The organism is Rhodococcus sp. I2R, from assembly GCF_020889545.1.
Taxonomy (GTDB): Bacteria; Actinomycetota; Actinomycetes; order Mycobacteriales; family Mycobacteriaceae; genus Rhodococcoides.
Genome location: NZ_JAHUTG010000004.1, coordinates 1 through 56,136, shown reverse-complemented (window position 1 = coordinate 56,136; position 56,136 = coordinate 1). Strand labels below are relative to the sequence as shown.

Below are 56,136 nucleotides of genomic sequence, written 5' to 3'. Positions count from 1 at the left end.
CGCTTAAGGCAGAACTATGCAATCACCATTGATTGTGCGATCAGCCGACTTTTCCATGCGATCGGACACGGCCACCAACGACGGATTCACGCTGTCGGGTTACATGGCCGTGTTCGATCAGGACACCGAGATCAATTCCCCGTTCGAGGGCCGCTTTACCGAACGCATTTCCCGCGGTGCGTTCACGAAGTCGATTGCCCGGAGCAAGCCTGTCGTCCAGTACGACCACGGACGTGATAGTCGAGTCGGCTCTATTCCGATCGCGGAAATTCTCGAACTCCACGAAGACGCCGCGGGCCTGTTCTTGGAAGCCCGAATGTTCGACAACCCGACCGTAGAGCCGATTCGTCAGGCGATCGCTGCACAAGCCATTTCCGGTGCGAGTTTCAAATTCAGGGTTACCCGCGACGTGTGGACGAACATGAAAGGTCGCCGGCTCACACCCGAACAAGTCGATCAGGCACTCGCACATGGCGAACATCTACGCCGCAGCATCAAAGAAGTCGAACTCGCAGAATTGGGACCGGTCGTCTTTCCGGCTTACAAAGGAACGAGTATCGGCGTCCGAACCCGCACCGAAACTATTCAACCCGAGCTGCTGAAAATGCGGCTCGCACTCATGAACTGGAAATAGACATGGTATATCCACGAAAGAAGAAGGCCGCAGCTACACAGCGCGAGTCCTTTGTCGACACCACCGTTCTCGATGACCTCCGGGCCGAAGCCGCTGATATTCTCGCGCGTTCCGAGGAAGCCGGATCGGTCAGCGACGAAGACCAGGAACGCTTCGAGACGATCGAGTCCGAGGTCGAACACATCACCGCGGCTCTCGCCACACAGGACCAGCTCCGCAGCTTGGTCGACGCGGGCGCAGTCGAAGCCGGCTCGATCCAGTCGGCCACTGCACGCCCCGCGGCGACCGTCCGGGATCAAGCTATGCGCCAGATCGAACGGGGTGTGGAAGCCGACGAGTTGCCGGCACACGCCGCCGAGAAGATCGAGACCATGATCGCCCGCGACGGCGACCTCACCGCAAAATGGGCTATCACCGCAGGCAGTCCCGCATACCGGACGGCGTTCGCGAAGCTGGTCGGCGATTCGGCGCGCGGGCACCTACTCTGGACCGCCGAAGAGCAGAACGCTTATCGAGAGGTCGACCAGGCAGCCCGCGCAATGCAGATCGACACCGGCACCGGCTCGTACGCGCTCCCGATCTCGTTGGACCCTGCGGTGATCTTGACCAACGACGGCAGCTCTAATCCGCTGCGACGTGTGGCCAAGGTCGTCCAGATCACTGGCTCCGAATATCGCGGGATCACCTCCGCAGGCGTAACCGCATCCTGGCTACCCGAGTCGCAAGAAGCCGCAGACGCTTCACCCACGCTCGGACAGCCGGTGATCAAAGCCGAGAAGGGTGCAGCGTTCGTCCCGTTCTCGATGGAGTTCGGCCAGGACGCCATCGGTTTCATGACCCAGCTGCGCGACTTGCTCGTCGACGGCGCAGACCAGCTCCAGGCCGAAGCCTTCATGCTCGGTACGGGAACGGATCAGCCGAGGGGACTCATCACGGCCTTGGTCGCAGCCGGCGGTTCGGTCATCGTGCCGGGTACCGGCGAAGCACTGAACGCCGCTGATTTCTACGCGGTGCAGAACGCCCTTGGTGCCCGGCACCAGTCGAACGCACAGTGGGTACTCAACCTCGCCACGATCAACGGCCTACGCCAGATGGAGACCACCTCTGGCGCGGTCAAGTTCCCGAGCCTCGACAGCAACCCCCCGACGTTGTTGGGTCGAACCGTCAACGAGGCCAGCTTCATCGACGGGACGATCAACCCCGCTGCAACCGAATCGAACTACGTCGCGGTGTACGGCGATCTCCACGGCTTCACAATTGTGGATCGCATCGGCACCACAGTGGAGCCTGTCCAACATCTGTTCGGCGCGGCCAACCGCCCTACCGGCGAACGAGGGGCGTTCATGACATTCCGCACAGGATCAGACGTGACGAACCCGGCAGCGATGAAGCTGCTCCGCTACAACACCACGGCGTAAGGCAGAACTTCGGGCTGGACTGATTGGCGTTGGGCAGCCCGAACGTCGGGGCGTCGCACCCCCGACAAGCAATCCCCCGCGAGTACTTCGAGATTCCTGGACAGTCATAGCCCCAGCACTCGGTACTCGTGGGGGATTTTGCTGTATTCACGGCCTGATCTTCATTCTCCGGGATGACAGGCATGCCCCGAGGCAATCGCACACGGACACCAATTCTGAACGAGCACAACGCAACTGGAAGGTCGGGAATCATGGCATCGAGCAAGCATTACGGATCGAGGTACCAAAAGGCACGGCGGGAATGGATGCAAACACTCGGCATGTACCCGGCGTGTTGGCTGTGCGGGCAAGAGATCGACACCACCCTGCACCACTACAGCCGCGACTCCTTCGAGCTGGACCACGTCTATCCGGTCAGCGAACGACCAGACCTTGCGTGCGATCCACAGTGGTTCCGACCCGCGCACAAGAAGTGCAACGCCAGCCGCAAGGCTCACGGTTGGTCAGCCGACGAGTTCCGTCAGCACCACACTGTGAACACCACACAACCTGTACAGCTCGACACGATGCAGCTTGCCAACATGATGAACACATCAACCAACACCAAGATCAACAACACGTTCGATGACGATGCCTACCCCATCGGTGTGGTGCCACGAGTCCGTCGAGACCGTCTCGTCCAGTCCGACAAGACTGTGCTCGATGAAGCAACGAAGAAAAGCAAAGTTCCTTTGTCGTTGAAAGCAAAGAAAAACGTTGATCCAATGCCTGTATTGGTCAGTCGAGATTGGTCGTGTGCGCACGTTACGTCACCGTGTGGTCACTGCCGACAATTCGGTCGAAACCGCAGAATGGAATACAACAATTGGAAAGATCGACACCCCGAATTGAACACTCCGTAAATACACTACGCATTTGCCCCATGCATTCTTTGTGCAACTCCATTGCGAACAGGAATGGATAGGCCCACGACGGAATGGGTACGAGCCGGTGCCGGTGGAGGTGGGGGGAATTGGAATTGCGTTCCGGAAATGACGAGAAAGACCCACACTCTGACGTCAATTTCCCTCTAACATCCAATAATTAGATGTCCAAGCGAGGCTCTGACCAGTCATTTTAAGGCTTTAGACCCCTCGAAATCGCGCACTTCGGATCACTCGCCAAATCTCGAGCTGTTCAGGCTGGCATATCAGTCACCGAAACGCGGGCTTAACGGCGTGTATGAGTTCGACTATTCGAGTTTATCGACGCTATTTCTATGTCGATCAATGCAAGGGTTTTGAGTGTATTCGACTGAGAATATCAATCCGTCTCTCCTTTAATGCAGCCGCAATTTCGGGATCATATCCGTAGTCCGTCTCGTTGTGAACTCGATATGCAGTAGTGCCCCAACGTCTAATAAGTTCGCCATTTACGCTAGCGATAGCCGATTCAATCCATGGCAGGAATTCTTGACCTATTTTTGATATTTCCCGCCGGCTGACTTGCCATGTCACCAGTGCCATAAGTAGATCCTCGTGGGAGGCGCTGTCGAGCAATTCCTGATCGTTCATGGGGTTCGAGTCCCTTTAGTCCACAGTTGACCATAAAAGCCGGGACGCCAGTCCCTTAGGAACCGTTCCAGCGCGAGAAGTGGCACGTCGTCCGCATCCTGACACGTCCCCAATAGTTCGTTGACCGCTTCGAGCATCGCGGACCTGCTGCCTGGCGTGTGGTCCACCAGCGGGCGCAATGCGGGTTGCTCATCGGCAAACCAAGACGCGATCGTCACCACCGAGACAAGATTGATCGCGTAGTTGCCCTCGACCGCCCCAGCGGCATTTGCACGTGCTCTGGCCTGATCCTCACGAGGAGTGGTCGCCACATCTAGCAAGATCACGTCGTCGTCCATAGTTGAACCTCCCGTATCAAGGGTTGTGGCCCGACCTGTGTCAAGTGTGCGCCGCCGCAGACTGTGACATGCGGGAACGCCGTACCCAATCCGCACAGACAAGAGACCGCAGCGGGAACGACACGCGCCCCGATCGGGCCGAAACTACCCCTGACCTGCACCAACAGTTGTGCCCCCGGCAGGATTCGAACCTGCGACCAAGGGATTAGAAGGCCCTTGCTCTATCCCCTGAGCTACGGAGGCTTCGCCCCGGCCCGGTCTCTCGACCGCGCCCGAGCACGGTGGACGAGTGTACCCGCTCGACCGCACCGCTCTCGAACCGCTCGACCGTGGACAGCGCTGCCAAGGCCGAGCGGTGGTGAACTCGTCGAGCACGGCGTCTGCTTCGTGGTTGACTTGATGACAACCGAAGGGGCCACAGTGCACCAGTCCACCCTCGGCGTCACGTCACGGTCATCGAAGCCGAACGAACGCCGCCTCCCGATTCATCCACTTCACCTCGATCGTATCTCCGAGGACATCAGATCCCGGATCTACTTCGAGGCCGGTTACGGCGAGCCCTTCGGAGTTTCCGATGCCCGCATCGCCAGTTCGAGTGGAGGGGTTCGCACTCGCGCCGAGCTGATCGAGGAATGCGATGTCATCCTCCTTCCCAAGCCTCAGGTTCACGACCTCGAGGCGTTGCGAGTCGGACAGGTTCTGTGGGGGTGGCCGCACTGCGTTCAGGACGCGGCCCTCACTCAGGTGGCAATCGACCGTCGACTGACGCTCATGGCGTTCGAAGCAATGAACCATTGGACCGCCGAAGGCGCTTTCAGCCTGCATGTCTTCCACAAGAACAACGAACTAGCCGGCTACTGCTCGGTGCTGCACGCCCTGCAACTGATCGGCAGCACCGGAGATTACGGACGCCGCCTCCGCGCCGCGGTCATCGGCTTCGGCGCGACTGCGCGCGGAGCGGTAACCGCTCTCAATGCGCACGGAATACACGAGGTCGACGTTCTCACTCAGCGCGGTGTGACAGCCGTCAGCTCACCCATCCACTCGGCGCGCATCGTCAATTTCGATCTCGACGGTGAGAACCCTCGGCAGAGTCGAGCACTCACCGACCAGGGCCGAGTCCCACTGTCGCAGTTTCTCGGCGACCACGACATCATCGTCAATTGTGTTCTGCAGGACCCGAACGCGCCGTTGACCTTCCTCCGGAACGCCGATCTCGATTCGATCGCTCCGGGCACACTGATCGTCGATGTCTCGTGCGACGAGGGCATGGGGTTCGAGTGGGCGCGGCCTACATCGTTCACCGATCCGATGTTCATCGTGGGCGAGAACGTCCGGTACTACGCCGTCGATCACAGCCCGTCGTATCTGTGGGACTCCGCGACGTGGGAGATCAGCGAGTCGCTGCTTCCGTTCATTCGGGTGGTTCTGTCCGGCCCCGAAGCGTGGGACGCGAACGAGACGATCAGAAAGTCGATCGAGATCCGCGAAGGAACAGTCGCCAACCCGAATATTCTCGCCTTTCAGAATCGAGCCGCCGAGTACCCACACCTGCCTGTGTGACGGCTGGGACTCGGAGGCAAGACCGATCGCTACGAGGCTTCCGCCACGGCCGCCGGGAGAGCGGAACCGGCGCCGTTCGCGCGCGCCAGGCAATCCACGACCAGCGCGGCATGTAGCGACATCAAGCCCGCCGAGCTCAGTGGGTCCACACCGGTGAGATGCTCGACCCGCTTGAGGCGGTAGTCGACGGTGTTGGGGTGCACGAAGAGGGTTTTGGCACTGACGCGACGGTTGGCCTCGTTCGCGATGAACGTACGCAGCGTGTGCAGCAGTTCCGGGAATGTCGCCAGCGGTGCGATGACCGACCGCAGCCTGGACCGGCCTGGGCCCGGACGTGAGAGTTGGTATTCCAGCGCGAGGTCGCAGGTCCGGTACAACCGGGGTTCCTTACCGAGCGATCTCGCCAGCTCGACGAGTTCGCGACAGTGCGCCACCGCATCTGCCATGGCGCCGGGTGCTGCTTTGGCGGTAGCCGCAACGATGTCGACTCCCGTCTTCGCGGACAGGCGCACGACAATGTCGTCCACCTCGCCCGCAGCATCGCAAGGCACCAGGATCGTTCCACCGTGCTTGTTCAACGCGGTCAAAGGTCGGGACCCTGCGCTGTGTGCCGTCAGTGCGGTTTCAGCGGCTGCGAGTGCATTGCTGTCGACTTCCCCGACGAACTGAACGACGACGACGTCGTACGCGGCGGCGATGTCGATCCCGTGTCGTTCACCCACCATGCGCGCGTCGGCATCATCGGCCGTCAGCAACTCCACGAGCTGCGTGACCCGTCTTCCGGCGGACCCCGAATCCAGCTGGCACTGATCGATGTAGGCCGAGGACACTGCATTGCCGAGCAGCTCGAGCACACGCATCATGAAAACCGCACTGTCGACGACATTCGACCCTCGGGCGCCGTCGACGCTCCCCTTCAAACCTGCGCTGACGGCCTCGTGGACGGCTCGCTGTGCGTCTCGAAGACTGACAGCTTGACGTGCCAGCTTCTGCGCCGCCCGCCGTACCTCGTCGAGTTCTTCTCGTGCGGGCAGTCTTTCGGCGCGGCAGCTTGCGCCGACGAGCTTCCCGCAAAGCGACTCCAAGGCCGTTGTCGCGCCGAGCACCGACGTCCGATCGCCGGATGGCCGCTGACGCTCGGGCCGACGCCGATCGAGAACCTGAGCCGTGTTGGGAGAATGTGCGATCGAGGTCTCAACCCGCATGTCGAGCCGCCTTTCCTACCGCTTGCGTGAATCGTGCCGTAACAGTAACCCACATCACGTCCATGGGTTCGAAAAGGGTGCAAAAAACCTTCATCAAGTTTGTTTGAAGCGTAAACCCTCGCCCCGTACGAAACCGAGGGCCACCCGTCGTACAACGGGTGGCCCTCGGTAGGACGTGTGATTTCGGCGGCTCCTAGAGCCGCAGAAATCGAACGTCAGCGGTTCTCGAACGTCAGCGGTTCTCGAACGTCAGCGGTTCTCGAACGTCAGCGATTCTCGAACGTCAGCGGTTCTCGAACTCGCCGTTGATGACTTGACCGACAGGCCTGTCCTCACTTGCCTTCTTCGCTGCCTCGCGCATTTCGATTCCGTCCGAAACCCAGTCACCGATTTCCCGGGTGACGTCGCGGACCGCGCCGGCGATGATGACGGCGATCTTGCCGACGTGATTGGCCGCCGACTCCGTCATCTCTTGCACGGTGTCCTTGTTGCGCTCGAACTTGCCTACCACCACGATCACCCCTGATTCGTTGTCCGATTCGGCGGCATCGACGCCCCTACCGGCTTTGGCGGTCATCTACGCAGCGACCTTCTTGCGCTCGACGATAACACCGACCGTGGAATCGGATCCGGTGAGCGAGTTCGGCAGGGCCAGCTTGAAGATCTTGCCCCACACCGATCCGATCTGCTGGAAGAATCCGCCCGTGTTGTAGGGCAGATCGTACTTCTCGCACAGCGCCTTGACCTCGGGGGCGATCTCCGGGTAGCGATGCGCCGGCAGGTCGGGGTACAGGTGGTGTTCGATCTGGTGCGAGAGGTTGCCGGACATGATGTGAAAGAGGGGCGAACCCTCGATGTTCGCGGACCCGAGCATCTGCCGCACGTACCACTCGCCGCGCGACTCGTCGGCTGTTTCCTCTTCGGTGAACGTCTGCACTCCGGTCGGGAAGTGACCGCAGAAGATGATCGAGTACGTCCACAGGTTACGCATGAGGTTCGCTCCGACGTTGCCCACCAGCGTGGAAACGAAGAACGGCCCGGACAGTGCGGGGAAGATGAGGTAGTCCTTGAGCACCTGACGCCCGGCCTTGCGCCACATTCCCTGCAGCAGCGGCTTCACGTCGTGCCACTTGCGCTTGCCCTGGATGATGTTCTCCGATTCGAGATCGTGGAGCATGACGCCCCACTCGAAGAAGGTCATCAGCAGGAACGCGTAGACGGGGTTGCCCAGGTAGTAGGGGTTCCACTTCTGCCCCTCGTCCATCCGCAGAATTCCGTAGCCGATATCGCGGTCCTTGCCGACGATGTTGGTGAACGTGTGGTGCATGTAGTTGTGCGAATGCTTCCACTGATCGGCCGGGCACACCGTGTCCCACTCGAACACCTGTGAGTTGAAGCCGGGCTCACGCATCCAGTCGTACTGACCGTGCATGACGTTGTGCCCGATCTCCATGTTGTCGAGGATCTTCGACACTCCCAGTGCGCCGACGCCGGCCAGCCACACGGGCGGCAGGAACGGCATGTACATCATTGCGCGGCCGGCGATCTCGAATCCGCGCTGCGTCTTGACGATCTTGTAAATGTACTCGCGGTCCTCGTCACCGAGCTTTGCGACGATACGGGCGCGCAGTTCGTCGAGTTCACGGCCCAACTCCTGGACCTGCTCGTACGAAAGGACCGTGGGGGCCCGCTCCTCGGACTTGGCGCTGGTGCCGAAGAGGGGCAAAGAGACTGATGGAAAAGGTATTCCGAACATTGAAACACTCTCCGTTTCGGATCGATGTTGGCGTTTCTTCGGATGCGATCGGGTTGCGGCGATTCCGGGGACGTCAGATCTCGACGGTGACGTCGCCGACCGGAACCGAGACGCAGAGCTGAATCTTCTTGTCCGGCTCGCTGTCCGTCTCGCCGGTCTGCACGTTCTTGGTGCATCCGGAGGTCTTGACCGACGTGCAGGTGAAGCAGATTCCCATCCGGCACCCGTAGGCGGGCGTCAGACCGGCATCCTCGGCCTGCTCGAGCAGCGAGCGCCCCGAGTTGACGGCCACGACGTTGCTCTCGGTGAAGGACACGTCACCGTCGACGTCCTCGGAGATTTCCACCGTCGGTGGCGCGAACTCCTCCAGGTGCAGCCGTTCACCGAGACCGAGGTCCGCATAGAGGGTCTTGACGCCGCGCATCAGCCCCGGCGGCCCGCACAGGAACGTCTCCGCGTCCGCGTACCAGGGCGCGACGGCGTCGAGATGCTCGGTCCCGAAGAAGCCGTGCAGGTCACCGCCCTCTTTCTGCTCGGTATAGGCGAGAACGATCCGGACGTTGTCGTGCTCGGCCGCGATATCGGCGAGCTCTTGCCGATACGAAACGTCGTTTTCGGTGTACGCGTAGTGGAGGAAGGTGAGGTCGCCGCTGTACCCCTCGTCCAGCAGCGACCTCAGCATCGACAGCACCGGGGTGATTCCGCTTCCGCCGCTGACGAGCAGAATGCGATCCGGCCTCGGGCTGGGCAGGTGAAAGGTGCCGTCGGCCTGCGAGAGGCTGACGACGAGTCCCGTACGCGCATGACGGTGCAGGTACTGCGACACACGTCCTTCGGGATGAGCCTTGACGGTGAGCTCGATGCGTCCGTCGTTGCGGTATTGGGAGCATGCGGGCGAGTAGCAGCGAGTGTGACGGACACCGTCGATCACCACGCCTACCTGCACGAATTGGCCAGCTTGGAAACCTTGCCACTGATGAGTGGGCCGCAGTGTCAGCGTCACTGTGTCAGCGGTCGATCGGTGCACGGCGGTCACCTCGGCGCGCAGATCACGAACGGTCGTCATCGGGTCGACGAGCTCGAGGTAGCGGTCCAGCTGGTGCGGTGTCGCCATGGCTTCGATCAGCGATAGCAATGAGAATTTGCGAAAAACACCGCCCTGGCGCGGTTGCTGCTGGAGTGTCATATGCCCTCCCGAGTTCGGTCGAAATGACGAATCCGTTTCAGTGTACGTATGTGCACTAGAATGAGTGTGACAGATCGGCACCCAGAGCTGTCAACGCCAATGTGACATGTGTGACATGCAAGAATATGTAGTGACCGCCATCACATTTAGTGCGGCCGAACCTCGGAACCGGAGGTGTGCAACCAGTGCACAGCAACAAAGTCGACAGCAATAAGCTCGACGGCGTGACGGAGACAGGCACGCGCGCCGAGCGCAAGGAGCGCACCAGGCAGGCGCTGATCGATGGCACCCTGGACCTGCTTCGCGACCGCTCGCTCGCCAGCGTCAGTCTGCGTGAGGTCACACGCTCGGCCGGCATCGTTCCCACTGCCTTCTACCGCCACTTCGCATCCATGGAAGACCTCGGCGTAGCGCTCGTCGAGGATTCGATGCGCATGCTGCGACAGATGCTGCGCGATGCACGCAAGGACCCGAGCGTCAAGAACGCCACCGAATCGCTGCGAATCCTGGTTCGGCAAGTGCGTAGCCACGAGGACCAGTTCCGCTTCTTGGCCCGTGAACGGTACGGCGGCGTCGCCGAGGTTCGTAAGGCCTTTGCCACCGAGCTGCGGATGTTCGTCAGCGAGCTGACCATCGACCTCTCACGCATGCCGGGGCTCGAGACGTGGGACATTGCCGATCTGGAAATGGCAGCCGACCTCATCGTGTCGACGATGCTGACCGCGACGGTCGGCTTGCTCGAAATCGACCGGCCAGGCAGCGAGAACGAACGCGAACTTCTCCGAAAGACAGAGCAGCAGGTGCGTCTGATCGTCCTCGGCATGGGAGCCTGGAGACCGAAACGCAACTGAAAGGGCGCTCATGCCGAGCACAACCACGATGACCGTCGACGACCTGACCTTCGATGTCTCGGTGGCAGGCCCGGCGGACGGGACACCGGTGCTGTTGCTGCACGGATTTCCGCAAACGTTCCTCTGCTGGGACGGAGTCGTCGCACACCTGACCGAGGCAGGTCTGCGCACCATCGCCCCCAACCAGCGCGGGTACTCCCCCGGCGCCCGGCCGGTCGGCACCGCGGCCTACCGCTCGGCGTTGCTCGTGAAGGACGTGATCGGCCTGGTGAAGGGCTTCGGCCTGGAATCGGTCCATCTCGTCGGACACGATTGGGGCGCGGCCGTCGCCTGGCAGACGGCAGTGGAGTATCCCGAGTACGTACGTTCGCTCACCGCGGTTTCCGTGCCGCACACGGCGGCGTTCGGATGGGCCCTGCGCGAGGACGCCGATCAGCGAGAGCGCTCGACGTACATCAACCTGCTCCGGCAGGAGGGCAAGGCCGAGGAAGTCCTCCTCGAGAACGATGCCCAGCGCCTGCGCGCCATGTTCGGAAGCAACAGCCCCGACGACCGGTACGTCGCGCACTTGAGCGAGCCCGGCGCTCTGACCGCTGCCCTCGAGTGGTACCGAGCGATGACCAGTGAGTTCGGCCGACTGGGCCCAGTGAAGGTTCCGACCACGTACGTGTGGAGCAACGGCGATTCCGCCATCGGCCGCGCCGCGGCCGAACGTTGCGGCGAGTTCACCTCGTCCGAGTACTCCTTCGTCGAACTCGACGGCATCTCGCACTGGGTCCCGGAGGAAGCGCCCGCCCGCCTCGCGGCCGAAATCATCGCGCGCGTCCGCGCTGCCTAGCGGGCTTTCTCCGTCGCGGCCTTGTCCGGCGGCCGCACCGCGAGCAGTGCAGCGAGCCCTATCGAGAGGACGACGAGCAGGCCGCCGATACCGGCGCGGTCGGCGTCGAACATCCAGACGAAGAGACCGAACAGGGTTGGGGCGAGAAAGGACACCGCGCGCCCGGTCGTGGCGTACAGGCCGAAGAACTGCCCTTCCCTGCCCGGTGGGGCGAGCCGCGCGAGGTAGGAACGCGACGAGGATTGAGCGGGACCGACGAACAGGCAGAGGATCAGACCGAATACCCAGAACAGGGTCGGCCCCGAGACGAACAGCAATACGATTCCCGCCGCGATCATCGAGGCGAGGGAGAACACGATCACCGCTTTCGGGCCGACGCGGTCGTCGATGCGCCCTGCTGTCACAGCTCCGACGCCCGCCACGACGTTCGCGGCAATGCCGAACAACAGCACGTCAGCGGCACTGATCCCGTACACACTCACGGCCAGAATCGCGCCGAAGGTGAAGACGCCATTCAATCCGTCGCGAAAGAGCGCACTCGCGCCGAGGAACCAGACGCTTCTGCGATCGGTGACCCAGAGCTGACGAAGGTCGCGAAAGAGCACCCGGTAGGACTCGACGAGACCCGCCTTGGCCGCCCCGGAGTCGACGCCGGTGGCGGGCAGTTCGGGCACCGACAGCAGAACCGGAATGGCGGAGACCGCGAACCAGACGGCTGCGAGCAGCGCGACGAGCCGAATGTTGAGACCGTCGTCGGTGGTCAAGCCGAGCAGACCGCGCGTGTCTCCATCTCCGGCGATGAAGCCGACGTAGCACAGGAGCAGCAGCACGATCCCGCCGAAATATCCCATCGACCAACCGAATCCGGATACCCGCCCAATGTTGGTCGGCGTCGAGACCTGCCGGAGCATCGCGTTGCAAGGGATGCTCGCCAGTTCGAAGAGGATGGACCCGGCGGTGAGGAGGACCAGCCCCAGCCATAGATAGCGATAGTCGTCCTTGACGAAATAGAGACCGGCCATCGTCGCGATGGTCAATCCCGTCAGAAGAGCCAGCGAGCGCTTGCGCCTTCCCCTGGCGTCGAACCGCTGACCGGAGATCGGTGCCAGGACGGCGATGACGACACCGGCGAGACCGATCGCCCAGCTGAAGTACGACGTTGCCGAGATCGACCCTGGGAGGTCGTCGCCGACCGCGTCGGTGAGGTACACCGAGAACACGAAGGTCAGGATGACGGCGTTGAACGCTGCCGATCCCCAATCCCACATGGCCCACGCGAAGACCTGCTTTCGCGTGGTCGCGACACCCACCACCGCGGCGGCAGGAGTGGAGCCTGCGGAATGACCACTCGTTGCAGGAGTGGAGCCTGCGGAATGACCATCCGCGTCTGCGTTCATGAGGCGAAGCCTAGTGGGATTCGCTGGTGCGGCGCCTGGTCACTGCGCGACTCGACTATGCACCTGGTTGCATACACACCTCGTTGCAGTCATACTCTTCGGTGTGGCCCTGGAACACGCGTTGCTCGTCTCGTTGACCGAGCTGTCGGGCTCGGGTTATGAACTCGCGCAGCGCTTCGACAAATCCATCGGGTTCTTCTGGAGCGCCACGCACCAGCAGATCTACCGCGTCCTACGCAGGATGGAAGACTCCGGCTGGGTGGTCGGCGAGACCGTCCCGCAAGACGGCAGGCCCGATAAGAAGGTGTTCGTCGTCGCCTCGGCTGGCGAGGACGAACTCAATCGTTGGATCGCAGCGCCCACCGACCCCAGCGCTCTGCGCGAGGAACTCGCCGTCAAAATCCGCGGAGCCACCAGTGGCGACCTCCAGGCATTGAAAGCCGAGGTCCGCCGTCACCGCTCCGTCCACGAGGAGCGGCTCGAAATGTACCGACTCATCGAAAAACGTGACTTTCCTTCGCCCGGTGATCTCGACGGGCCCGCATTGCATCAGTATCTCGTCTTACGCGGTGGGATCCGCGTCGAGGAGGGGTACGCACAATGGTGCAACGAAGTATTGGAGAAGCTGTGACAGGTCCCACGAACTACCCAATTCTGTTGTCCCCTATCGACGTAGGTGCAACCACCCTCCGCAACCGTGTCATCATGGGGTCCATCCACACCGGTCTCGAGGATCGCGCGTGGAACACGGGCCGATTGGCGGCCTACTTCGCCGAACGTGCCCGCGGCGGTGTGGCACTGATCATCACCGGCGGCTACGCACCGAACCGTACTGGTTGGCTACTCCCCTTCGGCGCCAAGTTGACCAACCGCATCGAGGCGCGCAGACATCGCAGGATCACCGAAGCCGTGCATCGAGAGGGCGGCAAGATCGCGCTCCAGATCTTGCACGCGGGGCGGTACTCGTATCAGCCCCTGAGTGTCTCCGCGTCCTCGATCAAGGCCCCTATCAATCCCTTTCGGCCCCGTCGACTCACGTCCAGAGGGGTGCGGTGGCAGATTCGCAACTTCGTTCGCTGTGCTCGGCTCGCACAGAGTGCGGGCTACGACGGCGTCGAAATCATGGGTGGCGAAGGATATTTCCTCAACCAGTTCCTTGCCGAGCGCACCAACCGCCGGCGCGACGAGTGGGGTGGCTCCCCGGAGAACAGGCGTCGAATCGCCGTGGAGATCTCACGAAAGATCCGCGAGGCGGTCGGTGAGAATTTCCTGATCAGCTTCCGGCTGTCGATGGCAGACCTTGTCGACGGCGGACAGACATGGGACGAGATAACAACTCTCGCACAGGAATTGGAACGCGTCGGTGTCGATATGATCAACACCGACATCGGCTGGCACGAGTCGCGGGTGCCGACGATCGTGACATCGGTGCCGCGGGCGGCGTTCGCCGACATCACCGGCAAGCTCGACAAACACCTCGACATTCCCGTCGCCGCGTCCAATCGCATCAACATGCCCGATGTCGCGGAGAACATCCTGGCGCGCGGCGATGCGCAGCTGATCTCGATGGCGCGCCCGATGCTGGCCGACCCGTTCTGGGTTCGCAAAGCCGAGGCCGACGCGGCAGCGCTGATCAACACCTGCATCGCGTGCAATCAAGCCTGCCTCGATCACGCGTTCGCGCACAAGACGGTGTCCTGCCTGGTCAACCCTCGGGCGGGCCGCGAGGTGGAACTCGAGCTGCTCCCGACGCGCGGCGCCAAGAAGGTCGCCGTCATCGGTGGCGGGCCCGCAGGACTATCGGCCGCGCTCGAATCTGCGCGACGCGGACACACGGTCAGCCTGTTCGAAGCACGCGCTGCACTGGGCGGGCAGTTCGGCATCGCTCGACGCATTCCGGGCAAGGAAGAATTCGCAGAGACCATTCGCTACTTCACCAACGCACTCGCCGAGGCCGACGTGACGGTTCGACTCGGCCACCGGGTCACCGCCGCGGAGTTGCTGGCGGCCGAGTTCGACGAGGTCGTCCTCGCAACCGGGGTGGTCCCGCGCATTCCTTCCATCCCCGGCATCGATCATCCATCGGTGCTCTCGTACGCCGAGCTCGTCGAAGAGGGAAAACCCGTCGGCGATCGGGTGGCGGTGATCGGCGCAGGTGGCATCGGCGTCGACATCTCCGAGTACCTCACCACCGACTCTTCGCCCACCCTCGATCTGAAGGAATGGAAGCAGGAGTGGGGCGTTACCGAACCGGAGGCAGCCCCCGGGGCACTGACGACGCCGGTTCCGGCGCCCTCACCGCGCGAGGTCTACCTGCTGCAACGCAAGAAGGGCAGGATCGGCGCCGGGCTCGCCAAGACGACCGGTTGGGTGCACCGGGCCTCGCTTGCAGCCAAGGGCGTACACCAGCTGACCGAGGTGAACTACGAGCGCATCGACGACGATGGTCTGCACATCACGTTCGGTGAAGATCACGAGCGTCCTCGGACGTTGGCCGTGGACACCATCGTTGTGTGCGCTGGCCAGGAGTCGGTACGTGATCTCGTGGACGAGTTGACGGCCTCCGGGACGATCACGCATGTCATCGGCGGTGCCGACGTCGCTGCTGAGCTCGACGCCAAACGCGCGATCGAGCAGGGCACCCGTCTCGCGGCGAAGATCTGATTCCATCCACTACCCTGGCTGACCGTGAGCCTGCCGAGTCCTGCACCCGAAGCCCGAGCCGTAGTCACCGGCGCATCCTCCGGAATCGGTGAGGCGTTGGCCACCGAGCTGGCGGCCCGAGGTCACTCGTTGATCATCGCCGCCCGTCGCGGTGAGCTACTGGAAACGTTGGCAACCACACTGCGAGCCGCGCACGGCGTGAGCGTCGAAATTCGCGTAGTGGATCTGTCGGACCGTGCGGCGCGTGAGCCGTTCGCCGCCGAACTTGCCGATCGCGAGATCAGCATCCTGTGCAACAACGCCGGGATTGCGACGTTCGGCCCGGTCGCGGGGCTTGACCCGGCGTACGAGCGCGCCCAGGTGGAGCTCAATGCCGTGGCAGTACACGATCTGACGCTCGCCGTCCTACCCGGAATGATCGCCCGAGGTAGCGGCGGCATCCTCATCACCGGATCTGCCGCAGGCAACATGGCGATCCCCAACAACGCCACCTATGCCGCGACGAAGGCGTTCGTCAACACGTTCTCCGAGTCACTGCGCCTCGAGCTGACCGACAGCGGCGTACACGTCACCCTGCTCGCGCCGGGGCCGGTGCGCACCGAAACTCCGGACCCCGCCGACGCGTCGATCGTGGACAAGCTGGTGCCGGACTTCCTGTGGATCGACAGTGCGTACACCGCGAAACTCTCGCTCGATTCGCTCGCGAAGAACAAGATGCGCGTCGTCCCCGGGCTGCTGAGCAAGGGGATGTCGGTCGCCGGGCAGTACAGCCCGAGGGCGATCTCCGCTCCTATCGTCGGCAGTTTCTACAAGAAGCTCGGCGGGTAGGCGCTTCGCGCATGTGAGCGGAAATACATAGTGGGACACGTATTTCCGCTCACCTACGGCGGCGGCCCGTCCCGAAAATGCTGCGCGAAATCTCTCGTCCCGCAGCGGAGGCCGCAGATCTCAGAAAGCTCTCCACCGCCGGATTGGCCATGATGCGCTCTGCGGCCGATGGCCCCTCGGACGGTAGCGGGGGGATATCGAACCTCTCTGCCTCGCTCGGCGTGCTCGCGAGTCGGGCCGTCAGCTTCTCGTAGGCAGACTCGCGATCGACGGTGGCGTGGTACCGCGAGCCCAATGCGCTCGATCCGGCGGCCGAGCGGATCGCTTCTTCACCGATGGTGTCCATCAACGACCGCGGCGGCCGAATTCTGGTCCAGGCCACCGGGGTCGGGGCACCGTTCTCGGCGAGGACGGTCACGATTGCTTCGCCCGTGCCGAGCGAGGTCAGAGCCTTCTTCAGATCGTAGACATCGGTTGTGGGGTATGTGCGCACTGTTCTGTTCAGCGCTTGTTCGTCGTCAGGGGTGAAGGCCCGCAGCGCGTGCTGGATGCGCGCACCCAACTGCGAGAGAACCTCCTTCGGCACATCGGTCGGCAGCTGGGTGCAGAAGATCACGCCGACTCCCTTCGACCGGATGAGCTTGACGGTCTGCTCCACCTGTTCGAGAAATGCCTTGGACGCATCGGCAAACAGCAGGTGCGCCTCATCGAAGACGAAGACGAGTTTGGGTTTATCGACATCGCCCACCTCCGGCAGCGTCTGGAACAGTTCGGCGAGCACCCACATCAGGAATGTGGAGAACATCTTCGGACGCGTTGCATGTGCCCCCAGCTCGAACAGCGAGATGATCCCCCGTCCCGCGTCGTCGAGACGCAGGAGATCGTCGGTCTCGAGCTCGGGTTCGCCGAAGAACGTGTCACCACCGTCGGCTTCGAGATTGACCAGCGCCCGCAGGATGACACCCGCTGTCGCCGTGGACACTCCCCCGATGCCCTTCAGGTCTGCCTTACCCTCGTCCGAGGTCAGGTGTGCGATGACGGCACGAAGGTCCTTCAGGTCCAGCAGTGCCAACCCGTTGCTGTCGGCCCAGTGAAACACCAGACCGAGCGTGGACTCCTGAGTCTTGTTCAGTCCCAGAACTTTGCTGAGCAAGATGGGACCGAACGCCGTGATTGTCGCCCGCACCGGTATCCCGATCCCATCTGTGCCCAATGAGAGGAACTCGACGGGGTATCCGGTGGGTTGCCAGTCCGTTTCGCCCGTGGCGGCAGCGCGGTCGCGAATCTTCTCGTTGTCGATGCCAGGTGCGGACAACCCGGACAGATCGCCCTTCACATCGGCCATGACGACTGGAACGCCTGCGGCCGAGAGCTGCTCCGCGATGCCCTGGAGCGTCTTGGTCTTGCCTGTTCCGGTCGCCCCCGCAACCAGTCCGTGACGATTGAGCGTGGCGAGCGGGATGCGAATCCTGGCGCCAGGGTCGGCAGTGCCGTCGAATACGACCGAACCCAGTTCGAGGGCAGCACCGTCGAAGGCGTATCCCGCCGCGATCTCGCGAGCGATGCCTGTCGGCTCCGAGGCGGCGCCGTCGGGCCGCATCGATGATGCCGCGGTAGCGCGAGCGGCCTCGTTTTCGGCGGCTTCGGCGGCAGCAAGAGCTTCGGCGGCGACACGGGCGGCTTCGACGGCCGCGGCCCTGGCGACTCTTGCTTTCTCGGCCGAGGACTCCGGATCGAGTGTCATCTTCTGCTGTTCCTCCCGTGGCTTCTGCCTTCGCATCGACACCGCAAACCTTAGCGGCGTACCCGGTCGGATTAGGGTGTGAGCTGTGCAGGACAAACTTGTGTGGATCGATTGCGAAATGACCGGCCTGGATTTGGCGAAGGACAAACTCATCGAGATTGCGGCGCTCGTCACCGACAGCGACCTGAATGTGCTCGGCGAGGGTGTCGACATCGTCATTCACGCCGATGACGAGGCGCTGGCGAACATGCCCGACGTGGTGAAGAAGATGCATCACAAATCGGGGCTGACGGAGGAGGTACGGGCCTCGACCGTAACCCTCGAGGAAGCGCAGCAGCGGACCCTCGCCTACATCCGCGAACATGTCCCCGTCGCGCGTACGGTCCCGCTGGCCGGCAATTCGATCGGCACCGATCGAAATTTCATCGCCCGGGACATGAGTGAGCTGGACACGTATCTGCACTACCGCATGATCGATGTGAGCTCGATCAAGGAGCTGGCGCGCCGTTGGTACCCGCGGGTGTACTTCGGTCAGCCACCGAAGGGTCTGGCGCATCGCGCGCTGGCAGACATCCAGGAATCGATCAAGGAACTTCAGTACTACCGTCAGACTGTCTTCGCGGCTCCCCCGGGCCCGTCGACCAGCGACATCGCAGCCGTCGTCGAGGGTCTCGACACCCCTTCCTGAGGGCGATTCGCTACTAGCAATTCGAACCGCTAGTATTACCTCCGCTGCTGATGCGAAAGCCCGTAAGGGCGGAGCTGACGTAGTTTTGGTGGGTGTAGTTCAGCTGGTAGAACACCAGGTTGTGATCCTGGGGGTCGCGGGTTCGAGTCCCGTCACTCACCCCACCTGAACAAGAAACCCGGCCTCCTCGCGGAGGCCGGGTTTTTTGCTGTGCCCGCGCCGTCCAGTCGAGTCGCCTGACCGCGAAAGAGCGCCCGCACTACCCCGTCGGCACCCGTGCACACACGGGCGACGAAGTCGCACAACGAATTACGATGATGTAATTCGCGAACCAGAGTTTCTTATGTGATTGATGTGACGTACGGTTACAAACGGCACTTTTGGGGAAGAAAAGTACCGATGTTGAAGCTGTGAACTCGCAGCGTCGATTCGACGCGCCCCGAAATGCGCCATCAGCAGTTCGAAGCCCCACGAGGGATACGCAAGTCGGGCAGAGACGAGGAGACATTTCAGTGGGTCGAAGAGTTCATAGGGTCATCGCGGGTTCGGTGTTGTCGGCGGCGTTATGCCTGGGCACGACGGGTCTGATCAATCCCGCCACTGCCGCAGCGCAGCCGACCATCGAACTCCCCGCAGCATCGTTCCCGATGCCCGACGCTGCGCAGCGCGCAGCGATCCTCGCTGCCGTCCTGGACGCGACGGGCGTGCTCATCAACGAGGTCGCGGCCGCAATCCTCGATTCGGAACTCGGGACGGCTCCTGAGGCCGACACAACCGAGGCGGTACCCGAGATCGATCTCGCTCCCCCGGCCATCGGCCTGGGCGGATCAATCCTTCCGCTGCCACCGAAGAGCTACCGGGTTTCATCGCACTACGGCAACCGCAACAGCCCGACCGGCAACGGAAACCAGTTCCACCAGGGCGTCGACTTCGCCGCCGCGTCGGGGACACCGGTCTACGCGGTCACCGGCGGTACCGTCGAACAGGCCGGAAATGCCGGCGACGGTTACGGCAACCTGGTCCGCGTCAAGAGCGGTAACACGGTCACCTACTACGCTCACCAGTCCACGCTCGCCGTCAACGTCGGTGACACCGTTCAAGCGGGCGATCAGCTGGGCACCGTTGGGAGCACCGGCAATTCCACCGGCCCACACCTGCACTTCGAAGTCAGGAACAACGGGTCCAGTGTCGAACCGCTCGCCTACCTGAAGACGCTCGGTATCGATCCCACCCGCTACCAGAGCCCTGAAGTCGACTGACCGAACGGTCCGGCCTCGCTCACATCGAGGTGGCGTTGCCGGCCTTCCACTCTTCCCAGGGCACGTTCCAGTCGCCGAGACCGTCCACTCCGGACAACGTGCCACCGAGGGTGTTCTTCACGACGACGATGTCGCCGCGCTTGGTGTTGTCGTAAACCCACTTGGCGTTCGAGGGACTGAGGTTGAGGCAACCGTGACTGACGTTGACCGAGCCCTGCTGGCCGACCGACCACGGCGCCGAGTGGAAAAAGATGCCGCTGTAGGACATCCGGGTGGCCCAGTCGACAGGCGTGCGATATCCCGACGAAGAGTTGACCGGCACGCCGTAGGTCGACGAATCCATCACCAGGTGCTCGAAACGATCACCGATGATGTAGACGCCGTTGTCGGTGGGTGTGCTGTTCTTGCCCATGGACGTCGGCATGGTCATGACGTCTTCACCGTTGACGTTGAAAGTGACCTGCTTGGTGTTGTCGTCGGCGGTGGCGACGACGGCGTCACCGATGGTGAACGAGGTGCTCGCGTTCTCCTGACCGAAGATTCCGCCGCCGAGGTCGCGGCCGTACACCTTCACGTCGACCTCGACCCGGGTGCCCGACGCCCAGTAGTTCTGCGGCCGCCAGCGAACCTCGCGGTTGTTGACCCAGTAGAACGCCCCTTCGACGGCCGGCGTGGTGGTCACCTCGATCGCGTTCTGGGCGGCAACCTTGTCGGTGATGTTCTCGTCGAACTGAACGGCAACGGGTTGACCGACACCGACGACTGCACCGTCGAAAGGCATCACGTACGGCTTGGTGAAGTTGCCCGGCTGGCTCGTGGTGAAGGAGCTGACGGTAGTGGTGGAACCGCCGAGTCCGTAGGCGTCCGCCTGAATCCGATATTGCCGGTCGTAGCCGAGCGGCTCGGTGTTGCTCCACGTCAAGCCGTCGGGCGAAATGGCCCCGGAGACCGGTTCGCCCTCCGGGTTGAGCATGGTGACCCGCGCGAGTTTGCCGTCGGCCACGTTCACCGTGACAGGGTCTGCCGGCGAGAACCCGACGGCGCCGTCGGCGACGGAGGATGTCAGCTTGGGCTTGAGCAGTTCGGCAATCGGGTTCGAGTCGATAGGGGCCGCATCGGCCGTGCTTTCGATGTCGGTTCCACAGCCGGACAACACGACTGTCGCTGCCAACGTGACCACCGCGGTCAGTACGACCCCGCGCGAGATACCCATGAACACTCCACTCCCGAAACTACCGATTTTCTTGCGCCGACTCGAGCGGACACGTGAGGCAGATGATGCCAGGCCTGGCCGCAACCAACCAACCGCACAGGCTGTTCTTCGAGTAACGTTCGAGTACCAATCGTCCGGTCCCCGGTTGGTGTTACGTCACAGTCGGTTCGGTGACGTCTCGGCTACGGCATTCGTCAGCGCAGGCTCATGTTCTCGTCGACGAGTTTGCCGAATCGGAGCGCCGGGAGATCCCGGAAGTAGTTCATCCGAAGCTTCCAGGGCGCCTTCGAGCCCTGCTTGGGGAACGAGTCGACTGCGCGGAGGACATACCCGGCAGCGAAATCGAGGAACGGTTCCTCCTCGATCGACGGATCCCGTGCGAGCCGCACCTCGCGGTAGCCGTTCTTGTCCATGTACTCGAGCAGACGCGCGATGTAGTCGGACACCAGATCGGCCTTGAGTGTCCACGAAGCATTGGTGTAGCCGACGACGAACGCGAAGTTCGGAACGTCGGTGAGCATCATGCCCTTGTAGGCCATCGTCTCGGTGAGGTCGACGGCTCGCCCGTCCACTGTGAGGGTGACGTGACCGAATGCCACCAGGTTCAGTCCGGTGGCCGTGACAACGATGTCCGCATCGAGGTGCTTGCCGGATTTCAGCGCGATCCCGGTGTCGGTGAAGTGGTCGATGTGGTCGGTGACGAGTTCGACCTGGTCCTTGCGGATCGCCCGGAACAGATCGTTGTCCGGAACCAGGCACAGTCGCTGGTCCCACGGGTTGTAGTTCGGTGTGAAGTGAGTGTCGAGGTCGTAGCCCTTCGGCAACCAGCCCTCTTGCAGTGCGCGAATGCGCTTCTTCATGAACTCTGGATAGCGCTGGCACAGGACGTACATGCCGATCGCCGTCACTGCATTCTTCATACGGGTGACCGAGTACGCGGCGCGCGAGGGCAGAACTTTCCGCAGCCCCAGTGCGATGGGATCCTTCGCCGGCAGAGACATGATGTAGCTCGGCGAGCGCTGGAGAAGAGTCACGTGCGCGGCGTCGGCCGCCAAATTCGGTGCGAGGGTGATGGCCGTGGCGCCGCTGCCGATCACGACGATCCTCTTGCCTGCGAAGTCGAGGTCCTCCGGCCACTGCTGCGGATGCACGACGGTTCCGCCGTAGTTCTCGATACCGGCGAACTCCGGTGTGTATCCCTTGTCGTAGTCGTAGTAGCCGCTGCAGCACATCAGAAACGAGGCGACGAAAGTCGCTGTTTCACCGGTGTCGGATCGGATCGCGCGGACCGTCCACTGCGAGGTGGCCGAGGACCATTCGGCGGTGACTACCTTGTGGTGAAACCGAATGTGCGCGTCGATCCCATCCTCACGGGCGGTGTCCTCGATGTATTCGCGTATCGACGCGCCGTCGGCGATCGACTTGTCACCGACCCAGGGCCGGAAGTTGTAGCCGAGCGTGTACATGTCGGAGTCGGAACGAATTCCGGGGTAGCGGAACAGATCCCACGTCCCGCCGATCGCCGCGCGGCTCTCGAGTATCGCGTAGGACTTGCCCGGGAGTGTCGATTGCAGGTGATGTGCGGCGCCGATACCGGACAGCCCCGCCCCGACGATGAGGTAGTCGACCGTCTCGACACCGGTCTGGTTCGAGGCTTCCGAGGTGGATGTTGTTGTCATCGACAGGAGCGTCTTTCGTGTGGGCGGGTGGATTTACAGTGCGGTATTGCGTTTGCTCGTCGACCTGCCCAGTTCGGCCACCTCGGCGTCCATCTTCGGGAGCAGCCGCGGAACATGCTCGAGCAGTGCACGATCGCCGATGGCAGAGTTGAGGATTCCGCGGAAGAACTCGGCGACGGCGACCCATCTCGGCACGTAGACCTTGCGCTTGCGCTTGTCGAGTCCCTCGACGAATGCGTTCACGCACTTGTCCACCGAGGTGGTCTTGCCGAGCGGTCCGGGCATCACCGCGAGCATCTCGCTGAAGGAAGCCAGGTCGCTCTTCGCATCCCGCACGAGCGGAGTGTCGATCCATGCCATGTGGGCTGAGCCGACACCGACGCCCTGGTACGTGACCTCCTGACGGAGGGCGTTGGCGAAGTGTTCGACGCCCGCTTTGCTTGCGTTGTAGGAGGCCAGCCCCGGGCATGCTGCGAACGCCGCAAGCGATGACACGACCAGGACGTATCCCTTGCGCTCGATCAGGCTGGGTAGCGTCGCGCGGACGGTGTGGAAGACTCCGAGGATATTGATATCGAGGACCCGCGCGAAGGTGGCCGGATCGACTTGCATGACCGAGCCGTAGCTGGAGATGCCGGCATTGGCGAGTACCAGGTCGATCCCACCGAACGCGTCGATCCCCTGCTTGACCGCGCGGTTCATCGCATCCAGATCACGGACGTCGGCGACGACGGTCACCGCGACTGCGCCGAGTTCGATCTGCAGTTCTTGCAGCGGGACCGCATCGACGTCGGTGAGTACGAGCCGGCATCCGCGCGCTGCCAGCGCGCGGGCGGTTTCGGCGCCGATCCCCCGCGCCGCACCGGTGATGAACACAACTTTGTTCGACAGCGTCGACATCGCGCGTGGCCTCCAGTTTCCGTTCCCCCCTGATCGGGAACTGCTACGTGTCACTTTCCAGTCGGCGGGCCCCGGTGTCAAGGACGGTTCGAAATCGAATCAATGCCAAGATCGTCGGGTGAGTATCGACGAACCCGACGGGCGGCCGTACCGGGGATCACCGCCCGGTCGACGACGCGAGGAACGACGGGAGAAAATTCTCGACGCCGCAGTCGAGATATTCGGCACCAGCGGCTATCGAACCGCATCGATCGATCGGATCTGCGGGGCGGCCGGAGTGACCAAGCGATACTTCTACGAATCTTTCTCCGACAGTGAGGATTTGCTGAAGGCTGTCTATACGCGGGCGGCGGCAACGCTGCTCGACGGCATCCGTGCGCCCTTACCGGCGCCACCGGGTACGGAGATGACTGCGGAGGAGGTTCTTCAGCAGGCGCTGTCGAACTTCTTCGGCACCATCGCCGAGGATCCCCGATCGGCACGAATCGTGCTGCTCGAAGTCCTGGGCGTCTCGGCCGAGGTCGATGCCCTCTACCGGCAGACCACCTCGGTGTTTGTCGACGCGGTCCTTACCGTCGCCGAGTCCGCCGGAAGAGCCAACGGCCTGGCCGGGCCGAATCGGCGCACGCTCGCGGTGGGTCTGGTCGGGGCTGTGCTGATGATGACTCAACAGTGGTTGCTCGATCCGACATCCGAGCCGTTGGACAGCACCATCGCCGGCGCGCACACCATCCTCGGCGCGGTGGCGTTCGGGCGGATCGAGTAGCTGACCTCCGCTATTTCTCCTGGTAAAGCTGTTCGGCGCAGGAGGGATACGTTCAAGAACTCCCGTCCGGCGGGATTCCCAGTGCCATGATCGCCGCGTCGTCCTCGAGCCCGCTGCCGAAGCTCTCCATCAGCTCGCGGAGCGCGCCGACGATCCCCGACGCGGTAGTCGGTGCGTGCTTGGTCGCGAATTCGAGCAGCGCGCCTTCGTTGTCGTATCGGTGACTCCCGGTCCCGGTTCGCGCTTCGGTCAACCCGTCGGTGTACAGCACGAATGTGTCGCCGACGCTCAAGCGCACCCGCGCCGAGACGAAGCGTGCATCCGGCAGAATTCCGACCAACTGACCTCCTGGAGTTCCCACATACTCGGCGGTCCCGTCCGCACGCAACACCAGCGCCGGCGGGTGACCCCCACTGGCCAATTCCACATCGGCACCGCCTTCGCGGCACGTCAGAGTGCCGAACACGACTGTGCAGAAGCGAGATGCCTCGGCTCCGAATTCTCGAACGAGCACCGAGTTGAGGTTGCGCAGAATCGCCACGGGATCGCGCTCGTACACTGCTGCTGCGCGGAGGGTGTATCGGGTCGAGGACGTGACGACGGCTGCATCGGCGCCCTTCCCGCACACGTCGCCCAGGAAGAATCCCCACCGTTGATCCGTCAGCGGGAAGAAGTCGTAGAAATCTCCGCCGACATCGAAGTTCGAAGCGAAGTGGTAGTACGCGTCGACTTCGATGCCCGGCGGTGGGGTCAGCGACGGTGGTAGCAGCGATCGCTGCAGGGTGGTGGCCAACACCTGTACGCGTTCGCGTTCGAGTTCGGCGCGCCGCCGTTCCTCGATCAGTTCACGCTCGTACGCGCGCCTGTCCCGCGCGTCGAGAGCGGTGATGCGAATCAGCGCCGGCGCCCCGTCCTTGCCCATTCGCACATTTGCTGTGATGAACACCGGGAGCTTCTCTCCGTGCGAGTTCACGAGATCAACGGCCGCACTGTCGATCTTGCCGTGTGTGAGCAGCAGAGGTAAGAAATGCGTCTCGTAGTGAATCCGGCCCCCGGCGGTCAGGAGGTCGACGAAGCGACGGCCAAGAATGTGCCGGCGTTCGAATTGCAGCCAATTGAGCAGAGTTGCATTGACTTTCGCGATCGTCCCGTCAGGCCACGTCGACAGATACCCGCACGGAGCGAACTCGTACAGGTCCTCTGCGGAGTCCTGCAGCAGCGGATCGATGTCACTCATGAAGCGTCGACAAAGGCCAACACGGCGGCCGCCGTGACTTCTGGGTCGCTCACGTGCGGGCAGTGACCGCTCGTGTCCAAGGTGACGAGCTCACTTCCGGCGATGGCGTCGTGGACGTATTTGCCTACCCCGCGGGGAGCGAGCGAATCGTTCGCGCATTCGATGACGAGCGTCGGCACGGTGACCCGCGCGAGGTCCGAGCGGTTGTCGGACAGAAACGTTGCGCGCGCGAAGGCTCGGGCGCACGCCGGGTCGGTTCGGCAGAAACTCGCGGTCAGCTCCTCGCCCAGCGCGAGTCGCTCGGGATTGTCCATGATGACCGGGGCCATGGCGGCAGACCAGCCGAGGTAGTTGCTGTCCAGCGATTCCAGCAGTTCGTCTATGTCTTCGCGGCTGAAACCGCCGCGGTAGTCGGTGTCGTCGAGGTACCGGGGCGATGGGGTCAACAGAACGAGCTTGCTGAACAGATCGGGCTGATCGGCGACCGCCAGTACACCGATCATCGCCGCTACCGAGTGGCCGACGAAGACCGCGCCATGCAACCCGAGTTCCTGCGCGATGGTCACGACATCAGCGGCATAGGCCTCGAGTGTGGAGTATTTCTCCTCGTCCCACTCGCTTCTGTCCGAGGCGCCCGCTCCGACATGGTCGAACAGGACGACGCGACAGGTGGGCGCAAGCAGATGGGTCACCCCGCGCCACAGGTGCTGATCGCATCCGAATCCGTGCGCGAGCATGACCGTGGGCCCGTTTTCGGCGCCCACGACTCTCACGTTGTTCTTGACTCGCACATCCACGCAATCAGTCTCTCACTCCCGTCCTGGTCGAGCGGACGGCGAGCCCTGGCCTTGTTCTCGGCATTTTCCATGTTTGGTACTGCAGGTGCCGAGGAACACTCATCCAGGGGCCTGGCGTGCTCATGTTCAGACGTGCCCGCTCGACGGATCTGCCACACTCCAAAACCCTTGCACATCATAGTGTTCGGATTACTTTCTCGAGTTTTCTCGCTGATTCCCGCACCCCGGCACTCGGTGCCGGTTAGGTTGCATATGTGGCAGAGCGCGGGGCAAAACCCCAGGTATCACTGGTTCGCAGGTCGTTCCTGCGCGCAATCAGGTTGTTGTTCAATCCGCTGCGCCCGGACGACTACCTGGCGCTGATCAATCCACTGTGGACGACCCGCGAGCTACGTGGGCAAGTCGAGAAGATCGTTCCCGAGGGATCCGAGGCCGTCTCGGTCTTCATCAGGCCGGGCTTCGAGTGGGCGGGCCATATCCCGGGACAGTACGTGCGATTGGGGGTGTTGATCGACGGGCGTTACCACTGGCGCGCCTACTCGCTGACCTCCGATCCCGATCCGGTGGACGGCCTGGTCAGTGTCAGCCCCAAGCTCGTGCCGGACGGCAAGGTCTCGCCCTATCTCGTAAGGAGGATCAGGAAGGGTGACGTCGTCCGTCTCGGCGAGGTCGAGGGCACCTTCACGCTGCCGAAGCCGATTCCGGACAAGATGGTCTTCATCAGCGCAGGTAGCGGAATCACCCCGATCATTTCGATGCTGCGCAGCCTCGATCATCAGGATCGGATGACCGATGTCGTCGTCGTCCACTCGGTACACACACGCGAGCAGTTGATGTTCGCGCAAACGCTCGAGAGACTCGAGTCCAAGCACCCCGGATTGCGGGTCGAACTGCGCATCACCAGCGACGAGGGCCGCATGAAGGCCTCGGAACTCGACGAGTTGGTACCGGATTGGCGGGAGCGAGAAGCATTCTGCTCCGGGCCGGGCGAGCACCTCGAAGACCTGAAGTCCTACTGGAAAGAGCAGGGAGACTTCGATCGGTTCCATCACGAGAGTTTCCAGCCGGTCATCGGTGGGGATCACGGCGACGGCGAGGGCGGAACCATCCGGTTCGTCAACAGCGAGAAGGACGTCGAGTGCGACGGCGGCACCACCATCCTTGCCGCAGGCGAGGAAGCAGGCCTCGATCTCACGTACGGCTGCAGAATCGGCATCTGCCACACATGCGTCGGCACGCTGAAAACGGGGCGTTTGCGGGACCTGCGAAACGGGGAAGTCTCTGAACCGACCGGGCAAGCGGTGCGCATCTGCGTCAACACCGCAGAGGGCGACATAGAGATCGAACTGTGACTCGGTCGCACTTGGAAAGGAATATCGAATGACCATAGACGGCACCACCAGGGCAGATCCCGCCAACCCGCTCGCGCACTTGAGCGACGAGACCATCGCCGAGCTCGCCAAAGAGTTCGATGCCATCCACGATGAGGTGTACGCGAGCCTGGGCGAGAAGGACCGCAACTACATCACTTCGGTGATCGCAGCGCAGCGTCAGCTCCTCGCCGCCAGCAGAGTTCTGCTACTCGGTTCCACCAGCAAGCCCGCCTGGGTGGCTGGTACCGCGTGCCTCGGCATCGCCAAGATTCTCGAGAACATGGAGATCGGGCACAACGTCATGCACGGGCAGTGGGATTGGATGAACGATCCTGAAATCCACTCGTCCGTATGGGACTGGGACACGGCCTCGACCGCACAGTCCTGGAAGCACTCGCACAACTACGTGCATCACACTTACACCAACATCCGCGGCAAGGACAAAGATCTCGGCTACGAGATCATGCGCATCGATCCGCGCCAGAAGTGGCATCCGATATATCTGGCGCAGCCCTTCTACAACGTGCTCCTGATGGCGTTCTTCGAATGGGGTGTCGCGCTGCACGACCTCGACATCGAGGCCATCCGGCGCCGCGAGAAGCCGCTCAAGGATTTGGCCCGCGATCTCAAGGGCATCGCCGGCAAGGCACGTCGACAGTTCGTCAAGGACTACGTCGGCTGGCCGGTCGTCAGCGCCGGCGCGTTCGCGCTGGCACAGCTCGGAAGTGGTGGCCGCCTTCGCGAGAGCAAGAAGTCGCGGATCGCCTCGCGCCTGCGTCGGTCGGGCCGCTTCGGCAATACCAGTCGAATCGAAGGCCTGCTCGATCGTCGGTTCAGCGGCGTCGAAAGCACCTTCCTGTCGACGTTGACTGCCAACTTCACCGCGAACATCATCCGCAACGTGTGGTCTCACGGCATCATCTTCTGCGGGCATTTTCCCGATCAGGCGTACACCTTCAGCCAGGAGGAGGTCGAGAACGAGACCCGCGGAGGCTGGTACGTCCGCCAGCTCGTCGGCGCCGCCAACATCGACGGCGGCCCCTTCTTCCACCTTATGAGCGGCAATCTCAGCTACCAGGTGGAGCACCACCTCTACCCCGACATGCCCAGCACTCGGTACTCGGAGGTCGCCCCCAAGGTCAAGGACATCTGCGAGCGCTACCAACTGCCCTACAACTCGGGGCCGTTGATGCAGCAGTGGGGCATGGTCCACCGCACCATCGCGCGACTCGCGCTGCCAGGCGGCAAGGCCCGGCCCAAGCCCGGCCCCTACCGGCCGGAAGAAGCATGGCGTCGCAAGTTCAACGAGACGCCCGCGGAAAGCGAGGCCGCGAGGTCGCGTAGCCGAGTTCCGGCCGGCCATCCGGCAGCCGGTCCGGAGCACAACTCGGGCGGCGTCGACGTCGCTCCCCCACCCCGCGGCGACGACTGACACGCCGCCGACTGTCGTGTGTCCGTAGCGCGAAAACTTTTTTTGGAATAATTCCAGAAAAGGCTCGCGCGAAGCGCTGAACGTGTTTATCGTGGGGAACATGAGTCAGGCAACGGCCACGGCGCGAGGCGGGTTCGTCTCGCCCGCGCAAGCGCGAGGCGAACACCCACCTCGCACTTGCGCGAGGCCTTTCCCTTGCAGTACATCGGCTTTCATCGCCGGTGTCGGTTGCGCCGACTCATTCGATACCTGATCACGTTCGTGATCACTTCGCCGGACATCGCAATTGGAAAGGAACACTGTGACCTCCGACAGCCGCCCGCCCACCCCTGCCACCGAGACCGACAGCACCAGCGAGAGCGAAAACCCGGTCATCGAGTCGCCGAAGCCCAAACGGCACGCTCCTATGACGAACAAGGACTGGTGGCCGGAACAGATCGACCTGTCGATCCTCCACGCGCACTCCTCGAAGTCCAACCCGCTCGGCGCGGACTTCGACTACGCGGCCGCGCTCGAGGGGCTCGACGTCTACGCACTCAAGGCCGACCTGGTCTCGCTGATGACACAGTCGCGTGACTGGTGGCCCGCCGACTACGGGCACTACGGCGGTCTCTTCATTCGCATGAGTTGGCACGCGGCCGGGACCTACCGTGTATTCGACGGCCGCGGCGGCGGCGGTCAGGGCGCGCAGCGTTTCGCCCCGCTCAACAGCTGGCCCGACAACGCCAACCTCGACAAGGCTCGTCGGTTGCTGTGGCCGGTCAAGCAGAAGTACGGCACCAAGATCTCCTGGGCAGACCTGTTGGTCCTTGCCGGCAACGTCGCGCTCGAATCCATGGGATTCAAGACGTTCGGCTTCGGATTCGGTCGCGCCGACGTGTGGGAGCCCGAGGAAACGTTCTGGGGCCCGGAGGACGCGTGGCTGGGCACCGACAAGCGCTACTCCGGTGAGCGCGAGCTGGCCAAGCCGCTCGGCGCCACCACGATGGGCCTGATCTACGTCAACCCCGAAGGACCGGAGGGCGAGCCCGATCCCGTCGCGGCTGCACACGACATCCGCGAGACGTTCGCTCGGATGGCGATGAACGACGAGGAGACGGCCGCACTGATCGTCGGCGGTCACAGCTTCGGCAAGACCCACGGTGCAGGTCCCGCGGACAAGATCGGCCCCGAGCCCGAAGGTGCCCCCATCGAGCAGCAGGGCTTCGGCTGGAAGAACGGGCACGGCAAGGGCAAGGCCGAGGACACCGTCACCAGTGGTCTCGAGGTCGTTTGGACGTCCACACCCACCCAGTGGGGCAACGGCTACCTCCAGAACCTGTACGGCTACGAATGGGAGCTCACCAAGAGTCCCGCTGGCGCATGGCAATTCACTGCCAAGGATGGCGCCGGTGCGGGAACGATCCCCGATCCGTTCGGAGGCCCCGGACGCGCGCCGACGATGTTGGTCACCGACATCTCCCTGCGTGAGGACCCGGCCTACGCCAAGATCACCCGGCGCTGGCTCGATCACCCGGAGGAGCTGGCAGAGGCTTTTGCGAAGGCCTGGTACAAGCTGCTGCATCGCGATATGGGACCGGTCTCCCGCTTCAAGGGTCCGTGGGTTCCCGAGGCACAGCTGTGGCAGGACCCTGTTCCGGCCGTCGACCATGATCTGATCGACGACCAGGACATCAGCTCGCTCAAGAAGGCTGTTCTCGAGTCCGAGTTGTCGACCACCCAACTGATCAACACCGCGTGGGCATCGGCGAGCAGCTACCGGAGCACCGATATGCGCGGCGGCGCGAACGGCGCTCGGGTTCGCCTCGAACCGCAGAAGAACTGGGAGGCGAACGAGCCCGCCGAGCTGGCGAAGACACTCCCGGTGCTCGAACGGATCCAGGCAGAGTTCAACGACAAGGCCTCGGGTTCGAAGAAGGTGTCACTGGCCGACCTGATCGTGCTCGCAGGTTCTGCAGCCGTCGAGAAGGCAGCCGCGGATGCAGGCAATTCGGTGACGGTTCCGTTCACCCCGGGCCGCACGGACGCCTCACAGGAGAACACCGATGTCGAGTCGTTCGCATGGCTCGAACCGCGTGCCGACGGATTCCGCAACTTCATCCCGACCGATGAGGATTCCGACACCCCACTCGAGGTGCTGTTCCTCGATCGGGCCTACATGCTGGGGCTGACGGCACCGGAGTCCACCGTTCTGGTCGGCGGTTTCCGTGCACTGGGCGCGAACCACGGTGGAAGCAAGCACGGGGTGTTCACCGATCGCCCCGGAGTGTTGACCAACGACTTCTTCGTCAACCTGCTCGACTTCGAGAACGAGTGGGCACCATCGGAGTCGGACAAGCACATTTACCAGGCAACGAGCCGCAAGACGGGCGAGCCGACGTGGACTGCAACGTCCACCGATCTCACCTTCGGATCGCACTCGCAGCTACGCGCACTCTCCGAGGTGTACGCACAGTCCGACGCCCAGCAGCGCTTCGTCGACGATTTCGTCGCCGCATGGGTCAAGGTCATGGACAACGACCGCTTCGACCTGAAGTGAGCTGAACCGATCGACGCCAACGCCCCGCACATCCGAAACGGATGTGCGGGGCGTTGGCGTTCGGTGAACGGTTGAGCGGTGTCAGGTGGTGGACAAGGTGCCCGTGCTCCCGATGGACCGATCGATCTTGCTGCCCGCAGTCGCCACAGCAGATGTGGTCGAAGCCATCGTGTCTGCGCGCGCGTGGCCCCTTCAATCTGGCCGCGCCGACAGTTGCTCTGAGCGGTTCCGCACGCGACTGTCACGCTCACTGAATATGCTGTGCCCGTGTCAGTTCGGACAAACACAAATCATCTGACATGCCGTGCAAGAAGGTTCGACAGCGATTTGCGCCCAAGCTCGATAGAGTTCCCTGCGGAAATACCCATCCGACCCAAAGGACTACATGAAGACCCGATTTGTAGCCAAAGCGTGCGCAGTAGCATCTATTGTCGCCTCAACGGTGTTGATACCGACGGCTGTTGCCACGGCCGCGCCGTGCTCCGACGTCGAAATCGCGTACGCGCGCGGTACTGGTGAATTCCCGGGACTGGGAATTACGGGTGGCCCATTCGCCAGCAGCGTTACTTCACAACTACCGGGCCGCTCGGTCAGCACCTACGCGGTGAACTACGCGGCGAGCTACGGTCAGACGAGTGCCGGTCCCGGTTCGCGCGACCTGGTCGCGCGCGTCACCTCCGTAGCCGCAGCATGCCCTGACACCGAGTTCATCCTCGGAGGGTATTCCCAAGGTGCAACAGTGGTTTCCAATGCAATTGGGCTCCGGACACCCAGTAGCTTCACGGGTGCCGTGTTGCCCGCTGACGTAGCGAGCCGAGTCAAAGCCGTGGTCGTGTTCGGCAACCCACTCGGACTCACACGACAGACGATCGAATCAGCCAGCGCCACGTACGGTTCACGGGCACGCAGCTTCTGCAACTTCGGCGACCCAGTCTGCCAACTCGGAGGCTTCAACAGCTTCGCCCACCTGACGTATGCCACCAACGGAAGCACCACGCAAGGCGCGACGTTCGCTGCGTCGATGATCGGAACGTAGACGCGCCCGAAAAGGGCTGACCGAGACCCGGCGCTGGTCATCGATCCTGCCGCTGACGAAGTTCCGTCACGGTGACCTGCTGGGTTCTCGGTCTTCTCGGCCCCTCGCATCAAGAAAGAAAGCTGCTACCGCGCTTGGCTTTTCGAGTCCAGGCGCGGGCGATGAGCACCTCCATCGAACCCGGGGACAGAACGGCCGGACCACGGTGACTGGATCGGTCATCGATCAATGTCGAAGCCGTGCTGGAGGTGACGGTGCGAAAGCGGAATTACCCGAAGTAGGACGCATAGTCGCTGAAAGGAACCTGGCCAGTGGGGCTCGACCTCACGGCGTCGGCGACCGGCGGAGGAATGGGAGTCCAGTAGGCAGGCATCGCGGCCGCCAGGGAGGGCTTCAATATGTAGAGCAGGGCGAAGTTCACTATCCAGAGCGGCGGCGCCATCGACATGCCTACCGTCGACGTCACTCCCCCCTTGGTGTTTGTCACCAGTTGAGATTCACCCGAAATCTGTTGCGCTGCATAGCCATAGACGGCTTCTATCGTGTATGCCGATCGATAGAGAGCTATCATGGTTCGCGTCGCACCGTTGTTCCGCATCCACGTGCCCACAAAACCCCCTGGAGCGATCAAAGAGTTCACCTGCCTCGTCGGCGCGGATGCGTTGGCCGGGCTCTGGAGCTGCCCATTGGGGTTCACGTAGAGCCCGTAGCTGGCCAGTACCGACGGTGTGAGGTGGCCGTTGACGTTGGAATAGAGGGGACGGCCGTTTGTGTTGGTGAGGATCTGGACGCATGCATCGATCACGTCGGCAGCGTCGCGGCTGCCGCCGACTCCGCCACCGGCCATGAGGTCGCGATACTGCTGCTCGGATAACGCGTCGGCACTGCTGAGCCCAATCTGGCCGGCAATCTCGTCCGCCGCTTGCTGGCCGAGTGGCTGGTTGAGCTGATCCGGACTGGTCATCAGCGTCGGTGCCAAGTGCTCAAAGCCAGGCGCCCCAGAGAAGGGGATCGCGAAACCGGGATCTGCCACCGGTTCTGCGCTCGCTGCCTGGGTGACTGCCAAGGGGAGAAGGCACACCGCAACCAGTGTCAGTACTGAGAAGATCCCGCGGTGGGGGGTTGCTCCGCGTCGATGCTCCCGACTCGATATCCCTATGCTGCGCATACGTCAACCTCCAGAACGCCCCCGGGCGGACACATAGTCAAACGCCTTGATCAACGCTGTGTCAAGACCCGCGCGACTTGGTGGTGCGACGGCGGGATGGACCAAGGGATCAAAGATCGGGAAGGATTGTGCGGATTGCCGCCGCTGCCAAGCGAACGATTTCCTCGAGCAGTTCGGCCCGCGACAAATCGATGCCGCCGTTCAGCCAATCGCTCACGGCCTGCGCAGTCCCCGCCACGAGGATGAGGCCTGCCATATCCAGACGTGTGCGTTCTCTTTCCGTCACCTGCGCGTCCGCGATTGTCACATCGATGAGCACGGCGGCCATCGCATGCTCGGTCCGTTGAACGGTATCTCTGAGTTGATCACCGCCGATAGTGTCCACGAACAGCCGTGCATTACCCGGGTCCTCGATCAGAACCGATACGACGCCCACTACCGCATCCTGTAGCCGACCGAGCATTCCGGCGTTGGGCGCCTGCGAGGTGCTGGCGACGGCTGCGGTCAACTGCTCGATGAGTCGTTCGACCAGGGCCGCGAAGAGGTCATTCCGGGTGCGAAAGTGCTCGTAGAAATAGCGCTTCGATAGGCCTGCCCGGGCACTGACGTCGTCGACGGTGACCGACGCAAGGGAGCCGTCCGCGAGCGCTTTGAGCCCCGCGTCGAGTAGTGCGTCACGCCGCTGCCGCACACGATCAGCGGCGCTGACGCCCTTGAACGGCCGGACCACGGCGACTGGATCGGTCATCGAACAATCTTGACACATTGCATTGGCACGCCATAGATTAACTAGGAACTGTCCAGTTCCTAGGTTGGATCGACGTCCTCCAGTGGGTACGACCACGCGGAAGTTGGCAGGCAATGTGCATCTGCTGGAAGGAAGTACGGCATGGGAAAAATCACTTTCATCTCACATGAAGGCGAATCGCACGAGACCGAAATTGTCGAGGGACAGTCGCTGATGCAGATCGCGACCAGCAATGGGGTCGCGGGTATCGATGGCGACTGCGGCGGCGAGTGTGCCTGCGGCACCTGCCACGTCATCGTCGACAGCGAGTGGGTGAGCCTGACAGGCAAGCAGGGTGACGACGAAGAAGAGATGCTCGAGTTGACGCCCGAACGTCAGGCGACCTCGCGCCTATCGTGCCAAATCAAAGCCTCGGCAGCGATGGACGGCATGACGGTTCACCTACCCGAATTCCAGATGTAATGCACACCGACATTCTTCGAGCCATGGCAAGGCAGGCGAACTCATGAGCGTTCTCGACAAAGTGATCGACAAGGCGCAGGCAAACATTCCGCTCCCCGTACAGATCCGCGGCGCACAGCTGTACAGCAAGGCGAAGCGGGCTGCGTTCAAGAGCGCCCAGCCACCGGTCTTCACCGAATCGCCGATTCCCGACGTCGCAGACGTGCCGCTGTCGGAAATCGATATGAGCAATCCGTTCATGTATCGACAGGGACGCTGGCAGTCCTACTTCAAGCGCCTGCGTGACGAGGCGCCGGTGCACTTCCAACCGAACAGCGCTTTCGGCCCCTTCTGGTCGGTTACGCGCCACGAGGACATCCTCTCCGTCGACAAGAACCATCACCAGTTCTCGGCCGAGCCGTACATCGTGATCGGTGCTCCGCCGGAGGGCCTGGACGTCGAGATGTTCATCGCCATGGACCCGCCCAAGCATGACCTCCAGCGTCAAGCCGTGCAGGGTGTGGTGGCACCAAAGAACCTCAAAGAGATGGAACAGCTGATCCGCGTACGTGTGCAGGAGGTCCTCGACGGCCTGCCGGTCGGCCAACCCTTCGACTGGGTGGACTTGGTCTCGAAAGAGCTGACCTCGCGGATGCTCGCGACGCTGCTGGACTTCCCCTACGACCAGCGCCGCAGGCTCGCGGAATTGTCCGACTTGGCCGCAGGTAGCTCAGGGGCTACCGGCGGTACATCCGAAGTCGATGAAATGTTCGAGGCCGCGATCGAAATGTCTCGCGAATTCGCAAAGCTGTGGCATGACAAGGCCGCACGCAAAGCGGCCGGTGAGGAGCCGGGTTTCGACCTGATCAGTCTGCTCCAGTCGCACGAGAGCACCAAGGATCTGATCAATCGTCCGATGGAGTTCATCGGCAACCTCACGCTGCTGATCGTGGGTGGCAACGACACCACCCGCAACTCGATGACCGGCGGTGTTCTGGCACTGAACAAGTTCCCGGACGAGTTCGCCAAGCTCAAGGACAACCCCGGGTTGATCCCCAACATGGTGTCCGAGATCATCCGTTGGCAGACCCCGTTGGCCTACATGTGCCGCGTCGCCAAGGAAGACACGGTCCTCAATGGGCAGTTCATCCGGAAAGGCGACAGGCTCGTCATGTGGTACTCCTCGGGAAATCGCGACGAGCGCCACTTCGAGCGTCCGGACGAACTCATCATCGACCGCGCCAATGCGCGCAGCCATGTGGCCTTCGGATTCGGTGTGCACCGATGCATGGGCAACCGACTTGCTGAAATGCAGTTGCGGATCCTATGGGAGGAGCTGCTGGTGCGGTTCTCCGATATCGAGGTGCTGGGCGAGCCGGAGATCGTGCAGTCCAACTTCGTTCGAGGCTATTCGAAGATGATGGTCGAGCTCACGAAGAAGCAGCCGGCCTGACTGATGCATGGCGAGCGGGAGAGGCACTCTGTGGCAAGTGACCGGGCAATCATCATCGGCGGCGGCCATGCGGGCGCGCAGCTCTGCGCCAGTCTGCGTCAGGAGGGGTGGGTAGGAGAGATACTGATCATCGGCGACGAGCCAGCGCTTCCTTACCACCGCCCGCCGCTGTCCAAGACCTATCTCTCGGGCAAGTCCAGCCTCGCTGACTTGCTCATCCGCCCGCCGGAGTTCTACGAGAAGCAAGACATCACAATCCGTCACGCCCGGGTAGCGGCCATCGATCGCCAGGCACGGTCGGTCACGCTGAGCGACGGCGAGGAGATTGGCTACGCCAAGCTCGCGCTCTGTCTGGGTGCCCGTCCGCGCCGTCTACCCATTGCGGGCGCAGAGCTGGCCGGCGTGCACTATCTTCGCGATGCCTCCGACATCGAGGCTATCCGCGGTGGACTCACCGATACCCGTCGCGTCGTCATCATCGGTGCGGGCTACATCGGCTTGGAGACTGCAGCCTCGCTGCGCACGCTGGGCGGCACCTCGGTGACAGTTCTGGAAAGCGCTGAACGCGTGCTGCAGCGGGTTACCGCACCGGAAGTGTCGGAGTTCTATGCTCGCGTCCATAGCGAGGAGGGCGTCGAATTGCGTACCGGCGTCGCAGTCGCTGCGATCGAAGGGGATGACTGCGTACGCGGCGTACGTCTGGCTGATGGTGAACTCCTCGAAGCAGATCTCGTCATCATCGGTATCGGCGTCCAACCCAACACCGAGCTGGCCGAGGCCGCAGGCCTGACGGTGGACAACGGCATCGTCATCGATGGCAGCGGCCTGACCAGTGACCCCGACATCGTCGCCGCCGGCGACTGCGCCAGCTACTTCTTACCTCGCTACGATCGCCACCTGCGCCTCGAGTCGGTGCCCAACGCTGTCGAGCACGCCAAGGTAGCGGCCGCGACCATGTGCGGGAAGCCGAAGACAATCTCGGCGCTGCCGTGGTTCTGGTCGGACCAGTACGAGCTCAAGCTGCAGATCGCTGGCCTCAACGACGGGTACGACGACGTGGTGCTTCGTGGAGATCCGAAATCTGGTCGTAGCTTCGCCTGCTTCTACTTCAAGAACGGGGAGATGATTGCGGCCGATTGCGTCAACCGGCCAAAGGAATTCATGTTCAGTCGTCGGGCCCTCAATGATCGAGTGCCGATAGATCGGAGTCTGTTGGCAGATCCGGAAAGCTCGCTCACTGAGCTGCTGAAGGCACCCTCGACCGACAGATCGTGACGCCGGACCGCCGCGGGAGCATCAGGAATCTCCCATTGTGTCGTCGGTGCCGGTCGGCAACAGGTAGCGGGTGAACCAGCCGGCCGCGAGGTTCGCTGCTTCGGCCAGGGTCCCTGGCTCTTCGAACAGGTGGGTGGCACCCTCGACGACTTCTAGCTGGTTGGGGCAACGCAGCATGGCCTGGGCGCGCAGGTTCAACTCGAGGACAGCCTCATCGGCGCTGCCCACGATCAGCAGCGTGGGGGCCCGAACATCGGCCAGGCGTGGGCCCGCGAGGTCCGGGCGACCACCTCGGGAAACGACGGCCGCGATCTGCGCCCCCGCCCCCGCCGCCGCGTGCAGCGCAGCCCCGGCTCCGGTGCTCGCACCGAAGTAGCCGACCCGGCACGACGCGGTGTCGGGCCGACTTCCCAGCCACGTCGTCACCGCCGTCAGGCGGTCTGCGAGCAGCGCGATATCGAACACATTGGCACGATCGAGTTCCTCTTCCGGGGTGAGCAGGTCGAGCAGTAGAGTGCCCAGACCCGCCTCGTAGAGCACTGCGGCGACGAACCGGTTGCGCGGGCTGTGGCGACCACTGCCGCTGCCATGGGCGAACACCACCACAGCAGCCGCCGGCTCGGGAAGGTGCAGATGTCCCTGCAAAGCGACTGTGCCGAGAGGGATCTCGACATCGATGTCGCAGTCGGGTCCGGCAGCACTGGCCCGGACACGCCGCTCGGCCGCATCCAGCAGGACGACCACCTCCTCGTCACTGGTCGGCGAGAAGTCCCGATAGTGATGACCGACCGCCATGAACCGTTCGGGCGTCGACACGCACACGACCTCGTCGGCGACAGGCAGGTCCCCCACCGTGGCAGCCGGCGCGACCGGCACCGCCAGGATGACTCTCGCCGCACCCAGGTGACGGGCCACCTCACACGCCACCCGGGCGGTGGATCCTGTCGCGATGCCATCATCGACGATCAGCGCGGTCCGCCCGGTCAGGTCGATGCGCCCACGGCCCTTCCGAAATCGTGAGACACGCTCTTCCAGCTGCGCGCGCTCACGAAACTCGACCGTCTGCAGTTCCTCGTCGGTAACCCCCGTGTGCGCCAACACCGATGCGTCGAGCACCCGCGCACCTCCCTCACCGATAGCGCCCATAGCCAACTCGGGCTGAAACGGAACCCCCAGCTTGCGCACCACGATCACATCCAGCGGCACACCGAGCGCCTCCGCCACCTCGAAGGCCACAGGCACCCCACCCCGGGGCAAGCCCAAGACCACCACATTCTGGCCACGCAAGTGTTCCAACTGCTCTGCCAGCAATCGTCCAGCCTCGACCCGATCAGCGAACACAACCATCGTCATCGGCTTCCTAGATGCCGACCACGGGAACGGCCGGGGCGGTGGGGGTCAATCGTTGGCGGGCGAGGCGCTCGATGAGTTCGGGCATCGCTGCTTCGGGCGATGTGCACAGTTGTTCTCGGCACTCGTGGACCATCGCGGTGATGACGGGCAGCGGCACCTGGCCCCCGAATTCGGTGAACAGACGCTCCATGGTGTCGGCATAGAAATGAGCTCGCATATCGCCCTCCGTCGTGGCACCGCTCGGGTTGGTGGGCTCCACCACTGCAACATCGTGTTGGGGCCGAGGTTTTCACGTATTCATCACGTGTCGTGCCCGCACTTCAGTTCCGCACCTGCCAACGGGCCGAGTCCATCGTCCCTGCTCGTCCACCGCGCGTGTAGGGACCGAAGTCACTTGTTTACCGCTCCATCCGACCGCGACGAGGACGATCACCTTGCACGCTCGCATCAACGAGGTGCCAGGCCGGGTTCGTGGGCCCCGGAGGGAGGTCATCGGATTGGTGACTTTCGGCCATCCTGTGCGGGTCGGTTGTCGTGTCAGGCTCTGCGGGTACAGGGACAACGACGACGGGAGGTCTGCAGCGATGAACGTATTCGAGGGTCGAAGTGCGGTGGTCACGGGCGGTGCGCGTGGGATCGGTGCGGCAGTGGTCCGCGCGTTGGCCGAGAGCGGTGTGCGGGTAATGGTCGGAGATGTGCTCGACGAGGAAGGTGAGCGTCTTGCCGAGTCTCTCGGCGACGCTGTGCGCTACCGCCACCTCGACGTGACCGAGAAGGCGGATTGGGAGGTGCTGTTGGAGGAGGCGGAGACGATGTTCGGCCCGCTTGCGATTCTCGTGAACAACGCGGGCATCCTGGCCCTCGGCGGTATCGACGAGCAGAGTCCGGAGTCGTTTCGGCACATACTCGATGTGAATCTCTACGGTCCGTGGCTGGGGATGCATGTGGCCGCGCCGTTGCTGCGGCGTGCGGGCGACGGAGTGATCGTCAATGTTTCCTCCACAGCGGGCTTGATGGGATATTCGAGCCTCGGCGGCTACGTTGCGAGCAAGTGGGGGCTGCGGGGGCTGACAAAGGCAGCGGCTTTGGACTTGAGTACTGCCGGGGTGCGGGTCTGTTCGGTTCATCCGGGTCCGATCCGTACTCCGATGACGGCCGGTTTCGGCGATGAGACCGCGGCGAATCAGCCCATCCCTCGATTCGGCGAGCCAGAGGAGGTTGCGGCCATGGTGCGTTTCATCGTCTTCGAGGCGACGTATTCCACTGGGTCAGAATTCGTCGTGGACGGCGGCGCGACAACCGGAATGGTGCTGGCGACGCCAGCCGAATCCGACTGAACCATCGACGGCAAAGCTCGTCGAGCGCCGACAAAGCCGTTCTCACCCGAGGTCGAAGCTCTCGCGAGCTCGTTCGATCTCAGACATGTGCTCGGTTGCCCAGTGCAGAATCACGTCGATCGGCGGCCTCAGCGTCTTCCCCAGTGGCGTGATTCGGTATTCGACGGCGACAGGGCGCGAACTCAGTAGAACCCTCTCGACGATTCCATTTCGTTCAAGCCTGCGAAGTGTCGCGGTGAGCGACTTCTGCGTCACGGTTGGTATCGCGCGGCGCAATTCGTTGAAACGGCAGGGTTTTTCACAGAGTTCGTTGAGGACGGCCAGCGACCATTTGTCGAGCACCTGATCCAGCAACTCACGATGGGGTGCGCTGATCGTGAGCTCGCCCTGCGCATCCGAGGTATCGGTCATGAAACTACGTCTCCTTGAAGTGTCCTCCGTGTACCAGGTATCAATGTTATACCTAACCGGATCTACAGAGGAGAAAACCGTGTCCGTCGCATATCTCACCCCCGAGGGCATGACCCAGCACGTGCCCTACCATCACGTCGCAGTGGGGACGGGCACGCGCCACGTGCACGTCAGCGGGCAGATTGCACGCCTGTCCGACGGGACTCCCGTGGCCGTCGACGACCTTGCGGGACAAGTTGCACAGGCGCTGCGAAACACCGCGACCGGACTGGCGGGTGCGGGCGCCACGTTCGACGATGTTCTGCGGTTGACGTTCTACGTCACGAAATGGGCACCTGCGAAAATCGCCGAGTTCATGGCTGGCGTCGAACAAGTCGCTGCCGAAATCGGACTGTCGCTGCCAATGCCGCCGGCCTCGCTCATCGGTGTCGACTACCTCTTCGAGCCGGACGTGCTCGTGGAGGTCGAGGCAACGGCGATTCTCGACTGAGGGTCGCTGGCATAGTCACGACGGGCGTACCGGAAATGGGCTCATGATCTGGTTCACCGACAAGGTGTCGGGTACCGTCTGGCTGGTGTTCCTGAGGTGGCGCGTTGGTTGCCTTCTCTGCTTTCCGCGACCGGCGCGGGTGCAGGCATTGTCGATTGCTCAGCCAGGCTCATGGCGAGCCCTGTTGGCGGGGCCGCCGAGTTGACCTCCACAGCACGCGAGTTCGTGGCATACGGTCCGTCGTACTGGTCGGCGATCGCTGTGTTTGCGGTGGGTGCGGTGCTGCTGATTTGGCTTGGACGCCGGCAGACCGAAACTGCGGCCAGACGGTTCGGGCGCATCGGTGGGGCTCTGACCGCCTTGCTCTACCTCGGCGCGTCGGTCAACGCGCTGATTCCGCCCAGTATCGACGGGTCTGTCCCGCTGCACCTCACCGACCTGGCGACGTTGTCCGCAGCCTATGCACTGTGGTCGCAGCGACAATGGGCCTTCGCGCTCACCTACTATTGGGGCCTTGTGCTCAGCGTGCAGGCCCTGATCTCGCCGGTCCTGACGGGTCCGGACTTCCCCCACTACCAATTTCTCGGATTCTGGGCGATTCACCTACTCGTCGTGTGGGCGGCCATCTATCTGACCTGGGGGCGAAGGATGCGGCCGACGTGGCGCAGCTACCGGACCGCGGTGACGGTGACCGCGGTGTGGGTCGGGATCACCATCACGTTCAACACCATCGCTGGAACGAACTACGGCTTCCTCAACAGGAAGCCGGCCAACGCGTCACTGCTGGACCTGATGGGCCCGTGGCCGGTGTATCTGCTGATCGGTTCCGCGCTCGTCGCCACTGTGTGGGCCGCGATGACCTGGCCGTGGTCACTGATGAAAAGACCGACGTAGGTCGACCGTGTCGTCGGGCTTCCGGCGCCACAGTGGTCACTACCCTCTGGCAAACAGGTGGTCCCATCACCCTGACAAACCGAATTCCCCCGCCGGAGTCCGTCATCTGAGTGCCGTACCACTGCTCAGCGCGAATGAGATCAATACCGATAGATCTGGGTGCCGTGCACGCGAGACCTTGGTCGATGTGCCGAACACGGTAGACGATCTCGAGGCCCCTTGCGCACTACCTACGCGGGGTGACCCCGATCAGGGGTGCGAGTTGTGTAGCGATGGGATTCAGGTTGAGCTTGTCCGGATCCACCTTCGGCTTGTTGTCCCACGGTTGCGGCGTTTCTGGATCTGCGTACACGATGCGGCTGGAACTACGGACACCGGTGACGCTTCCCTGAGGCGTCAGACAGTTCGCTTCCAAGTTCAACGGGTAGTCCTCTCGGGTGGGATCGAAGTTCGGGTTCTTCGCCTGCTCCGCATCCAGGATCGATTGCGACGCTTCGTACCCGATGGTGCACGGCGGCGGGTTGTTGACTTCCAAACCAGCAAAGCTGAGGTGGATGGAGCCGTCGCCTTGGACGAGGGTGTGCGCGGCCGATGATATAGACGGCAAGAAGATAAGCAAAGGCCTGAGAGCGAACGCCTTTGGGGCGTACAGCGAGGTGACAGAATCGATATTGTTCAGGTTCGTGGTCAGGGCCGGACCGCCGTCGGCAACGAGTGCGCCGATCTGGTCGCTTGCATCCGTGCCGGTCCCGATCAGGCGCCGAACATCGGGGTCGCTGCTGCGCAGTTGTGCCGTAAGAACATTCAGGTCTGCGCTGAACTGTCCGATCGCCGACGACTGCTCGGACTGGGTGTCGAGCACTGTTCGACTGTCCCGGATGAGTCCGAGCGTCTCGGGCAGTGCTTCCTCTGCTGTTTCCGACAAAGTGCCGAGTGAGTCCGCGAGAACCTGAAGATCTTCTCCCTTGCCATCGAACGCCGCTCCGAGTTCCCTGACCGTTGTAGTGAGGTTGTCCAATGGGATGGTCTTGATGAGCTGATCGGTGCTGGCCAATACGTTCTCGACCGGTACGGGCGTTCGAGTGTCCGCGGGAGCAATGATCGCACCCTCCGCGAGGAAAGGTCCGTCGCTGTTTGCGGGCTGTAGATCGACGTACTGCTCGCCGATGGCCGATCGATTCGCCACCACGGCCAGCGCCGAGGTAGGAATGTCCGGGCCTCCTGTGTCGAGCAACAGCTCCACATCGATACCGGCGCGGGTCAACGACAAGGTGCCGACGGTCCCGACGGGCACACCCCGGTAGGTGACCTCCGCGTTGGTGAAGATGCCGCCGGAGTCTGCGAACTCCGCGGTCACGCGGTATTGCCCGAAACCGAGAAGGTTGTCGATTCGGACGTATGTGCCGCCGACATAGACGATGCCGATGACCGCGACGACCACGAATGCGATCAGCTGAATCCTTACCAGTCGAGTGGCCACAGCGTCATCCCCATCGAATATCAGTCTGTCTTTCTGAGTGTTGGTCGCGATCTACCGCGCAGGACTGCGCGTGCCGTCCGGCTTCGCTCGCTGGCCGTCAGGCCGCCCCAGATACCGTGTGGTTCTTGGTGTGCGATGGCGTAGCTTCGGCACTGCATGAGGACGGGGCAGTGTGCGCAGATCGTTTTGGCCTGCCGTTCCAATCGAAACCGATGATTCCCGGGCGGGGGAAAGAAGATGTCACTGGGTAGTTGGCGACAGGCACCGCGCATGCGCCACGACCCATCTTCGGGTGCATCGGCGATGCGCGGTTGATCTCGCCCGGTGAGCATCAGGCCCGGTTCTCAGCTACGTGCAGTCCACCCACCACGGCCGCGGCCACCCTGCGGTGATCTCCCGGGGCGAACTCGCGGTCGCTGCAGTAGATGAACCGGTCGGGCCGGACAAGAAAGCCGTCGGCACGGGCACGGCGCATCTGTCGCTCGAGCACACCTTCGCTGTCCACGAAATGGCCCGCGCCTACCTTGTGGCTGGCAATCGCCGACGCATATTCGAGCTTCACCTCGGCAACTCCGGCCCTGGCCAGCTGTCTTGGGATCGGTGCCGAAGGGAACCCGACCCAGGTCCATTTGTTGTCGAGCACGACGTCCAGGCGCACGGGCGTGAGGTCCGATCCAACCACCCACGGCTGTTTGATGAAGGTTCCGCGTGGACTACGTCGCAATGGAGCGATACCGAAGAACCCGCCCTTGGTGCCGAGTTTGTACAACGGCTTGAGCCCATTGCCCGCGAGCAGGCGCGATACACCTGGCACTTTCGACGCTGCCACGAAGAGACCATCGCGTACCCGTGCTGCGGCCTCGTTCTCGAGCATCACGATGCGGCCGATGCGTAGCGAAAAGTTGGTCAGCTGTTCGACATTGAGTCGGCGCTCGGATTCGTATGTCTGCAGTAGTTCGGCATCGGCGCTACCGTTGAGCACTGCATCGAGCTTCCAGCAGAGATTCGCGGCGTCACGGACACCGGACGACACGCCCTGTCCGGCGAACGGCGGCATGATGTGCGCGGCATCCCCGGCCAAGAAAACCCGCCCTTTGCTCCACCGTTCAGCTTGCCTGATATGGAAGGTGTAACCCCAGCTACGGAATATCTCGACCTGGTCGTAGTCGATTCCGCGTTCGGCCAGCAGACCACGAAGGCCTGCCTCGGTCTGCAATTGCTCAACTGTTTCACCCTTGTTGACCCGATACTCGACACGGTGGTAGCCCATCGGACACGGGCAGTCCACACCAGGCCGCCGGGGGTCGGAAATGAAAGTGAAATCCAACGGAGCATCGGCTGGAAGGTCGTACCACGCTCGCAGTTGAATATCGAACCACGGTTCTTCGATGTGTTTGCCCGGCAGAGCGATACCGAGCAACTTGCGTATCGCGCTCGAGCCACCGTCGGCGGCGATCACATAGCGCGACCTGATCAGCTGGTCGTCACCGCCGCCTTCGACGGGACGCAGGGTGATGGTGACCGAGTCGGCGTCCTGGCTGAGATCGACTGCTTCGAAACCCGATGTAACGGTGACAGAGGGGAACCGGGCGATTCCTTCACGCAATACGCGTTCGAGCTCGGGTTGGTGATAGTAAGCCATACCCGGCACACCCTGATCGCGACTCTCCGCCGAGAACATCGACAGAAACGTCTTGCCGCCGTGCTTGAAATGCACGCGGACGTCAGCGGACATGGTGGCCAGCATGTCGTCGAACAAACCCAGCCCCTGCCAGACACGGTGCGCGTCCTCGTCCGAGGCTATGGCTCGTTGGCGCGGATAGATCGAGATGTCGCGTTCGATCACCGCAGTGGTGATGCCCCGCTGTCCTAGAAGATTCGCAGCCGTCGCTCCGGTCGGACCCAACCCGATGATGACGACATCGACATCGACGTCTCGGAGCGGACGAATGTTGTTGCTGATCATGCGCATTCCTTCTGAGTGATCTGTACGGGTCCGCAATGGCGGTGTCCGAGTGGACGCCCGGCGACTCGCCGGTGGCGCGCAAAGGGCGCGTCAAGTGCAATCAGTGCAGACTCTGCGGTTCATTCCGTCGTCGGGTTCGTGAACCGCTCCGCCGGTATGCAAGGCTGACCACGGACAAACGAGTGCGCATGTGCCAGTTATGCGTACGGGTTCGAGAACCACCGACACAGTCCCTTGTTTCTACCGGTCCAGCTGCAATTCTGCGAGGACACCGGCAATCGCGAACCCACCGGCAATGACGCAGCCGGCCACCCGCGTGCGGCGCGGCAAGTAGGCGGTCAGGGCGAATACACCGGTATCCCAGACATCGACGGCCACACCGGCGCGAAGCAGCGGTCGCACTGCCTTGGGTGCGTATTTCGTCGCTGCGTACAGTCCCCCTCCGATGTAGATTTCTCGGATCCCGAAGGTGCGTGCGGCAGCACGCGTGGTCGAAACTGCGGCGTCGGGACCGGCAAGGAGTTCGTTTGCTCGGGTGGGGGCGGCCATATGGGCAATTCCGATTGCGGCACGGGCAATTCCGACGATCTCGGGGAGGAATCGAACGAGGCCGGAAGAATTCCCGGGCAATGTGGAGCCGTAAACCATGGGTGAATTCCTTAAGTAGTCGGGACAGCACTCTCGCGAGCCAATCGTCGGAGCAGACCGACGGGCTTCTTCATACCGAAGGCCACGATGGTCTTGCGGCCGTCGTCGTGATTCCACTGCAGTAGGGCAGATCCATCGTCGACGGATCCTTCGAGGACGGTCGGGTCCCCATGGAGAGGGAGGGGACCGACGACCTTGATAGCCAGACCCAGGATCTCGGTCCAGAAGTAGTCGTCTGTGGGTGCGCACGTCGGATCGAGACCGAGAGCGGAGGCCGCTGCAACTTTGCCCTGTGCCACGGCATTCGACCAAAACGGGGACCGAACCTGAGCCGGCGCAGTGCGCGAGTAGGCAACATCGCCAGCGGCGAAGATATTGGATACCGTTGTTGTGCAACGCTCGTCGATCCCGACGCCGTATCGGTCGGAGATACCGGTTCCGTCGAGCCAACTCGTCTCGGGCACATCCCCGGCGCAGGTGACGACCAGATCGGCTGCGAGGGTCCGCTCCGCGAGCTCGACACCGACGACGGGATTGCCAAGTAGGGAGACCGGTCTGTCGACTCGGACGAAATTCACTGATGCGGATTCGGCTCGCAACAAAATCGATTCGGACAGAAACGAACCCAGGAGCCGCTCGAGTGGAGCATCGATGTCGACGACCGTGGCTTCGATACCGCGGAATGCGCAGGTGCTGGCGACCTCCATGCCCAGGAAGCCGGCTCCGACGATGATGGCGGTCCGTGCCTGGTTCAGGCGAGATCCGAGCGCACGGGCGTCGGCGAACGTGCGCAACACCGTCTCGCCCGCCTGACCGTGGGCTGCGATTCGGCGCGCGGCGGCACCGGTGGCCACGATCAAGGCGTCGTAGGGCACGTCGGCACCGCTCACAGTCGTGACGGTGCGAGTATCGGTGTCCACCGATACAGCACGATCGACGATCGACGTGATGTGGAGATCGGACAGGTCCCACCTCTCGGCCTCTGCCGCTTCGCTTTTCAGGACGTGCTTCGACAGTGGCGGCCGGGCATAGCAACCGTCGGCGTCGGCACCGATCATGGTGAGCGGGCCTCGATGTCCTCGGGCGCGGAGCTCCCGGGCCGCGGTGCACCCCGCGATCGAGTCTCCGACGATGACAATCCGGCGGTCGAACGTGCTCACGTGTGTTCGCGCAGCGCCGCGACCGGGCACGCGCCGATCGCCGACCGCACCGAGGAGGCAAGATCGTCGGGGATGTCGCCGTTGTCGAAGGCGTAGTGAAGCTCGCCCTCGTCGTCCAGGGCGAACACTTCGGGAGCTTGGTCGGCGCAAATCCCGTGGCCCTCGCATCGATCCCAGTCGACGTCGATTCTCATTGTTGTATCCCTTCTGCAGCAACCAGTTTCAGCGGCAATCGTTCGAATCGGTGAATGATGTTGTTGACGGCCCGTGTCGGCGTACCCGCGGGGACGAACTGTTCGATTCGCCGTGCGAGCACTCGGAGCATGGTCTGCGCCTCGAGTCGCGCCAGGCCCTGACCGGCGCACCCGTGGATGCCCGACCCGAAGCCGAGTTGGCGGGCAGCATCGCGGGTGATATCGAATGTGTCGGGGTCTTCCCACTCTCGCGCATCTCGGTTCGCGGAGGCGTAGATCACCAGTACGCGTGCCCCTGCGGGAATTTTCGCCCCGTCGACGTCCGCGTCGCGCACAGCTAGGCGTGAGAACGCTCGGATGGGCGACTCGTACCTGACCACCTCGTTGACGGCATTGGGGATCAGGTCCGGATTCTGCCGGATGGCCCGCCATTGCTCGGGATGCCGAGCGAACAGGTCGAGCGCTCCAGAGATCGCTCCGATGGTGGTGTCGAGCGATGGTCCAAGGTAGTCGATCATCAGCGCCGGGCACTCCGACCGACCAATTCGGTTCTCGTCGGCCGCGGTCAGTACGTCGTCGCCCATACTTCCGGGGATTACCGACCGCTCGCGAACCACACGCTTGGAGAAGCTCAGCATCTCGGTGGCAGCCTTCACCGCAGTGATCGAATGCCGGTTGATCGGTCCGAGTGAATCGAACGTTGCCCCGGCCCAGCGTAGGAGGTCCTCGCGCCCGTCTTGCGGCCATCCGACAAGGTCGGGGACCACCGACATGGGCAACGCAGTCGCCAGGTCATCGACACCGTCGACGATCTGCTTGTTCAGGGCTGCGTCGACGATGCACTCCGCCTTGTCCTCGACTGCCGAAGTCATCTTGCGAACTGCCTTCGGAGTCAGGCGGTGAGCCAGAACCGAGCGCTTCTTCGAATGCTCCCTGCCGTCACTGTTGAGGGTCGTCCCGCGTCCGAGCCTGTTGGCCAGGGGATTGAGCGCGACTCCGTCCCCGGAGATGAAGGTCTCGTCGTCTAGCAGCACGGCCTTGCAGTCCGCATAGCGCGAAACCGCGAACACCTGCTGCCGCGAGAGCCACACCACCGGACCCAGGTCCCGCAACCTCGCATAATGCGGATATGGGTCCAGGATGGCGTCGGTGGAGTAAATGTCGGCGCGGTACTGCGGAATCGAAACAGCATATGTCATTGCAAGTCCTCGGTGCTGTCTTGGGAAGGGCGGACGACGGCCCGGCAGTCGGGCCTGCGGGCGTACCCACTCTTGGTTATTGACGATATCGTCACCCATGAGAGCGTCGACAGTCAAGGTTTTTGACGAAATCGTCATTAATTCGCGGCGATAAGCTGATGTCATGCCCGGTACAGAGCAGAGCCGACCGTGACCGAAGTCAGCCGAGCAGCACGCCGCAAGGCACGCACCAGGGCCGCCCTCGTCCGGGCCGCACAGGGCTTTCTCGCAAGCGGCAACACCAACGCACCTGTCCTGGAGATCACGCAAGCAGCCGGCGTCAGCAACGGGTCGTTCTACAACTATTTCGAGAGCAAAGAAGAACTCTGGCAGGCGGCCGTCGACTCGTCCCTCGAATCCGTGGGGGCCTACCTCGACTCGCTCACAGTCGAGTTGCATGATCCGGTCGAGAAATTCACACAGTCCTTCCGGTTGTCCGGTCGACTGTTCCGCCTGGAGCCTCAGCTGAGTCGCGTTCTGCTCAACTCCGAGGCTGCAGCGGTCGCCGCCGCCGGGGGCCTGGCGCCACGATCGCGCCGCGATATCGAGTCGGCGGCCAGCGACGGCCGGTTCGATGTGAAGGATGCCGATCTCGCGCTCGCGCTGGTGGCAGGTTCCCTGCTGTCCATGGGGCGACTGTTGCTCGCCGCACCCGACCGTGACGAGGAAGCGACCGTGGACGAGACCACTGCACGTGTACTGCGAGCACTAGGGATCTCGGACGACGAAGCCCAACGACTGTGCAGCAGTGACCTTCCGAGCTCCTACGGCGTTGGAGTGCACGCCGCCGTCGACCCTCGGACAACGTAGGCGATCGCGTCCGTGGGATACGTTCGTCGACCCGCGTCGAAGACGCTCGGCGGGGCCATGATCGCTCCGATGGACAGCACTGACGCATATTTGCGACTCGACGACGTCGGCGACGTCTGGTGGCGCATCAGCCTGCATAGGGAGGCCGGCAACGTGCCGGTGCCGCTGGCCGGCCGCTCCGACACTCACGACGCGGCTCTGCGCGACATGGTCGTGAAAGCGCGCGCGTACATGGCCCAGGACGGGGGCACGTACAACAGCCGGAACTCGCTGCACGTGCAACGCAACTATGTGCAAGTCGAGGAAGTAACGGATCCCCAGACCAGCGTCGACGAGGTCGCTCGCCGGATTCAGGCCGCGTTCGACGCCGCCGCAACCGAGGAAGCCGGTGGGTCTCGCTCGGCGCCCTCCTCGCCGACTTGGCCGACAGTCTCGGTCTTCGACCGGATGTGGGTGCCGACAGTCGTCGACCAACCACTCGATTGGGCGATCAGGTCGTGAGTCTTGCCCGATGGGACGACTCGACCCGAACGAAGCCGCAATCCAAAGATGCCCTTGTCCAGCGGTTTCCGGTGGACAGGGGCATAACTTGTGCGCCGTCAGGGATTCGAACCCCGGACCCGCTGATTAAGAGGCAACAATTCATCTGGATATAGCAGAGCCCACCACAGGCCTGCGGAGGTGGGCGTTCGGCGAATCGAGCAACCGCGAGTGTCCGTGTGAATCCACGCCACCACCGTCCCGCAGAGTCCCCCATCGTCCAAACGGACCGTCATGGCCACGCGAGTCCACCTCGTCTGAAAGTGATGGGTTCGAACGATTCTGAAACACCGACCTCCGGGTTGCACGCCGGTCCGCTCGGACAAACAAGCCGCATACTTGCGATGCGGCATACTACCGAAAGCAAAGAACCCGGGTCAGCTGCATGAGCTGAATACCGGGTTCTTCGAACTTCTTCAACCGGGTCACGTCCTGCGACGTAGCACCGGCCTGTGCACGACGATCATAGCCCCATCTGGTAGGACTGCCAACCGTGACAACACAAGCACCCGGCCCCTGGGTCGAACAGTGGCTGAGTCCCGAACGTTTCGGTACCTATCTGCGACTCGCCGGCGGCAGCCGGATCCGGGCGCTCGCACTGCACGAGTGGAACACCTGCGTCAACGCGGCACTTCTCCACGACTTCGCACACCTTGAGGTGGGCCTACGCAACATGTACAACCTCGCGCTGCTCGGCGCTCGTGTCCACGGTGACAACCACTGGACCGACACGCGCTCCACCGCTCTGCTGTTTCCGCACGCCACACGAACCCATGCAGATCTAGAGAAAGCCCGCAGGGCCGCTGGCGGCCCCAGCGCTCCACCCGGAAAAGTGATGGCGGAGCTCACATTCGGATTCTGGGTACTGATGACCAGCTCACGAAATGCGCCGCTCATTTGGCAGCCGCACCTACAGCACGTGTTCCCTGCCGGTTCCAACCGGCAACAGATCCACTCGGGGCTCGATGAGCTACGCAAGCTCCGCAACCGCGTCGCCCACCACGAACCAGTCAACCGAAGCGAGCTCAACGGTTCGCTGAGACGAATGCGGCGCTTCACCAACTACATATCACCGGAACTGACGTCATACCTCACATCGAAAAGCCAGGTTCAGGGCCTCCTGGCGACACGCCCGTGACACCCCGTCCAGTGTCATCAGACAACGTTACCGGCCACGCACCCGATACCCGAGCTCGCCGATATCGATCTCACCCCGGACATACGCATCCTGGTCGGCTCGGGTCTCATCGGTACTGCGGCCACCGTCGAGAGCACTACTAGTCCGAGCAGCATCCATAGCCCGAGCGCGGCTAGCCGATGGCTGTCGATGCAACATCCAGCGCCTCCTCATCCGACGGGAACTGGACGTTTCCCCGCACTCGTTCGGAGTCAAGAGACACAGATCCTTTGCTGGCAGAACCACGCGGAGTTCCTGATACCTTCGGCCGATGAACCGAACTCCCCCACCGGGGTGGTACCCAGACCCATCTGATCCATCCAAGAACGTCTACTGGGACGGGCGGTCGTGGGCGGGCCAGTCGGCTCCAGCGGTGTCCAGTCAGAACGGGAAGGGCCGCCAGACGGCGGTCAACTTTGGGGCTTTCGTGCTCATCGCGATAGGGCTCATGATGTCGACGCAGTCAGTTAGCCTCCTCACCGGCAGCGGACCCATCTGGACCGCGGTCGCGGTGATTGCCGGGGGTACTGCGTTGGCATTCTTCCTCGGAGCGTCGGTCATTATCCGAGTATTGGCGGTGCTGGCCTTGGTCCTGGGTGTCGCAAATGCCATCTCGATCGAGAACCAGATGTCGACCAAACGCGACGAGCTGACCCGAGTATTCGATCAGTAGCTCATGCGCGGGTGCGATATCGTTGTTCCCGAAACCCGTCGTCGCTGAGTAGTTCCTCGACCTCCTCGATCGACTCATCAACACCAGCCATCAAGTGCTCACGGACGGGCCGTCCTACCGACCCCGCAAACGACCCGGAACCAAGACCGCCCGACAACCGAGACCGCCAGCGATATCCTCACCTCAGCAGCTCCCGGCATGGGGAATCACGTGACAACGAGCCCTAGGGAATTACGAGACCGTCGACAGCGAAATGCGAAGCTGTTGCGCAGCGGGGTCAGCAACCATGATTGGTTTCTCTTGGCCGTCTGCAATACGTCACGGGTGCCGCATCCAAGGTTCGAAGATGGCAAACGGGTTGCGTCACCGGGGAGGTGTCCCCGTAGGCCAATCATCCGACGTTGACCCACTCCGGTATGTGAATTTGTTCGGCCGTTACCTGGTCCGATAGTGTCTTCACCAGTGCTGCAACGAACCACTCGCAGAAACGCATTCTCGTTGTCAGGCTGTCATTTCTGATGTTCTTAGACACGTCACGCGCAACAGCGTCTGCATACCATTCCGTCGCCTCCAACCCGAACATGAAGCGCGGTTTCACCCACCCCTCACGCACGACACAGGCCGCGCTGGAGGCTGATTCGTACTCAATCTCGGCAAGCAGCACGCCACTATCAGCATTAAGCGTCACGTTCTCCGGACCGGAACGGATGGCCACCGGGCGAGGAGAACGCGAGTCAAGATTCAGGCCAGTGTCTCCGTCAGGAATGACGCGTAACGCTAGTCCAAAGGAGTGGCGATGACGGTCGATACGGGACATGTTGTGAATCCACAGCAGGCTATCCCCATCAGCACCGTACTTTCCGTGATAGGGCTGCGAGTGTTCGATTCGTTCTACCGTCGACGCGGACATTCCTTTTGTTGGGTTGGAATCAGAAGCGAGCATTTGCTCGAATTCGGTAGCAGTGGCGCGGATCGGAAATGTTCGTGTACGCGGACGCGACGGTGGATAAGAACCCGTCTCCAGCGCGGCCAAAGTGTAGAAAGCCCCATCGAGTGACGCCCGGACCTGGTGAAGCCAGTCGCTAAGGACCGTAGACGCGCGCGAGGGCACAGGTTCGGCCTGCTTGACCATCACCGAGACGAAATTCTCGTGCGCTATGCAGTCGACAACCACCGCTGACTCGTGTTTGCAGTACTGCTCCAGGGAGTCGCGATGTTCGACCGCGCGTTCCAGACGAGCGATGAACCGGTCGAACCCCTTGTTCAAGTCGTGCTTCCGAATGTGGTCGTCGTCCATTGCAAGTCCCTTCTCGTTTCCGCCACATGATGATGATCAGCGGGCGGTCGACGCTAACAGCTCTTGAGAACGCGGCGCGTGCAGTCCGGTCAGGACGATTCGTCGTAGCTCACTGCATCGTTTGGGTTTTTCCGATCCAAATTCGTCTGCAGCGGGCGCGGAAATTGCGACCTCGCTGTTGGTCCGTCATCCAACCGGTAGTCCCTCTCCCAGCCCGCATCGGTTCGCCATCGGCAGGGTCCCCAGGCCGACCATCGAAGAATCACCGCAGCGCCAAAAAAGGCGTGGCGTTCTCCCGTTGTCGATGGTCTCCAAGGCATCCGCACGAGCTTCGAAGTTCTTCATCCCCAAGTCAGACCGTCATGCAAACCTCTGTCTGCGAGTTTGTACCAGCAACTCGAACGGGCGGCCCGCCACGGGCAACGATCAGACAGCGAAGGTCGATCCGCACACAAGGCAATGGATCGGTTGCTCGTGATCCGTCGGCACCTTGATCGGCTCGTGCGGGTGGCAGGGTGGTTGCACGATGTCCATGTCATTGGGCTCGGTCATCGCCGCAGGGACGTCGGAGGTCGGCTCGAACCGTAGCCCGGTCTCGTTCGACATTTGAGCGAGGACTTCCGGTATTGCGCGGGCCTGAGCGTACTCGAGCTGCTCTTTGGTCCACCACTGGTCTGTGCCTGCTGGGACCCCGCACAAGGGACAGAAGTATGCATCCGGCTCCTGCTCGGCTGCGGCCTCGTCGTTCATCGGCCCAAGGTGCCACCTAAACCTCGATCCACCGATGAGGCGGGTGTTGAGCGGGGCGTCGTGACACGGAAATGCCTCTCGGATCTGGGAAAATGGAGCTTGTCTAAGGTCCCGAATCCCAGATGCGAGAGGCATCTCGTAGATGCAACTCGACCACGCCCCGGCCGCCGGTGCTATCGTGTGCGTATGGCAGGCAAGGAGGGAGTCGCGTTGGACCTCGGAGCGTTCTCGGTGAGCCTGTCGGTGATCGATCTCGCGCGATCCCGCGCCTTCTACGAGGCGCTCGGCTTCGAAGTGTTCGGCGGAGATGCCGAGCAGGGCTGGATCATGCTCCGCAACGACAGCACGGTGATCGGACTGTTCCAGGGAATGTTCGAGAGCAACATCCTGACCTTCAACCCCGGGTGGGATGCCGCAGCCCACGACGTCGAGCCGTTCACCGACGTCCGCGACATCCAGCGCTACCTTGTCGAGCGGGGTGTTCACCCCGAGGGGCCTGCAATCGAGGCGGAATCCGGGCCGGGGTCGATCACCGTGACCGATCCCGACGGAAACGTCATCCTTATCGATCAGCATCGCTGAGCGCGTCCGCAGCTACGTGCGCGATGGCACGCAGCCTGACTCGTTCGGTCGGCTCGAGGTGTTCTATGGCGCACGAGAGCATCGTGCGTGGCATCGCTCCCGCATGCTCTTCCAGGAACGCAGTCAACTCGGAGCGGTTGGCACGTTTGCCTGCTTCGCGCAGCATCCATCCGCTCGCCTTGTGCATGAGGGGTTCCGTGTCGTGCAGACTTGCCCGCGCAACACGGAAGGTTGGCTCCGCGTCTCCGGCTCTTACCCACGCGAGTGTGGAGATCATGGCGACCCTGCGCTCCCACAGGCTCTCACTCGCAATGAGGCTATCAAGCGTGGCCACGGCCACGGCCTCTGCTTCGGGCTGATCGCGCAGCCACTCACCGACGAGAACCTCGGCGCTCGAGTCGACAATGTCCCAAATTAAGGTCGAGCAGAGCTAGTCGGACAGCAGACCGCCCCGAAAATACCTGGAGTGAGTCCGCTTGATCGCATCGAGAGATTCTCCGACGAGAGCGACGATTTCCATGTCGGGGTCATCGCGACCATTTTCGAGTGCTAGGTGCAGTGACCAGGGACGTTGTGGACGGCGCGTCAGCGACAGATAGGTGAGGACCTCCGGTATCGGTGTGGTTACCACAACTGCACCGACAACCGAGAGGTCCTCGTGTCACACGCTAATGTCTTGCTCACCTCGAAGGGGAGATTGAAACTCGCGACATCGATCGTCGATGACGGGTGGTCGATCCGCCGGGCCGCCGAACGGTTCCAGGTCTCACCGACCACAGCGAAGAAATGGGCCGACCGCTACCGCGCCAGCGGGCAGGCGGCGATGGCCGATCGCTCGAGCAGGCCACACCGCAGCCCCGGCAGGACACCGACACGCACCGAACGCCGAATCATCAACCTTCGCTTCACTCGCCGCTGGGGACCGCACCGCATCGCCTACCACCTGCACATGGCACACAGCACCGTCGGAGCCGTCCCGCGCCGCTACGAATGCCGCTGCTACGCCACCTCGACCAGAACACTGGACTGGCAGTTGTCGACGGTCTCGTAATTCCCCAGGGGTAGTTGTCACGTAATTCCCCATGCCGGGTGCTGCTGTGGTGAGGATATCGGTGACGGGCTCGGCTGTCAGGTGGTCTTGGTCCCGGGGCGTTTGC

At 62.7% G+C, this 56,136-nt stretch carries 56 protein-coding genes, 2 tRNA genes and 2 pseudogenes; 30 read left to right on the top strand and 30 right to left on the bottom strand.

All coding sequences use genetic code 11. The annotated features are described in order from the left end of the window. Positions 1–55 precede the first annotated feature (55 nt). The 3 genes from KVY23_RS04915 (at position 56) to KVY23_RS04905 (ending at position 2,954) form a co-directional block, all read left to right on the top strand. Positions 56–634 (top strand): HK97 family phage prohead protease, encoded by a 579-nt coding sequence (locus KVY23_RS04915; RefSeq protein WP_230555551.1) that lies wholly within the window; start codon positions 56–58, stop codon positions 632–634. Positions 635–636: 2 nt separating this feature from the next. After that, positions 637–2,052 (top strand): phage major capsid protein, encoded by a 1,416-nt coding sequence (locus tag KVY23_RS04910; protein WP_230555550.1) that lies wholly within the window; start codon positions 637–639, stop codon positions 2,050–2,052. A gap of 251 nt (positions 2,053–2,303) precedes the next feature. Then, a complete protein-coding gene (locus tag KVY23_RS04905; protein ID WP_230555549.1) occupies positions 2,304–2,954 on the top strand; it encodes a hypothetical protein in 651 nt (216 codons plus the stop codon). 363 nt (positions 2,955–3,317) lie between these two features. Here the strand turns inward: KVY23_RS04905 and KVY23_RS04900 are convergent, their stop codons facing one another. From KVY23_RS04900 to KVY23_RS04890, 3 genes are all read right to left on the bottom strand, one after another. Beyond that, the gene (locus tag KVY23_RS04900; protein ID WP_230555548.1) at positions 3,318–3,605 is read right to left on the bottom strand and encodes a hypothetical protein; all 288 of its coding nucleotides are present in this window, start codon (positions 3,603–3,605) and stop codon (positions 3,318–3,320) included. After that, positions 3,602–3,943 (bottom strand): hypothetical protein, encoded by a 342-nt coding sequence (locus KVY23_RS04895; protein ID WP_230555547.1) that lies wholly within the window; start codon positions 3,941–3,943, stop codon positions 3,602–3,604. The genes KVY23_RS04900 and KVY23_RS04895 overlap by 4 nt, the downstream gene beginning before the upstream one ends. Before the next feature lie 170 nt (positions 3,944–4,113). After that, positions 4,114–4,186, bottom strand: a tRNA-Arg gene (locus tag KVY23_RS04890). A 156-nt stretch (positions 4,187–4,342) separates the two neighbouring features. Here KVY23_RS04890 and KVY23_RS04885 point away from each other — a divergent pair. Further along, positions 4,343–5,506, top strand: coding sequence for a N(5)-(carboxyethyl)ornithine synthase (locus KVY23_RS04885; RefSeq protein ID WP_230555546.1), 1,164 nt, complete (start codon positions 4,343–4,345; stop codon positions 5,504–5,506). A 29-nt stretch (positions 5,507–5,535) separates the two neighbouring features. On the opposite strand, the gene KVY23_RS04880 is transcribed toward KVY23_RS04885, so the two are convergent. The 4 genes from KVY23_RS04880 to KVY23_RS04865 form a co-directional block, all read right to left on the bottom strand. Next, positions 5,536–6,711, bottom strand: coding sequence for a CdaR family transcriptional regulator (locus KVY23_RS04880; RefSeq protein ID WP_230555545.1), 1,176 nt, complete (start codon positions 6,709–6,711; stop codon positions 5,536–5,538). 283 nt (positions 6,712–6,994) lie between these two features. Then, positions 6,995–7,222: a hypothetical protein gene (locus tag KVY23_RS04875; RefSeq protein ID WP_075839414.1), complete on the bottom strand. Its 228-nt coding sequence runs from the start codon at positions 7,220–7,222 to the stop codon at positions 6,995–6,997. A 66-nt stretch (positions 7,223–7,288) separates the two neighbouring features. Then, positions 7,289–8,467: an acyl-CoA desaturase gene (locus tag KVY23_RS04870; RefSeq protein ID WP_075839385.1), complete on the bottom strand. Its 1,179-nt coding sequence runs from the start codon at positions 8,465–8,467 to the stop codon at positions 7,289–7,291. 73 nt (positions 8,468–8,540) lie between these two features. Then, a complete protein-coding gene (locus tag KVY23_RS04865; protein ID WP_230555544.1) occupies positions 8,541–9,653 on the bottom strand; it encodes a ferredoxin reductase in 1,113 nt (370 codons plus the stop codon). Between the two features lie 224 nt (positions 9,654–9,877). On the opposite strand from KVY23_RS04865, the gene KVY23_RS04860 reads away from it, so the two are divergent. Both KVY23_RS04860 and KVY23_RS04855 read left to right on the top strand, forming a co-directional pair. Continuing rightward, positions 9,878–10,504 (top strand): TetR family transcriptional regulator, encoded by a 627-nt coding sequence (locus KVY23_RS04860; protein ID WP_075839415.1) that lies wholly within the window; start codon positions 9,878–9,880, stop codon positions 10,502–10,504. Positions 10,505–10,514: 10 nt separating this feature from the next. Continuing rightward, positions 10,515–11,342: an alpha/beta fold hydrolase gene (locus KVY23_RS04855; protein WP_230555543.1), complete on the top strand. Its 828-nt coding sequence runs from the start codon at positions 10,515–10,517 to the stop codon at positions 11,340–11,342. On the opposite strand, the gene KVY23_RS04850 is transcribed toward KVY23_RS04855, so the two are convergent. After that, a complete protein-coding gene (locus KVY23_RS04850; RefSeq protein ID WP_230555707.1) occupies positions 11,339–12,610 on the bottom strand; it encodes an MFS transporter in 1,272 nt (423 codons plus the stop codon). The two genes, KVY23_RS04855 and KVY23_RS04850, sit on opposite strands and share 4 nt — an antisense overlap. 232 nt (positions 12,611–12,842) lie before the next feature. Between KVY23_RS04850 and KVY23_RS04845 the strand changes: the two genes are divergently transcribed. Genes KVY23_RS04845 through cmrA form a run of 3 tightly spaced genes read left to right on the top strand, consistent with a single transcriptional unit; the run spans position 12,843 to position 16,231 of the window. Then, the gene (locus KVY23_RS04845; protein ID WP_230555542.1) at positions 12,843–13,370 is read left to right on the top strand and encodes a PadR family transcriptional regulator; all 528 of its coding nucleotides are present in this window, start codon (positions 12,843–12,845) and stop codon (positions 13,368–13,370) included. Further along, on the top strand, positions 13,367–15,403 hold the full coding sequence (locus KVY23_RS04840) for an NADPH-dependent 2,4-dienoyl-CoA reductase (protein WP_230555541.1): 2,037 nt from the start codon (positions 13,367–13,369) through the stop codon (positions 15,401–15,403). The genes KVY23_RS04845 and KVY23_RS04840 overlap by 4 nt, the downstream gene beginning before the upstream one ends. Positions 15,404–15,427: 24 nt before the next feature. Continuing rightward, the gene (cmrA, locus tag KVY23_RS04835; RefSeq protein WP_230555540.1) at positions 15,428–16,231 is read left to right on the top strand and encodes a mycolate reductase; all 804 of its coding nucleotides are present in this window, start codon (positions 15,428–15,430) and stop codon (positions 16,229–16,231) included. 49 nt (positions 16,232–16,280) lie between these two features. Here the strand turns inward: cmrA and KVY23_RS04830 are convergent, their stop codons facing one another. Beyond that, positions 16,281–17,975, bottom strand: coding sequence for a helicase HerA-like domain-containing protein (locus KVY23_RS04830; protein WP_230555706.1), 1,695 nt, complete (start codon positions 17,973–17,975; stop codon positions 16,281–16,283). 85 nt (positions 17,976–18,060) lie between these two features. Between KVY23_RS04830 and orn the strand changes: the two genes are divergently transcribed. The 3 genes from orn to KVY23_RS04815 all read left to right on the top strand — a co-directional run bounded on the left by orn (position 18,061) and on the right by KVY23_RS04815 (position 19,922). Beyond that, positions 18,061–18,663, top strand: a complete 603-nt coding sequence (gene orn, locus KVY23_RS04825; protein ID WP_230555539.1) for an oligoribonuclease — start codon at positions 18,061–18,063, stop codon at positions 18,661–18,663. Between the two features lie 88 nt (positions 18,664–18,751). Further along, positions 18,752–18,827, top strand: a tRNA-His gene (locus KVY23_RS04820). A 348-nt stretch (positions 18,828–19,175) separates the two neighbouring features. Further along, positions 19,176–19,922: a M23 family metallopeptidase gene (locus KVY23_RS04815; protein WP_230555538.1), complete on the top strand. Its 747-nt coding sequence runs from the start codon at positions 19,176–19,178 to the stop codon at positions 19,920–19,922. 19 nt (positions 19,923–19,941) lie between these two features. Here the strand turns inward: KVY23_RS04815 and KVY23_RS04810 are convergent, their stop codons facing one another. The 3 genes from KVY23_RS04810 to KVY23_RS04800 all read right to left on the bottom strand — a co-directional run bounded on the left by KVY23_RS04810 (position 19,942) and on the right by KVY23_RS04800 (position 23,714). Further along, positions 19,942–21,135 (bottom strand): Ig-like domain-containing protein, encoded by a 1,194-nt coding sequence (locus KVY23_RS04810; RefSeq protein ID WP_230555537.1) that lies wholly within the window; start codon positions 21,133–21,135, stop codon positions 19,942–19,944. 194 nt (positions 21,136–21,329) lie between these two features. Continuing rightward, positions 21,330–22,814 carry an NAD(P)/FAD-dependent oxidoreductase gene (locus KVY23_RS04805; RefSeq protein WP_230555536.1) on the bottom strand — a complete coding sequence of 495 codons (1,485 nt, stop codon included), beginning with the start codon at positions 22,812–22,814 and terminating at the stop codon, positions 21,330–21,332. A gap of 33 nt (positions 22,815–22,847) precedes the next feature. Then, complete coding sequence (locus tag KVY23_RS04800; RefSeq protein ID WP_230555535.1) at positions 22,848–23,714, bottom strand: SDR family oxidoreductase; 867 nt, start codon at positions 23,712–23,714, stop codon at positions 22,848–22,850. 118 nt (positions 23,715–23,832) lie between these two features. Between KVY23_RS04800 and KVY23_RS04795 the strand changes: the two genes are divergently transcribed. Continuing rightward, positions 23,833–24,480, top strand: coding sequence for a TetR/AcrR family transcriptional regulator (locus tag KVY23_RS04795; protein ID WP_230555534.1), 648 nt, complete (start codon positions 23,833–23,835; stop codon positions 24,478–24,480). Between the two features lie 52 nt (positions 24,481–24,532). Here the strand turns inward: KVY23_RS04795 and KVY23_RS04790 are convergent, their stop codons facing one another. Then, positions 24,533–25,717, bottom strand: coding sequence for a SpoIIE family protein phosphatase (locus KVY23_RS04790; RefSeq protein ID WP_230555533.1), 1,185 nt, complete (start codon positions 25,715–25,717; stop codon positions 24,533–24,535). Next, positions 25,714–26,514, bottom strand: a complete 801-nt coding sequence (locus tag KVY23_RS04785) for an alpha/beta fold hydrolase (protein ID WP_230555532.1) — start codon at positions 26,512–26,514, stop codon at positions 25,714–25,716. Before KVY23_RS04785 ends, KVY23_RS04790 begins: the two co-directional genes overlap by 4 nt. 254 nt (positions 26,515–26,768) lie before the next feature. Between KVY23_RS04785 and KVY23_RS04780 the strand changes: the two genes are divergently transcribed. The 4 genes from KVY23_RS04780 (at position 26,769) to KVY23_RS04765 (ending at position 32,894) form a co-directional block, all read left to right on the top strand. Further along, positions 26,769–27,866, top strand: coding sequence for a ferredoxin reductase (locus KVY23_RS04780; protein WP_230555531.1), 1,098 nt, complete (start codon positions 26,769–26,771; stop codon positions 27,864–27,866). Between the two features lie 28 nt (positions 27,867–27,894). Further along, positions 27,895–29,319, top strand: a complete 1,425-nt coding sequence (locus KVY23_RS04775) for an acyl-CoA desaturase (RefSeq protein ID WP_206508508.1) — start codon at positions 27,895–27,897, stop codon at positions 29,317–29,319. A gap of 301 nt (positions 29,320–29,620) precedes the next feature. After that, positions 29,621–31,858: a catalase/peroxidase HPI gene (gene katG, locus KVY23_RS04770; protein ID WP_230555530.1), complete on the top strand. Its 2,238-nt coding sequence runs from the start codon at positions 29,621–29,623 to the stop codon at positions 31,856–31,858. 442 nt (positions 31,859–32,300) lie between these two features. Next, entirely contained in the window at positions 32,301–32,894 is a 594-nt protein-coding gene (locus KVY23_RS04765; protein WP_230555529.1) for a cutinase family protein, read from the top strand. Between the two features lie 268 nt (positions 32,895–33,162). On the opposite strand, the gene KVY23_RS04760 is transcribed toward KVY23_RS04765, so the two are convergent. Beyond that, the gene (locus tag KVY23_RS04760) at positions 33,163–34,062 is read right to left on the bottom strand and encodes a hypothetical protein (RefSeq protein ID WP_230555528.1); all 900 of its coding nucleotides are present in this window, start codon (positions 34,060–34,062) and stop codon (positions 33,163–33,165) included. A 109-nt stretch (positions 34,063–34,171) separates the two neighbouring features. Beyond that, positions 34,172–34,810, bottom strand: coding sequence for a TetR/AcrR family transcriptional regulator (locus tag KVY23_RS04755; protein ID WP_230555527.1), 639 nt, complete (start codon positions 34,808–34,810; stop codon positions 34,172–34,174). 141 nt (positions 34,811–34,951) lie between these two features. On the opposite strand from KVY23_RS04755, the gene KVY23_RS04750 reads away from it, so the two are divergent. The 3 genes from KVY23_RS04750 to KVY23_RS04740 are packed head-to-tail and all read left to right on the top strand — an operon-like array spanning position 34,952 to position 37,979. Continuing rightward, complete coding sequence (locus KVY23_RS04750) at positions 34,952–35,272, top strand: 2Fe-2S iron-sulfur cluster-binding protein (protein ID WP_075839399.1); 321 nt, start codon at positions 34,952–34,954, stop codon at positions 35,270–35,272. Between the two features lie 43 nt (positions 35,273–35,315). Beyond that, positions 35,316–36,704 carry a cytochrome P450 gene (locus KVY23_RS04745; RefSeq protein ID WP_230555526.1) on the top strand — a complete coding sequence of 463 codons (1,389 nt, stop codon included), beginning with the start codon at positions 35,316–35,318 and terminating at the stop codon, positions 36,702–36,704. Between the two features lie 30 nt (positions 36,705–36,734). After that, on the top strand, positions 36,735–37,979 hold the full coding sequence (locus KVY23_RS04740) for an NAD(P)/FAD-dependent oxidoreductase (RefSeq protein ID WP_206508350.1): 1,245 nt from the start codon (positions 36,735–36,737) through the stop codon (positions 37,977–37,979). A gap of 21 nt (positions 37,980–38,000) precedes the next feature. Here the strand turns inward: KVY23_RS04740 and KVY23_RS04735 are convergent, their stop codons facing one another. Then, complete coding sequence (locus tag KVY23_RS04735) at positions 38,001–39,326, bottom strand: phosphoribosyltransferase (RefSeq protein WP_230555705.1); 1,326 nt, start codon at positions 39,324–39,326, stop codon at positions 38,001–38,003. Positions 39,327–39,339: 13 nt separating this feature from the next. Further along, positions 39,340–39,594: a hypothetical protein gene (locus tag KVY23_RS04730; RefSeq protein ID WP_075839401.1), complete on the bottom strand. Its 255-nt coding sequence runs from the start codon at positions 39,592–39,594 to the stop codon at positions 39,340–39,342. A 322-nt stretch (positions 39,595–39,916) separates the two neighbouring features. Here KVY23_RS04730 and KVY23_RS04725 point away from each other — a divergent pair, with 322 nt between their 5' ends. Then, positions 39,917–40,669, top strand: coding sequence for an SDR family oxidoreductase (locus tag KVY23_RS04725; protein ID WP_230555525.1), 753 nt, complete (start codon positions 39,917–39,919; stop codon positions 40,667–40,669). Positions 40,670–40,711: 42 nt separating this feature from the next. Here the strand turns inward: KVY23_RS04725 and KVY23_RS04720 are convergent, their stop codons facing one another. Then, a complete protein-coding gene (locus tag KVY23_RS04720) occupies positions 40,712–41,080 on the bottom strand; it encodes a helix-turn-helix domain-containing protein (RefSeq protein WP_230555524.1) in 369 nt (122 codons plus the stop codon). A gap of 79 nt (positions 41,081–41,159) precedes the next feature. Here KVY23_RS04720 and KVY23_RS04715 point away from each other — a divergent pair, with 79 nt between their 5' ends. Then, complete coding sequence (locus KVY23_RS04715; protein ID WP_075839852.1) at positions 41,160–41,570, top strand: RidA family protein; 411 nt, start codon at positions 41,160–41,162, stop codon at positions 41,568–41,570. 171 nt (positions 41,571–41,741) lie between these two features. Then, the gene (locus tag KVY23_RS04710; RefSeq protein WP_371829883.1) at positions 41,742–42,464 is read left to right on the top strand and encodes a TIGR02206 family membrane protein; all 723 of its coding nucleotides are present in this window, start codon (positions 41,742–41,744) and stop codon (positions 42,462–42,464) included. 226 nt (positions 42,465–42,690) lie between these two features. On the opposite strand, the gene KVY23_RS04705 is transcribed toward KVY23_RS04710, so the two are convergent. The 7 genes from KVY23_RS04705 to KVY23_RS04675 form a co-directional block, all read right to left on the bottom strand. Next, the gene (locus tag KVY23_RS04705) at positions 42,691–43,944 is read right to left on the bottom strand and encodes an MCE family protein (RefSeq protein ID WP_230555523.1); all 1,254 of its coding nucleotides are present in this window, start codon (positions 43,942–43,944) and stop codon (positions 42,691–42,693) included. Between the two features lie 20 nt (positions 43,945–43,964). Beyond that, positions 43,965–44,216, bottom strand: coding sequence for a WhiB family transcriptional regulator (locus KVY23_RS04700; protein ID WP_230555703.1), 252 nt, complete (start codon positions 44,214–44,216; stop codon positions 43,965–43,967). 59 nt (positions 44,217–44,275) lie between these two features. Beyond that, positions 44,276–45,910 carry an FAD-dependent monooxygenase gene (locus KVY23_RS04695; RefSeq protein ID WP_230555522.1) on the bottom strand — a complete coding sequence of 545 codons (1,635 nt, stop codon included), beginning with the start codon at positions 45,908–45,910 and terminating at the stop codon, positions 44,276–44,278. 240 nt (positions 45,911–46,150) lie between these two features. Beyond that, positions 46,151–46,558: a hypothetical protein gene (locus KVY23_RS04690; protein WP_230555521.1), complete on the bottom strand. Its 408-nt coding sequence runs from the start codon at positions 46,556–46,558 to the stop codon at positions 46,151–46,153. A gap of 11 nt (positions 46,559–46,569) precedes the next feature. Continuing rightward, positions 46,570–47,718, bottom strand: coding sequence for an NAD(P)/FAD-dependent oxidoreductase (locus tag KVY23_RS04685; RefSeq protein WP_230555520.1), 1,149 nt, complete (start codon positions 47,716–47,718; stop codon positions 46,570–46,572). Beyond that, positions 47,715–47,912: a ferredoxin gene (locus tag KVY23_RS04680; protein ID WP_230555519.1), complete on the bottom strand. Its 198-nt coding sequence runs from the start codon at positions 47,910–47,912 to the stop codon at positions 47,715–47,717. The genes KVY23_RS04685 and KVY23_RS04680 overlap by 4 nt, the downstream gene beginning before the upstream one ends. Beyond that, the gene (locus KVY23_RS04675; protein ID WP_230555518.1) at positions 47,909–49,111 is read right to left on the bottom strand and encodes a cytochrome P450; all 1,203 of its coding nucleotides are present in this window, start codon (positions 49,109–49,111) and stop codon (positions 47,909–47,911) included. Before KVY23_RS04675 ends, KVY23_RS04680 begins: the two co-directional genes overlap by 4 nt. Positions 49,112–49,300: 189 nt before the next feature. Here KVY23_RS04675 and KVY23_RS04670 point away from each other — a divergent pair, with 189 nt between their 5' ends. The 3 genes from KVY23_RS04670 to KVY23_RS04660 all read left to right on the top strand — a co-directional run bounded on the left by KVY23_RS04670 (position 49,301) and on the right by KVY23_RS04660 (position 51,638). Then, positions 49,301–49,960, top strand: a complete 660-nt coding sequence (locus KVY23_RS04670) for a TetR/AcrR family transcriptional regulator (protein WP_230555517.1) — start codon at positions 49,301–49,303, stop codon at positions 49,958–49,960. 69 nt (positions 49,961–50,029) lie between these two features. Further along, on the top strand, positions 50,030–50,461 hold the full coding sequence (locus KVY23_RS04665; protein WP_230555516.1) for a hypothetical protein: 432 nt from the start codon (positions 50,030–50,032) through the stop codon (positions 50,459–50,461). Positions 50,462–50,993: 532 nt separating this feature from the next. After that, positions 50,994–51,638 carry a CAAX protease gene (locus KVY23_RS04660; RefSeq protein WP_230555515.1) on the top strand — a complete coding sequence of 215 codons (645 nt, stop codon included), beginning with the start codon at positions 50,994–50,996 and terminating at the stop codon, positions 51,636–51,638. Between the two features lie 27 nt (positions 51,639–51,665). On the opposite strand, the gene KVY23_RS04655 is transcribed toward KVY23_RS04660, so the two are convergent. After that, positions 51,666–51,797: a hypothetical protein gene (locus KVY23_RS04655; protein ID WP_374108688.1), complete on the bottom strand. Its 132-nt coding sequence runs from the start codon at positions 51,795–51,797 to the stop codon at positions 51,666–51,668. A gap of 151 nt (positions 51,798–51,948) precedes the next feature. On the opposite strand from KVY23_RS04655, the gene KVY23_RS04650 reads away from it, so the two are divergent. Together KVY23_RS04650 and KVY23_RS04645 are read left to right on the top strand one after the other, a co-directional pair. After that, the gene (locus KVY23_RS04650; RefSeq protein WP_230555513.1) at positions 51,949–52,350 is read left to right on the top strand and encodes a DUF2510 domain-containing protein; all 402 of its coding nucleotides are present in this window, start codon (positions 51,949–51,951) and stop codon (positions 52,348–52,350) included. 22 nt (positions 52,351–52,372) lie between these two features. Then, positions 52,373–52,564, top strand: a pseudogene (locus KVY23_RS04645) (hypothetical protein); the annotation flags it as partial. Positions 52,565–52,741: 177 nt separating this feature from the next. Here the strand turns inward: KVY23_RS04645 and KVY23_RS04640 are convergent. Together KVY23_RS04640 and KVY23_RS04635 are read right to left on the bottom strand one after the other, a co-directional pair. Then, positions 52,742–53,647 carry a hypothetical protein gene (locus KVY23_RS04640; protein ID WP_230555512.1) on the bottom strand — a complete coding sequence of 302 codons (906 nt, stop codon included), beginning with the start codon at positions 53,645–53,647 and terminating at the stop codon, positions 52,742–52,744. Positions 53,648–54,073: 426 nt separating this feature from the next. Then, the gene (locus KVY23_RS04635; protein WP_230555511.1) at positions 54,074–54,397 is read right to left on the bottom strand and encodes a hypothetical protein; all 324 of its coding nucleotides are present in this window, start codon (positions 54,395–54,397) and stop codon (positions 54,074–54,076) included. A 186-nt stretch (positions 54,398–54,583) separates the two neighbouring features. Between KVY23_RS04635 and KVY23_RS04630 the strand changes: the two genes are divergently transcribed. Further along, positions 54,584–54,979 carry a VOC family protein gene (locus KVY23_RS04630; protein ID WP_230555510.1) on the top strand — a complete coding sequence of 132 codons (396 nt, stop codon included), beginning with the start codon at positions 54,584–54,586 and terminating at the stop codon, positions 54,977–54,979. On the opposite strand, the gene KVY23_RS04625 is transcribed toward KVY23_RS04630, so the two are convergent. Beyond that, complete coding sequence (locus KVY23_RS04625; protein ID WP_294634575.1) at positions 54,960–55,385, bottom strand: DNA alkylation repair protein; 426 nt, start codon at positions 55,383–55,385, stop codon at positions 54,960–54,962. The genes KVY23_RS04630 and KVY23_RS04625 overlap by 20 nt on opposite strands. 252 nt (positions 55,386–55,637) lie before the next feature. Between KVY23_RS04625 and KVY23_RS04620 the strand changes: the two are divergent. Then, positions 55,638–56,014, top strand: a pseudogene (locus KVY23_RS04620) (leucine zipper domain-containing protein); the annotation flags it as partial. Between the last annotated feature and the right edge of the window lie 122 nt (positions 56,015–56,136).

Coding starts and splice junctions, on each gene's coding strand:
- KVY23_RS04915 (WP_230555551.1), top strand. CDS start 56: ATGCGATCGGACACGGCCACCAACGACGGATTCACGCTGTCGGGTTAC.
- KVY23_RS04910 (WP_230555550.1), top strand. CDS start 637: ATGGTATATCCACGAAAGAAGAAGGCCGCAGCTACACAGCGCGAGTCC.
- KVY23_RS04905 (WP_230555549.1), top strand. CDS start 2,304: ATGGCATCGAGCAAGCATTACGGATCGAGGTACCAAAAGGCACGGCGG.
- KVY23_RS04900 (WP_230555548.1), bottom strand. CDS start 3,605: ATGAACGATCAGGAATTGCTCGACAGCGCCTCCCACGAGGATCTACTT.
- KVY23_RS04895 (WP_230555547.1), bottom strand. CDS start 3,943: ATGGACGACGACGTGATCTTGCTAGATGTGGCGACCACTCCTCGTGAG.
- KVY23_RS04885 (WP_230555546.1), top strand. CDS start 4,343: ATGACAACCGAAGGGGCCACAGTGCACCAGTCCACCCTCGGCGTCACG.
- KVY23_RS04880 (WP_230555545.1), bottom strand. CDS start 6,711: ATGCGGGTTGAGACCTCGATCGCACATTCTCCCAACACGGCTCAGGTT.
- KVY23_RS04870 (WP_075839385.1), bottom strand. CDS start 8,467: ATGTTCGGAATACCTTTTCCATCAGTCTCTTTGCCCCTCTTCGGCACC.
- KVY23_RS04865 (WP_230555544.1), bottom strand. CDS start 9,653: ATGACACTCCAGCAGCAACCGCGCCAGGGCGGTGTTTTTCGCAAATTC.
- KVY23_RS04855 (WP_230555543.1), top strand. CDS start 10,515: ATGCCGAGCACAACCACGATGACCGTCGACGACCTGACCTTCGATGTC.
- KVY23_RS04850 (WP_230555707.1), bottom strand. CDS start 12,610: ATGTGGGATTGGGGATCGGCAGCGTTCAACGCCGTCATCCTGACCTTC.
- KVY23_RS04830 (WP_230555706.1), bottom strand. CDS start 17,975: ATGACACTCGATCCGGAGTCCTCGGCCGAGAAAGCAAGAGTCGCCAGG.
- KVY23_RS04810 (WP_230555537.1), bottom strand. CDS start 21,135: ATGGGTATCTCGCGCGGGGTCGTACTGACCGCGGTGGTCACGTTGGCA.
- KVY23_RS04805 (WP_230555536.1), bottom strand. CDS start 22,814: ATGACAACAACATCCACCTCGGAAGCCTCGAACCAGACCGGTGTCGAG.
- KVY23_RS04800 (WP_230555535.1), bottom strand. CDS start 23,714: ATGTCGACGCTGTCGAACAAAGTTGTGTTCATCACCGGTGCGGCGCGG.
- KVY23_RS04790 (WP_230555533.1), bottom strand. CDS start 25,717: ATGAGTGACATCGATCCGCTGCTGCAGGACTCCGCAGAGGACCTGTAC.
- KVY23_RS04775 (WP_206508508.1), top strand. CDS start 27,895: ATGACCATAGACGGCACCACCAGGGCAGATCCCGCCAACCCGCTCGCG.
- KVY23_RS04760 (WP_230555528.1), bottom strand. CDS start 34,062: ATGCGCAGCATAGGGATATCGAGTCGGGAGCATCGACGCGGAGCAACC.
- KVY23_RS04755 (WP_230555527.1), bottom strand. CDS start 34,810: ATGACCGATCCAGTCGCCGTGGTCCGGCCGTTCAAGGGCGTCAGCGCC.
- KVY23_RS04750 (WP_075839399.1), top strand. CDS start 34,952: ATGGGAAAAATCACTTTCATCTCACATGAAGGCGAATCGCACGAGACC.
- KVY23_RS04745 (WP_230555526.1), top strand. CDS start 35,316: ATGAGCGTTCTCGACAAAGTGATCGACAAGGCGCAGGCAAACATTCCG.
- KVY23_RS04735 (WP_230555705.1), bottom strand. CDS start 39,326: ATGGTTGTGTTCGCTGATCGGGTCGAGGCTGGACGATTGCTGGCAGAG.
- KVY23_RS04725 (WP_230555525.1), top strand. CDS start 39,917: ATGAACGTATTCGAGGGTCGAAGTGCGGTGGTCACGGGCGGTGCGCGT.
- KVY23_RS04720 (WP_230555524.1), bottom strand. CDS start 41,080: ATGACCGATACCTCGGATGCGCAGGGCGAGCTCACGATCAGCGCACCC.
- KVY23_RS04710 (WP_371829883.1), top strand. CDS start 41,742: ATGGCGAGCCCTGTTGGCGGGGCCGCCGAGTTGACCTCCACAGCACGC.
- KVY23_RS04700 (WP_230555703.1), bottom strand. CDS start 44,216: ATGCGCGGTGCCTGTCGCCAACTACCCAGTGACATCTTCTTTCCCCCG.
- KVY23_RS04695 (WP_230555522.1), bottom strand. CDS start 45,910: ATGATCAGCAACAACATTCGTCCGCTCCGAGACGTCGATGTCGATGTC.
- KVY23_RS04690 (WP_230555521.1), bottom strand. CDS start 46,558: ATGGTTTACGGCTCCACATTGCCCGGGAATTCTTCCGGCCTCGTTCGA.
- KVY23_RS04680 (WP_230555519.1), bottom strand. CDS start 47,912: ATGAGAATCGACGTCGACTGGGATCGATGCGAGGGCCACGGGATTTGC.
- KVY23_RS04675 (WP_230555518.1), bottom strand. CDS start 49,111: ATGACATATGCTGTTTCGATTCCGCAGTACCGCGCCGACATTTACTCC.
- KVY23_RS04665 (WP_230555516.1), top strand. CDS start 50,030: ATGGACAGCACTGACGCATATTTGCGACTCGACGACGTCGGCGACGTC.
- KVY23_RS04655 (WP_374108688.1), bottom strand. CDS start 51,797: ATGGATGCTGCTCGGACTAGTAGTGCTCTCGACGGTGGCCGCAGTACC.
- KVY23_RS04650 (WP_230555513.1), top strand. CDS start 51,949: ATGAACCGAACTCCCCCACCGGGGTGGTACCCAGACCCATCTGATCCA.
- KVY23_RS04640 (WP_230555512.1), bottom strand. CDS start 53,647: ATGGACGACGACCACATTCGGAAGCACGACTTGAACAAGGGGTTCGAC.
- KVY23_RS04635 (WP_230555511.1), bottom strand. CDS start 54,397: ATGAACGACGAGGCCGCAGCCGAGCAGGAGCCGGATGCATACTTCTGT.
- KVY23_RS04630 (WP_230555510.1), top strand. CDS start 54,584: ATGGCAGGCAAGGAGGGAGTCGCGTTGGACCTCGGAGCGTTCTCGGTG.